Origin of the sequence: Mesorhizobium sp. M0751 (assembly GCF_040320265.1) — a bacterium.
Classification (GTDB): domain Bacteria; phylum Pseudomonadota; class Alphaproteobacteria; order Rhizobiales; family Rhizobiaceae; genus Mesorhizobium.
Window position 1 is genome coordinate 56,197 of record NZ_JAMYPH010000007.1, and the last position, 54,414, is coordinate 110,610.

At 63.2% G+C, this 54,414-nt stretch carries 60 protein-coding genes and 1 pseudogene (2 of these 61 cut by a window edge); 27 read left to right on the forward strand and 34 right to left on the reverse strand.

The genetic code is table 11. The features are described 5' to 3' along the window. From NKI19_RS13495 to NKI19_RS13520, 6 genes are all read right to left on the reverse strand, one after another. Positions 1-673 carry the 5' portion of an ABC transporter ATP-binding protein gene (locus NKI19_RS13495; protein WP_352491216.1) on the reverse strand. Its footprint begins 1,187 nt before the window's first position, so 673 of the gene's 1,860 nt are visible here — the first part of the coding sequence; the start codon lies at positions 671-673; its stop codon lies off the left edge, out of view. 124 nt (positions 674-797) lie between these two features. After that, entirely contained in the window at positions 798-1,823 is a 1,026-nt protein-coding gene (locus tag NKI19_RS13500; protein ID WP_352491215.1) for a glucokinase, read from the reverse strand. Between the two features lie 378 nt (positions 1,824-2,201). Then, the gene (gene mepA / locus NKI19_RS13505; RefSeq protein WP_352491214.1) at positions 2,202-3,293 is read right to left on the reverse strand and encodes a penicillin-insensitive murein endopeptidase; all 1,092 of its coding nucleotides are present in this window, start codon (positions 3,291-3,293) and stop codon (positions 2,202-2,204) included. 56 nt (positions 3,294-3,349) lie between these two features. Next, positions 3,350-4,258, reverse strand: a complete 909-nt coding sequence (locus NKI19_RS13510; protein WP_352491213.1) for an SDR family oxidoreductase — start codon at positions 4,256-4,258, stop codon at positions 3,350-3,352. After that, positions 4,255-5,415 (reverse strand): tRNA epoxyqueuosine(34) reductase QueG, encoded by a 1,161-nt coding sequence (gene queG, locus NKI19_RS13515; protein WP_352491212.1) that lies wholly within the window; start codon positions 5,413-5,415, stop codon positions 4,255-4,257. The genes NKI19_RS13510 and queG overlap by 4 nt, the downstream gene beginning before the upstream one ends. Next, positions 5,396-6,088 (reverse strand): glutathione S-transferase family protein, encoded by a 693-nt coding sequence (locus NKI19_RS13520; protein ID WP_023678968.1) that lies wholly within the window; start codon positions 6,086-6,088, stop codon positions 5,396-5,398. Before NKI19_RS13520 ends, queG begins: the two co-directional genes overlap by 20 nt. 160 nt (positions 6,089-6,248) lie before the next feature. On the opposite strand from NKI19_RS13520, the gene NKI19_RS13525 reads away from it, so the two are divergent. Next, a complete protein-coding gene (locus tag NKI19_RS13525; RefSeq protein WP_352491211.1) occupies positions 6,249-7,055 on the forward strand; it encodes an undecaprenyl-diphosphate phosphatase in 807 nt (268 codons plus the stop codon). Between the two features lie 80 nt (positions 7,056-7,135). Here NKI19_RS13525 and NKI19_RS13530 read toward each other — a convergent pair. Beyond that, positions 7,136-7,849, reverse strand: a pseudogene (locus NKI19_RS13530) (DNA helicase). A 226-nt stretch (positions 7,850-8,075) separates the two neighbouring features. Here NKI19_RS13530 and NKI19_RS13535 point away from each other — a divergent pair. Beyond that, positions 8,076-9,323, forward strand: coding sequence for a flavin-containing monooxygenase (locus NKI19_RS13535; protein ID WP_352491210.1), 1,248 nt, complete (start codon positions 8,076-8,078; stop codon positions 9,321-9,323). A gap of 226 nt (positions 9,324-9,549) precedes the next feature. On the opposite strand, the gene NKI19_RS13540 is transcribed toward NKI19_RS13535, so the two are convergent. The 4 genes from NKI19_RS13540 to rsmI form a co-directional block, all read right to left on the reverse strand. Next, a complete protein-coding gene (locus NKI19_RS13540; protein ID WP_023718829.1) occupies positions 9,550-9,786 on the reverse strand; it encodes a metallothionein in 237 nt (78 codons plus the stop codon). An 82-nt stretch (positions 9,787-9,868) separates the two neighbouring features. Beyond that, positions 9,869-11,215: a complex I NDUFA9 subunit family protein gene (locus NKI19_RS13545; RefSeq protein WP_352491208.1), complete on the reverse strand. Its 1,347-nt coding sequence runs from the start codon at positions 11,213-11,215 to the stop codon at positions 9,869-9,871. Continuing rightward, positions 11,167-11,544 carry a YraN family protein gene (locus NKI19_RS13550; protein WP_352491207.1) on the reverse strand — a complete coding sequence of 126 codons (378 nt, stop codon included), beginning with the start codon at positions 11,542-11,544 and terminating at the stop codon, positions 11,167-11,169. Before NKI19_RS13550 ends, NKI19_RS13545 begins: the two co-directional genes overlap by 49 nt. Beyond that, on the reverse strand, positions 11,537-12,463 hold the full coding sequence (rsmI, locus tag NKI19_RS13555; RefSeq protein ID WP_352491206.1) for a 16S rRNA (cytidine(1402)-2'-O)-methyltransferase: 927 nt from the start codon (positions 12,461-12,463) through the stop codon (positions 11,537-11,539). The genes NKI19_RS13550 and rsmI overlap by 8 nt, the downstream gene beginning before the upstream one ends. A gap of 176 nt (positions 12,464-12,639) precedes the next feature. Between rsmI and NKI19_RS13560 the strand changes: the two genes are divergently transcribed. Together NKI19_RS13560 and NKI19_RS13565 are read left to right on the forward strand one after the other, a co-directional pair. Beyond that, a complete protein-coding gene (locus tag NKI19_RS13560; RefSeq protein ID WP_352491205.1) occupies positions 12,640-12,825 on the forward strand; it encodes a hypothetical protein in 186 nt (61 codons plus the stop codon). Positions 12,826-12,832: 7 nt separating this feature from the next. Then, positions 12,833-13,018: a hypothetical protein gene (locus NKI19_RS13565; RefSeq protein ID WP_352491204.1), complete on the forward strand. Its 186-nt coding sequence runs from the start codon at positions 12,833-12,835 to the stop codon at positions 13,016-13,018. 71 nt (positions 13,019-13,089) lie between these two features. Here the strand turns inward: NKI19_RS13565 and NKI19_RS13570 are convergent, their stop codons facing one another. Genes NKI19_RS13570 through rph form a run of 5 tightly spaced genes read right to left on the reverse strand, consistent with a single transcriptional unit; the run spans position 13,090 to position 16,399 of the window. Then, positions 13,090-13,413, reverse strand: coding sequence for a low molecular weight protein tyrosine phosphatase family protein (locus NKI19_RS13570; protein ID WP_352491203.1), 324 nt, complete (start codon positions 13,411-13,413; stop codon positions 13,090-13,092). Positions 13,414-13,417: 4 nt separating this feature from the next. Beyond that, positions 13,418-14,581, reverse strand: a complete 1,164-nt coding sequence (hemW, locus tag NKI19_RS13575) for a radical SAM family heme chaperone HemW (protein WP_352491202.1) — start codon at positions 14,579-14,581, stop codon at positions 13,418-13,420. Beyond that, positions 14,578-15,240 carry an RdgB/HAM1 family non-canonical purine NTP pyrophosphatase gene (gene rdgB, locus NKI19_RS13580; protein WP_352565517.1) on the reverse strand — a complete coding sequence of 221 codons (663 nt, stop codon included), beginning with the start codon at positions 15,238-15,240 and terminating at the stop codon, positions 14,578-14,580. Before rdgB ends, hemW begins: the two co-directional genes overlap by 4 nt. Beyond that, positions 15,240-15,650, reverse strand: a complete 411-nt coding sequence (locus NKI19_RS13585) for a VOC family protein (protein ID WP_352565515.1) — start codon at positions 15,648-15,650, stop codon at positions 15,240-15,242. The genes rdgB and NKI19_RS13585 overlap by 1 nt, the downstream gene beginning before the upstream one ends. 32 nt (positions 15,651-15,682) lie before the next feature. Further along, positions 15,683-16,399 (reverse strand): ribonuclease PH, encoded by a 717-nt coding sequence (rph, locus tag NKI19_RS13590; protein ID WP_352491199.1) that lies wholly within the window; start codon positions 16,397-16,399, stop codon positions 15,683-15,685. Between the two features lie 146 nt (positions 16,400-16,545). On the opposite strand from rph, the gene hrcA reads away from it, so the two are divergent. From hrcA to NKI19_RS13620, 6 genes are all read left to right on the forward strand, one after another. Further along, complete coding sequence (hrcA, locus tag NKI19_RS13595) at positions 16,546-17,658, forward strand: heat-inducible transcriptional repressor HrcA (protein ID WP_473553980.1); 1,113 nt, start codon at positions 16,546-16,548, stop codon at positions 17,656-17,658. 36 nt (positions 17,659-17,694) lie between these two features. Continuing rightward, positions 17,695-17,892 (forward strand): hypothetical protein, encoded by a 198-nt coding sequence (locus tag NKI19_RS13600; RefSeq protein ID WP_023678983.1) that lies wholly within the window; start codon positions 17,695-17,697, stop codon positions 17,890-17,892. A 99-nt stretch (positions 17,893-17,991) separates the two neighbouring features. Next, positions 17,992-19,347 carry a PQQ-dependent sugar dehydrogenase gene (locus NKI19_RS13605; RefSeq protein ID WP_352491198.1) on the forward strand — a complete coding sequence of 452 codons (1,356 nt, stop codon included), beginning with the start codon at positions 17,992-17,994 and terminating at the stop codon, positions 19,345-19,347. Between the two features lie 87 nt (positions 19,348-19,434). After that, entirely contained in the window at positions 19,435-20,052 is a 618-nt protein-coding gene (locus NKI19_RS13610; RefSeq protein WP_352951148.1) for a LysE family translocator, read from the forward strand. Positions 20,053-20,219: 167 nt separating this feature from the next. After that, positions 20,220-21,200: a cysteine synthase A gene (cysK, locus tag NKI19_RS13615; RefSeq protein ID WP_023718844.1), complete on the forward strand. Its 981-nt coding sequence runs from the start codon at positions 20,220-20,222 to the stop codon at positions 21,198-21,200. 177 nt (positions 21,201-21,377) lie between these two features. Further along, entirely contained in the window at positions 21,378-22,001 is a 624-nt protein-coding gene (locus NKI19_RS13620; protein WP_352491196.1) for a glutathione S-transferase family protein, read from the forward strand. A 15-nt stretch (positions 22,002-22,016) separates the two neighbouring features. Here NKI19_RS13620 and NKI19_RS13625 read toward each other — a convergent pair whose 3' ends face one another. Both NKI19_RS13625 and NKI19_RS13630 read right to left on the reverse strand, forming a co-directional pair. Beyond that, entirely contained in the window at positions 22,017-23,273 is a 1,257-nt protein-coding gene (locus tag NKI19_RS13625; protein WP_352565513.1) for an RNA polymerase sigma factor, read from the reverse strand. Then, positions 23,273-23,626, reverse strand: coding sequence for a YciI family protein (locus NKI19_RS13630; RefSeq protein WP_023718846.1), 354 nt, complete (start codon positions 23,624-23,626; stop codon positions 23,273-23,275). Before NKI19_RS13630 ends, NKI19_RS13625 begins: the two co-directional genes overlap by 1 nt. A 257-nt stretch (positions 23,627-23,883) precedes the next feature. On the opposite strand from NKI19_RS13630, the gene NKI19_RS13635 reads away from it, so the two are divergent. The 3 genes from NKI19_RS13635 to NKI19_RS13645 all read left to right on the forward strand — a co-directional run bounded on the left by NKI19_RS13635 (position 23,884) and on the right by NKI19_RS13645 (position 27,461). Continuing rightward, positions 23,884-24,843 (forward strand): TAXI family TRAP transporter solute-binding subunit, encoded by a 960-nt coding sequence (locus NKI19_RS13635; protein WP_352565511.1) that lies wholly within the window; start codon positions 23,884-23,886, stop codon positions 24,841-24,843. A gap of 141 nt (positions 24,844-24,984) precedes the next feature. Beyond that, the gene (locus NKI19_RS13640; protein ID WP_352491193.1) at positions 24,985-27,081 is read left to right on the forward strand and encodes a TRAP transporter permease; all 2,097 of its coding nucleotides are present in this window, start codon (positions 24,985-24,987) and stop codon (positions 27,079-27,081) included. Next, positions 27,078-27,461 carry a DUF1850 domain-containing protein gene (locus NKI19_RS13645; protein ID WP_352491192.1) on the forward strand — a complete coding sequence of 128 codons (384 nt, stop codon included), beginning with the start codon at positions 27,078-27,080 and terminating at the stop codon, positions 27,459-27,461. The genes NKI19_RS13640 and NKI19_RS13645 overlap by 4 nt, the downstream gene beginning before the upstream one ends. On the opposite strand, the gene NKI19_RS13650 is transcribed toward NKI19_RS13645, so the two are convergent. The 3 genes from NKI19_RS13650 to NKI19_RS13660 form a co-directional block, all read right to left on the reverse strand. Beyond that, positions 27,350-29,101 (reverse strand): saccharopine dehydrogenase family protein, encoded by a 1,752-nt coding sequence (locus NKI19_RS13650; RefSeq protein WP_352491191.1) that lies wholly within the window; start codon positions 29,099-29,101, stop codon positions 27,350-27,352. The two genes, NKI19_RS13645 and NKI19_RS13650, sit on opposite strands and share 112 nt — an antisense overlap. 58 nt (positions 29,102-29,159) lie before the next feature. Beyond that, positions 29,160-29,540: a thiol-disulfide oxidoreductase DCC family protein gene (locus NKI19_RS13655; RefSeq protein ID WP_352491268.1), complete on the reverse strand. Its 381-nt coding sequence runs from the start codon at positions 29,538-29,540 to the stop codon at positions 29,160-29,162. Between the two features lie 257 nt (positions 29,541-29,797). After that, entirely contained in the window at positions 29,798-29,944 is a 147-nt protein-coding gene (locus NKI19_RS13660) for a hypothetical protein (RefSeq protein ID WP_352491190.1), read from the reverse strand. A gap of 407 nt (positions 29,945-30,351) precedes the next feature. Here NKI19_RS13660 and NKI19_RS13665 point away from each other — a divergent pair, with 407 nt between their 5' ends. From NKI19_RS13665 to ligD, 3 genes are all read left to right on the forward strand, one after another. Then, positions 30,352-30,858 carry a YciE/YciF ferroxidase family protein gene (locus NKI19_RS13665; protein ID WP_352491189.1) on the forward strand — a complete coding sequence of 169 codons (507 nt, stop codon included), beginning with the start codon at positions 30,352-30,354 and terminating at the stop codon, positions 30,856-30,858. 126 nt (positions 30,859-30,984) lie between these two features. After that, entirely contained in the window at positions 30,985-31,836 is an 852-nt protein-coding gene (gene ku, locus NKI19_RS13670) for a non-homologous end joining protein Ku (protein WP_352491188.1), read from the forward strand. A 9-nt stretch (positions 31,837-31,845) separates the two neighbouring features. After that, a complete protein-coding gene (ligD, locus tag NKI19_RS13675; RefSeq protein WP_352565509.1) occupies positions 31,846-34,347 on the forward strand; it encodes a DNA ligase D in 2,502 nt (833 codons plus the stop codon). 120 nt (positions 34,348-34,467) lie between these two features. On the opposite strand, the gene NKI19_RS13680 is transcribed toward ligD, so the two are convergent. Then, positions 34,468-35,142, reverse strand: coding sequence for an ArsR/SmtB family transcription factor (locus NKI19_RS13680; RefSeq protein WP_352491186.1), 675 nt, complete (start codon positions 35,140-35,142; stop codon positions 34,468-34,470). A 69-nt stretch (positions 35,143-35,211) separates the two neighbouring features. On the opposite strand from NKI19_RS13680, the gene NKI19_RS13685 reads away from it, so the two are divergent. The 3 genes from NKI19_RS13685 to NKI19_RS13695 all read left to right on the forward strand — a co-directional run bounded on the left by NKI19_RS13685 (position 35,212) and on the right by NKI19_RS13695 (position 36,197). Then, a complete protein-coding gene (locus NKI19_RS13685; RefSeq protein ID WP_352491185.1) occupies positions 35,212-35,427 on the forward strand; it encodes a DUF1127 domain-containing protein in 216 nt (71 codons plus the stop codon). A 96-nt stretch (positions 35,428-35,523) separates the two neighbouring features. Continuing rightward, on the forward strand, positions 35,524-35,856 hold the full coding sequence (locus tag NKI19_RS13690) for an NIPSNAP family protein (protein ID WP_023679000.1): 333 nt from the start codon (positions 35,524-35,526) through the stop codon (positions 35,854-35,856). After that, complete coding sequence (locus NKI19_RS13695) at positions 35,853-36,197, forward strand: antibiotic biosynthesis monooxygenase family protein (RefSeq protein ID WP_352491184.1); 345 nt, start codon at positions 35,853-35,855, stop codon at positions 36,195-36,197. The genes NKI19_RS13690 and NKI19_RS13695 overlap by 4 nt, the downstream gene beginning before the upstream one ends. Positions 36,198-36,203: 6 nt before the next feature. Here NKI19_RS13695 and mbfA read toward each other — a convergent pair whose 3' ends face one another. Next, the gene (mbfA, locus tag NKI19_RS13700) at positions 36,204-37,187 is read right to left on the reverse strand and encodes an iron exporter MbfA (RefSeq protein ID WP_352491183.1); all 984 of its coding nucleotides are present in this window, start codon (positions 37,185-37,187) and stop codon (positions 36,204-36,206) included. Between the two features lie 182 nt (positions 37,188-37,369). On the opposite strand from mbfA, the gene NKI19_RS13705 reads away from it, so the two are divergent. From NKI19_RS13705 to NKI19_RS13715, 3 genes are all read left to right on the forward strand, one after another. After that, entirely contained in the window at positions 37,370-37,687 is a 318-nt protein-coding gene (locus NKI19_RS13705; RefSeq protein ID WP_352491267.1) for a hypothetical protein, read from the forward strand. Between the two features lie 203 nt (positions 37,688-37,890). Beyond that, positions 37,891-38,868, forward strand: a complete 978-nt coding sequence (locus tag NKI19_RS13710; protein ID WP_352565507.1) for a threonine/serine dehydratase family protein — start codon at positions 37,891-37,893, stop codon at positions 38,866-38,868. Positions 38,869-38,959: 91 nt separating this feature from the next. Further along, positions 38,960-39,613: a glutathione S-transferase family protein gene (locus tag NKI19_RS13715; protein ID WP_352491181.1), complete on the forward strand. Its 654-nt coding sequence runs from the start codon at positions 38,960-38,962 to the stop codon at positions 39,611-39,613. Positions 39,614-39,648: 35 nt separating this feature from the next. Here the strand turns inward: NKI19_RS13715 and NKI19_RS13720 are convergent, their stop codons facing one another. From NKI19_RS13720 to NKI19_RS13735, 4 genes are read right to left on the reverse strand one after another with little or no spacing between them, the layout of a single operon-like run. Next, positions 39,649-40,785, reverse strand: coding sequence for an ABC transporter permease (locus NKI19_RS13720; protein ID WP_352491266.1), 1,137 nt, complete (start codon positions 40,783-40,785; stop codon positions 39,649-39,651). Positions 40,786-40,793: 8 nt separating this feature from the next. Next, positions 40,794-41,714, reverse strand: a complete 921-nt coding sequence (locus NKI19_RS13725) for an ABC transporter ATP-binding protein (RefSeq protein ID WP_352491180.1) — start codon at positions 41,712-41,714, stop codon at positions 40,794-40,796. Further along, a complete protein-coding gene (locus NKI19_RS13730; protein WP_352491179.1) occupies positions 41,711-42,664 on the reverse strand; it encodes an HlyD family secretion protein in 954 nt (317 codons plus the stop codon). Before NKI19_RS13730 ends, NKI19_RS13725 begins: the two co-directional genes overlap by 4 nt. Next, positions 42,661-43,377, reverse strand: coding sequence for a CerR family C-terminal domain-containing protein (locus NKI19_RS13735; RefSeq protein WP_352491178.1), 717 nt, complete (start codon positions 43,375-43,377; stop codon positions 42,661-42,663). Before NKI19_RS13735 ends, NKI19_RS13730 begins: the two co-directional genes overlap by 4 nt. Positions 43,378-43,465: 88 nt before the next feature. Between NKI19_RS13735 and NKI19_RS13740 the strand changes: the two genes are divergently transcribed. From NKI19_RS13740 to NKI19_RS13750, 3 genes are read left to right on the forward strand one after another with little or no spacing between them, the layout of a single operon-like run. Next, entirely contained in the window at positions 43,466-43,939 is a 474-nt protein-coding gene (locus tag NKI19_RS13740) for a CYTH domain-containing protein (protein WP_352491177.1), read from the forward strand. Then, positions 43,936-44,880, forward strand: coding sequence for a CHAD domain-containing protein (locus tag NKI19_RS13745; protein ID WP_352491176.1), 945 nt, complete (start codon positions 43,936-43,938; stop codon positions 44,878-44,880). The genes NKI19_RS13740 and NKI19_RS13745 overlap by 4 nt, the downstream gene beginning before the upstream one ends. A gap of 41 nt (positions 44,881-44,921) precedes the next feature. Next, positions 44,922-45,722, forward strand: coding sequence for a C40 family peptidase (locus NKI19_RS13750; protein WP_352491175.1), 801 nt, complete (start codon positions 44,922-44,924; stop codon positions 45,720-45,722). Here NKI19_RS13750 and NKI19_RS13755 read toward each other — a convergent pair. Further along, a complete protein-coding gene (locus tag NKI19_RS13755; RefSeq protein ID WP_352491174.1) occupies positions 45,640-46,653 on the reverse strand; it encodes a helix-turn-helix domain-containing protein in 1,014 nt (337 codons plus the stop codon). The two genes, NKI19_RS13750 and NKI19_RS13755, sit on opposite strands and share 83 nt — an antisense overlap. A gap of 115 nt (positions 46,654-46,768) precedes the next feature. Between NKI19_RS13755 and NKI19_RS13760 the strand changes: the two genes are divergently transcribed. Next, the gene (locus NKI19_RS13760; protein ID WP_352491173.1) at positions 46,769-47,629 is read left to right on the forward strand and encodes an SMP-30/gluconolactonase/LRE family protein; all 861 of its coding nucleotides are present in this window, start codon (positions 46,769-46,771) and stop codon (positions 47,627-47,629) included. Between the two features lie 403 nt (positions 47,630-48,032). Here the strand turns inward: NKI19_RS13760 and NKI19_RS13765 are convergent, their stop codons facing one another. After that, positions 48,033-48,734, reverse strand: a complete 702-nt coding sequence (locus NKI19_RS13765) for a phosphatase PAP2 family protein (RefSeq protein ID WP_352491172.1) — start codon at positions 48,732-48,734, stop codon at positions 48,033-48,035. Positions 48,735-48,748: 14 nt separating this feature from the next. Next, entirely contained in the window at positions 48,749-49,087 is a 339-nt protein-coding gene (locus NKI19_RS13770; protein WP_023679017.1) for a hypothetical protein, read from the reverse strand. 203 nt (positions 49,088-49,290) lie between these two features. On the opposite strand from NKI19_RS13770, the gene NKI19_RS13775 reads away from it, so the two are divergent. Next, positions 49,291-51,297, forward strand: a complete 2,007-nt coding sequence (locus NKI19_RS13775; protein WP_352491170.1) for a PhoX family protein — start codon at positions 49,291-49,293, stop codon at positions 51,295-51,297. 101 nt (positions 51,298-51,398) lie between these two features. Here the strand turns inward: NKI19_RS13775 and NKI19_RS13780 are convergent, their stop codons facing one another. The 4 genes from NKI19_RS13780 to NKI19_RS13795 form a co-directional block, all read right to left on the reverse strand. Next, positions 51,399-52,079 carry a GNAT family N-acetyltransferase gene (locus tag NKI19_RS13780; protein ID WP_352491169.1) on the reverse strand — a complete coding sequence of 227 codons (681 nt, stop codon included), beginning with the start codon at positions 52,077-52,079 and terminating at the stop codon, positions 51,399-51,401. Continuing rightward, on the reverse strand, positions 52,076-52,567 hold the full coding sequence (locus tag NKI19_RS13785) for a MarR family winged helix-turn-helix transcriptional regulator (protein WP_352491168.1): 492 nt from the start codon (positions 52,565-52,567) through the stop codon (positions 52,076-52,078). Before NKI19_RS13785 ends, NKI19_RS13780 begins: the two co-directional genes overlap by 4 nt. Before the next feature lie 164 nt (positions 52,568-52,731). Further along, positions 52,732-53,493 carry an ABC transporter permease gene (locus NKI19_RS13790; RefSeq protein WP_352491265.1) on the reverse strand — a complete coding sequence of 254 codons (762 nt, stop codon included), beginning with the start codon at positions 53,491-53,493 and terminating at the stop codon, positions 52,732-52,734. 14 nt (positions 53,494-53,507) lie between these two features. Beyond that, positions 53,508-54,414: the 3' portion of an ABC transporter ATP-binding protein gene (locus tag NKI19_RS13795; protein WP_352491167.1), read on the reverse strand. The gene runs 20 nt beyond the window's last position; the window shows 907 of its 927 coding nt (coding positions 21-927); its start codon lies off the right edge, out of view; it ends in the stop codon at positions 53,508-53,510.

The following is a 54,414-nucleotide window of genomic DNA, read 5'->3' on the forward strand; positions in this document are numbered from 1 at the left end:
CGATGGCGATGCCCTGGGTCGCTTCCTGCATGGCGCCGATCAGCCGCGAGTTGATCTGCACTGATTCGCGGGTGATGCGCCGCACCCGGCGCATTAAGTAAGTGACCGTGTAGATCAGCGGCGGCCCGATCAGCAGCGAGCTCAGCGACAGTATCGGATCCTGGTAGATCATGACGCCGATCAAGCCGATCAGAGAGACGGCGTCGCGGGCGGTAGACGTTATGGTCATCGACAAAAGATCGCGAATGCCGTTGACGTTCTCGTTGACCTGGGCTGCCAGCCGGCCGGAGCGGGTGTCGTTGAAGAAGCTGACGCCGAGCTTCATCAGGTGGTTGAAGATGCGTTGCTGATAGCGCGCCACCAGATTGTTGCCGATCCTCGCCATCGTTACGGCCTGGCCGTAGCCGGCAAGCCCGCGCAGAATGAAGGCGCCCAGCAGCGCGGCACAAATCCACGGGATTAGATCGCCGCGTCGTTCGTAGAAGATCTGATTGACGACCGGGCTCATGATCCAGGCGGCGACGGCCGTCGTCGCCGACACTGTCAGCAGGCACAATATCGTGAAAATATACGCGCCTCGATAATCGCGGCCGTTCTCCTCGAGGATGCGGCGGATCACCGCCACGATCTCGCCGGGCCGGGCTTTCGTGTTGTCTGGTGCCTGACGTGTCAAGTTGGGGCGCTTTGTGGTTTTGGCTTCGTGCGGCCGGGCTGCAATTCGGCAACCTCTTAACGCCCCAATGGCGGCTTGCCTATGGCCGGGGACGGCGAAACTTCGTCGCGGCGCAGCTTGTGTCCTAGACCCGCCAGCGCCGCCCAGCCGTCTGCACGCCGAACAGCGACGGATTTCTGGCATAGGCAGCCAGCCCTAAAAGCGCCGCCAGCGGATGGGTGATGACATAGACCGGCATGCTGCGCATCAGGGCGCTGTGCGGCGCCTTGTCCTCGAAGGCGGCGCGGAAACTGCCGGTGCGCAGCGCCGGCAGGATTTTTTGCGCGATGCCGCCGGTGAGAAACACGCCGCCGCGGCTCATGAACACCAGAGCGAGATCGCCGGCGGTGCGCCCCAGGCAGGTGACGAAGATCGACAGCGCCTCTTCGGCCACCGGATCGTTCTTTGCCAGCGCCGCGGCGGTGACCTCGGCAGGCGTGGTGAAGGGCGACGGCTTGCCGTCCGCCTTGGCCACCGCCCGGTAGGCATTGACCAGGCCGCGCCCGGACAGGATCTGTTCGCCGGAGATGCGGCCCTCGAGCTTCTCGATATGCGGAAACACCTGGAAATCGCGCGGCGAACGCGGGCCGATATCCATATGGCCGCCCTCGCCGGGTACCGGTATCCAGTGATGCAGCGCATAGACTAGCCCGGCGACGCCGAGCCCGGTTCCCGGGCCGAGCACCACCCGCCCCGAATTCGGTTCCGGCGCGTCACCGCCGATCTTCTCCATATGCTCGTCGCCGAGCGCGACGACGGCCAGCGCCTGCGCCTCGAAGTCGTTGAGCACCACGACGTCGCTGAGACCGAGACTTGCGAACATCTGTCTCGGCTTGACGATCCATGGGCAATTGGTAAGCGGGATCTCGTCGCTTTCGACAGGACCGGCTACCGCCAGCACAGCTGAATTCGGCCGGACCGACGAGCGGTCGAGCACGGCCGACTGGATCGCCTCGTCGATCGTATTGAAGTTGGCGGTCTGGACGATCGTCGGCTCGCCGGCTTCGGAATTCGCGTCAAGCACGATCGAGAAGCGCGCATTGGTGCCGCCTATGTCGCCGATCAGGATCGGAAACCGCAACAGAGTGTCGTCGTCGCTTACGCCTGGCATGCTCTCGTCCGTTCCGTTACGGCGGCCTCTCACCACCTCGTCGTTGACTAGCGCATGACCTTGCAAAGGGAAAGCAGCTTCGGCGTTCCAGGACAATCGCTTCAGGTCTGAAGCCGCCTCGCCCTGAATTGTCCAACGTTCGCGCTGCCCCTCACCTGCCTGCCGGCATCCTCTCCCCGTATAGTGACGGGGAGAGGGCGCTCTCATAGGCGAATTCGCTAATCGCCGGCGTTGGAAGAAGAGCGCCGAGGCTGCGGCCAGCCCCTTTCTCCCCGTCACTATACGGGGAGAAATGCCCGGCAGGGTAATGAGGGGCGGCGCCGACTCCAACACTTGGTTGTCTCAAACATCAGTTGAGCAGAGGCGATTGCCCTAGCATCAGTGCCCCGGTCGTGGCCGCGGCAGCGGAATGCCGATCTCGGGGGTCGCCATAAAGGCGTTCGCCGAGGCCGGAAGCGCAGCCGCGCCGGCTGCGACCGTCGGCGGCGGCGAAGGCTCTGCCGCGGGAGCAGGTGCGGCCGCGATCGGCACGCCGTCGCCATAGTAGGTGACTGCTTCCGCCGAGGCCGGCGCCGGTGCGTCGAGCACGAACTGGCATTGCCTGGGCAGGTTCGCCATCGTCATCACGTCGCGTGCCTTCGGCTTGTCCGGGTTCTTGTTGGGGCGCCACGGCTCCTCGGTGAACCACCAGGCCAGCGCCTGGTCGCAGCCATCGCCCGGCGCCGTCGCTTCCTGCGCCTTGCAGTCGGGTGATCCTGCCTGGCAGCCGATGCGAATGTGGAAGTGGTAATCGTGGCCCCAGAACGGCCTGACCTTGCGCAACCAGCTGCGGTCGCCTTTGACCGTGTCGCAGAGCTTCTTCTTGATCCCTGGATTGACCAGGATGCGCTCGACTTCGGGATAGCTCGCGGCGCGCTTCAACAGCCGCGTGTGCATCGGCGTCCACAGCCCGTCCTTCACCAGATGGGTCTTTTCATCGACCATCAAGGTAGCGCTGATGTTTTCGCGCTCTTCGGTCGAAAGCTTGCGGTCGGGCATCGGCGTCAACCAGATGTCGGCGTCGAGGCCGATCTGGTGCGAGGCATGGCCGGTCAGCATCGGCCCGCCGCGCGGTTGCGAGATGTCGCCGATCAGCAGGCCCGGCCAGCCGTCGGCCGCAGCATCGCGTGATAGTTTCTCGATCAGCGCGATCATTGCCGGATGGCCCCAGCGGCGGTTGCGCGACGGTCGCATCACCTCCCAGTGCCGGCCGTCCATGGGCAGGGCGACGCCGCCGGAAAAACAGCCTTTGGAATAAAAGCCGATCGATTGCGCTGCTGCGAGTGCCGGCAGCTTTTTGGCGCCGAACAGGTCTTTTGCCCGTTGCTCGGCGCTCGCCGTCTGCGCGGCAGGCGTCAAGCCGGCGACGGCCAGTGCTGCCGTCAGCAGCAGTGTTTTTCCCCGCAAGGCTCGCGTTAACGTCTTCCCCAAGCTGGACCCCTCCGCGATTTGAACCGCACCATACCACGGCCCGCGCTACGTATCGATCACCACCGTTTCATCGGCCTGCGCGCCTCGCCGTCGCGCCAGCCGCCACTCGCCCACATGGCGTCGAGAGCCGAGCGGTAGTCGGGGAAGCGAAAGCCATAGCCGGCCGCCTTGATCGCCGCGTTGGCGACACGCTTGTTCTCGCCATAGAAGGACCGCGCCATGGGCGAAAGTTGGGCGGTCTCGAACGGAATTTCGGGCGGCGGCTCGATGCCCATCAATCGGGCGGCATAGGCGACGACGTCCTGCGGCGGCGCCGGCAGGTCGTCGGTGACGTTGAAGACGCCGCCGCGATTGCCTTCGGCGAGATGCCAGAGAGCGCCGGCAATATCGTCGCAATGGATGCGGTTGAACACCTGGCCCGGCTTGACCAGTCGCCGGGCGGTGCCGTTTTCGAGATTGACCAGGGCGTTGCGGCCCGGCCCGTAAATGCCGGAAAGCCGCAGGATCGCCACCGGCCGGTCGATGTCGTGGCCCAGTTTCAGCCAATCCTGCTCGGCGGCAACCCTCATCACTGATCGCTTCGATACTGGCCGGCATTCGGCGGCCTCGTCCACCCAATTGCCGCCATGGTCGCCATAGACGCCGACGGTGGAGAGATAGGCGATCCATTCGAGCTCCGGCATGTTGGCTGCAATCACCTCGCGAGCCGCGCCCAGCACCGGGTCGCCGGCCTCGTCCGGCGCGACCGAGACGACGAGATGGGTTGTCTTCCCAAGCGCATCGCCGATTTCGGAGGTCAGCGTGCCATCGAAACGCAGCGGCACGATACCGGCTTGCCGCAGCGCCGCCAATTTTCCCTGCGACCGTGTTGTACCGAAGATCGTTGTGTCGGCGTCCTTGTTGGCTCGAGCGAAAGCCTTGCCCGAATAACCGGCGCCGAAGATGAAAATCTGCTGTTTGGTCATGTATGCGCCTCGATCGGCTTTGGCAGGGCCAGAAGCCATTCGCCTCTCACCGCCTCGTCATCTTCTGCTTGCAAAGCGGCTGCGGCACGTTCGGCAAACTCCCGACGCGGCACCAGCCGCGACAGCGCCCATACCGCGGCTCCGCGAACCAGGGGCGAGGCGTCGTCGAGCAGCGCGCGAACGGCGCCAGCCAGCGACAAGTCCTGGGAATTGCCGGCGGCGATCAGCACGTTGCGGATAAAACGGTCGCGGCCGATGCGCTTGACCGGCGAGCCCGAAAAAAGCGCGCGGAAGGCAGCGTCGTCGAGGCGCAGCAGCTCGGCGAGCGGCGGTTCGCGCAAGTCCGCGCGGGCGGCAAGCTTTGCCTCCGAAGCGGCTTGGGCGAACTTGTTCCACGGGCAGGCGGCCAGGCAGTCGTCGCAGCCATAGATACGGTTGCCAATCTTTTCTCGGAACTCATGTGGGATCGGTCCTTTGTTCTCGATGGTGAGGTATGAAATGCAGCGCCGCGCATCGAGCCGGTAAGGCGCCGGAAAGGCGTCCGTCGGGCAGGCGTCGAGACAGGCCCGGCAGGAGCCGCAATGATCGTCCTCAGGCGCGTCCGGCACCAGTTCGGCCGTCGTGAAGATGGTGCCGAGGAACAGCCAGGAGCCATGCGTTCGGCTGACCAGGTTGGTGTGCTTGCCTTGCCAGCCGAGGCCGGCCGCCTCGGCCAGCGGCTTTTCCATCACCGGCGCGGTGTCGACAAACACTTTCACGTCCCCGCCGGCGCGCGCCACAATCTTGCCGGCGATCTCCTTCAGCCGGCCTTTCATCACGTCATGATAGTCGCGGTTCTGCGCATAGGCCGAGATCGCGCCGCGGTCGCGCTTTGCCAGCACCTCGCGTGGGTCGTGGTCGGGGCCGTAATTCATCGCCAGCACGATGATCGAGCGGACCTCTGGCCAAAGCGTCGTCGGTTTGCCTCGCCGCTCGAGCGTTTCGGCAATCCAGCCCATCGAGCCGTGAAAGCCGTCGGCAACGAATTCGGCCAGCCGTTCCGGCGCCTGCGGGATTGCATCGGGCGTTGTCACGGCAACGGCGTCGAAGCCGGCATTCCGCGCCTCGCGGTCGATCAGCGCGCGCAGCTTTGCCGTATCAGAAATCGAGGTCCGCATAATGTGACACCGGCGACAGGCCACGCACCCGGTCGGACAGAAGCGGCCGGAACGAAGGCCGTGATTTCACCCTTGTATACCATTCGCGCGCGGCGCTGTGTTCGCGCCAGTCGATCTCGCCGAGATAGTCGAGCACCGACAGTGCCGCCGCCGCCGCGAGATCGGCATAGGTGACCTTGTTGCCGGCCAGCCAATGACGGGTGCCGGCCAGCCAGTTGGTGTATTTCATGTGCTGGCGGATATTGGCGCGGGCGGCGCGGATCGCCGCCGAATCGGGCGAGCCGCCGCCTGCCGTTTCCGGCATGACCGGCTTCAGGACGCGTTCGCGCACCAGATGCCGGGTAACCTCGCTTTCTGCCTTGTTGAGGTACCAGTCGGTCAGCCGGCGGATTTCGGCGCGCTCCATCGGATCCTCGGCGAACAGCCGCTTGTCGCGCTTGAGTACGCCGCGCGTCTCGTCGAGATATTCGGCAATGACTACTGCGCCGACGATCGGCACGTCGCCTTCGGCAAGCAGGATCGGCAGCGTGCCGGCCGGGTTCAGCGCCAGGAACTCCTTGCGCCGCGTCCACGGCTTCTCTTCGATCAGCGCCAGTTCCTCGCCATACTCGCCAAAGGCGAGGCGGACGAAGCGGCAGCTGGCGAACATCGGATGGTGGAAAAGCGTCAGCATGGTCCCGCGATAATAGAGCGCACTGGCAAATCGCCGGCTGCGCCGGTAAGTCTTGGCCGCCCGATTCAGGGGCTGTCAGGGTGCTGCGACCTATAGGGGGAGTTCCGCGCCGTGACAAGCAAGCCGTTTCTCAAGCCCTCCCTCCAACGCCGAGGTTGCCATGGAAAGCCAGACCGTCATCGAAGCGCTGCTGCTCGGCATGCTCGAGGGCCTGACCGAGTTTATTCCGGTGTCTTCGACCGGTCATATCCTGCTCGCCGGCCATTTCCTCGGCTTTCATTCGACCGGCAAGGCCTTCGAAATCCTGATCCAGCTCGGCGCCATATTGGCGATCCTCAGCGTCTACTTCCGCCGTCTCTGGAAGATGCTGCTCGAGCTGCCCTATGACCGGCTGACGCGGCATTTCGTCCTTGGCATCCTTATCGCATTCCTGCCGGCGGCAATCATAGGCGCGCTGGCGCATGATTTCATCAAGACGGTGCTGTTCGAATCGCCGCGGCTGATCTGCATCATGCTGATCATCGGCGGCGTCATCCTGCTGCTGGTCGATCGCATGAAGCCGAAGCCGTATTACCACGATGTCGAGCGGTTTCCGACCAGGCTTTATCTGCAGATCGGGCTGTTTCAGTGCCTGTCGCTGATCCCCGGCACGTCGCGCTCAGGCTCGACCATCGTCGGCGCGCTGCTGCTCGGCGTCGACAAACGGGCGGCGGCGGAATTCTCCTTCTTCCTCGCCATCCCGACGATGGTCGGCGCCTTCGCTTTCGACCTGTTCAAGAACCGCAATGTGCTGAGCAGTGCCGACCTGCCCATAATCGCCGTCGGCTTCGTCGCCGCCTTCGTCACCGCGCTAATCGTCGTGCGCTTCCTGCTCGACTACGTCTCGCGCCATGGCTACGCGCTGTTCGGCTGGTGGCGCTTGGTCGTCGGCATCGTCGGCCTGACGGGGCTGGCCATCTGGGGGTGAACCCGGCGACGACTGGCGGTGGTTCCAAGCCCTGCCGGACGCAATCGATCTGGCGTGACAGGGCCAGGATTGGGTGGCCTCTAGTTCGCTGCCTGGAACTGGATTTCCCGCTTGTTCAAGAAGCAAGTCTTGTCGAACAGCTGCAAACCAGCGGGTTCGGTAGCCGGACATCTCGAATATCCGGGCACGGCTTCTTCAACGGATCGTACGATCGATCGATCTGAGAAATGAACACGATGATCAGCCCTCGATCCCGCGCAAATGATTTCAGCGCGCGAACCTGCACTACCAATTCTGGATTTTTGCGCTTCTGGTCGAGCAATTGCAGATAGTCTACGACCATCAGGGTGCCGCGGGGCGCTGACGCCGACGTTTCTATTATATAATCGGCACTTATGGCGTCGGAGCAGTCGAATTCGAACAGCCTGTCGAATTGCGCGTACTCCGCCCCGACTGCGTGGAAGCGCTCCCGAACGTCCTTTTCCGTGTACTCCAACGTGAAGAACATGGCTCGGTTGCCGGATTTCATGGCCTCCACGGCGAGTTCGATGCTCATCAAGGTTTTGCCTTGCCCGGCCGCGCGCCGAGCAGCACCAGGTCACCGGGCTTCAATCGAGCAATCAGCTTGCCGGCCGGGCTGGCGCCGCAGACGATTTCGCGGCAAGGAGGCTCCAATCATTGTAGCCTTCCTGGAGGGCTATGCGGTTAAGCGCCTCATGAAGTGGTATTTTTTCTTCACGGGATAAGAGTCTGGCCTTGCGCTTCAGATGGTAAATTGGCGCGGACAGTTTCATTCCAACCTCCTATTGCGAGCAATTTTTGCAATCCCTCCTTATGCTTGGTGCTCGAACAGTCGGTTCGATAACTAGGTAGCCCCGTATGGATTATACTTTCCCGATCGGAGGGAGGAGGCGTGGGCCGCACCCGAATCGTAAGATAACGCAAACCCAGCCGGAACTCTATTCTTGCCCCACGCCGAGCCATACGATCTTGTGGACGTATGGTTGGCAGGGGGAAAGCATGAGCGAAGTTCTTGACGCGCTCGTTATTGGCGCCGGTCCGGCGGGGCTCGGCGTCAGCTACTTCTTGAAACGGCAGGGCCGCGACCACCGCGTGCTCGATCGAGGCCGAATCGGCGAGACGTGGCGAACGCAGCGGTGGAACTCGTTTCGTCTGAATTCGCCGACCATTCGCTCCATCTTACCCGGTGATTCCTACGAGGGACCCGAGCCGTGGGGCGCGATAACCCACCACGAGTTCGTCGCATACCTCGAAGGCTATGCCGAGCGGCACCGCCTGCCGGTAAGCACCCAGACTCCGGTGCAAGAGCTGACGAGAGACGATGGAATCTTTCGCATCACCACGACGGACGGGGCATTTCTGGCGCGCAATGTGGTCGCTACTGGCGACCAGAACCGGCAGGTCCGGCCACCAGGGTCGATTGACCTGCCAACCGCAGTTCGCCAAGTCGATTCCTCGGCTTATCGCAACCCGGCCGAGTTCGAGAATGGCGCGGTGCTGGTGGTCGGCAGCGGCCAGTCGGGCGGCCAGATCGCCGAGGATCTGGCGCTGGCCGGACGTGTGGTCTTTTTGGCGACCAGCCGCAACGGCCGTTGGGTGCGGCGCTACCGCGGGGGCAACATACTTAGATGGTTGACGCTGTCCGGTTTTCTCGACGTTCCGCGCAAGGAACTCGTCCTCCCCTCCGGCAAGCTGCAGGCCCGCGCGCTGGTCGGCGCGACCCATACGATCAGCCTGCAATCGCTGAGTGCACAGGGCGTGGTGCTGCTCGGCCGCTTCAGGGGCGTGGAGAACGGCAACCTCGTCTTCGGCGACGAACTCGACGACCATATGCGATTTGCCGACGAGGTTTCGGCGAATGCCAAGCGCCTGGTTGACGAGTACATCGAGCGCACCGGCCTCGATGCGCCACCGGCAGAGGACGATCCGGGTGAGATGATTGAACCGCGCTTGCCCGATCAGCCGATCCGCTCCCTCGACTGGACGGCGAGCGGCGTCAGGTCGGTGATCTGGTGCACGGGCTTCACCGGCGATTTCTCGTGGGCCCGGCTTCCCGGCGCGCTCGATGCAGCCGGCCAGCCCGTCCATGAGGATGGCGTCGGCGCTGTTCCAGGTCTCTTTTTCGCTGGCCTCGATTTCGGATCGACGCGGAAGTCTGGCACCATACCGGCCATTCCAGAGGAGGCGGCCGGCGTCGTGGAGCGGCTTGTCCAAGGCGGGAGCCGACTTCCACGGAACGACGCCTAACCGATCCGTGGGGCGCTGGTTCTTGAACGTGCACAAGAACATGACCGATCTTGGTGCGAAGGCGATGCGGCGCTCCGATTCGCGGCCGACTGCATCCATTGCCTCCATCAGCATGCGGCGTGTCTTGACCTCGGCTGGTCGTCGTCGTGCTGACAGCACTGGCCATATGGGATGAGCCGGCGCAGTCGTTCGGAATGGTCGCCCTGCAGACGCCAAAGGAGGTGCGTCAAGGCGCGCGATCGGTCAGCGCGCTAGCACCTTCCTCAGCGGCGCAATGTGCGCAGCAGTAGATGATGTCATCCTGTTCGACGCCATGTCCGATGATCCGGCATCCGCAGTGCGGACACGTCGGAGCAAGTTTCTGGACCGCGCATTCGAAGCTGTCGAATGTGTAGGTCTCCTCGGCCATCGTCACCTTGAAAGCCTTATCGTAGTCATTCCCGCATTGATCGCATCTGGCCATAGTTCTTTTCCTTCTTTCATTGGCTCAAGCTCGACCAACCTGTCGCGCGGCGATAGGTTCCCGCCAGGATCAGGGGGCCGTCCTATGGAGACGAGCGCGAGCCTACGCCACGGCGCTGTTCGATCGCGCGGATCACCTCGTCGATATCCCGCGGCTCGATGTCGAGTTCCTTCAGGCCCGGCGCGTCGATTGCTGCCACATTGTCCTGACGCATAAGATCGATCTGGTTGCGCGTTATGGGGGCGGCCGGGAGGAGTTCCGCCACGCCAGCCAAGGCGTTCCATACCGCAAACGGCACCGGCATCAGCTTGACGTGCGTATCGAGCTGTCGGGCGATCTCCCGAAGCAGTTCCTTATAGGTATAGATACGCGGGCCACCGAATTCGAATATGGTTGAACCCTTGTGGCTTCGCCCGTCTATCAGCCGGCTCACTGCTTCTGCGACGTCTGCCACATAGACCGGCTGAAGCCGTGTGCCACCGTCGCCAAACAGCGGATAGACCGGCAGGAGGCGTATCATCCTCACAATGGTCGTGAGGAAAGCGTCGTCAGGTCCTGTCATGACGGCGGGACGCACAATGAAAGCGCCGGGAAATGCGCTTTCCACGGCAACTTCTCCGCGCCCACGTGCCCTTATGTAATTCGAATCCGATTGAGGATCGGAGCCGATCCCTGAAATCTGGACGAACTGGTCGACCTCGCCGTTGCGCGACGCGGTAGCGAGATCGGCCGCGGCTTTCACATGGACGCGTTCAAAGGTCTGGACGCCCTGCTCGACGTAAAGACTGACGGCATTCACGATCACCTGTGATCCGGTAATGGCCGACCCGATCGAGGACGCATCCAATATATCCGCCTCGACTGCTTCGGGCATCCTTGTAATCGGGGAAAAGACCAGCGCCACGCGAGCCGGATGGCGAGATACGGCACGGACCGTGAAACCCCTTTCCAGGAGCCGCTTCACGATCCTTCGCCCGAGAAAGCCGGTTCCGCCGAACACGGTGACGATCCGTTCCGGGTTGAGATCGTCAGGATCCATTTGCCTCGCCATCCCTTGTCCTCGCATAGCTGCCACGAGGACTGCCCTGGCCGGCATTTGAACCAGCCTGTCGAACATCAGGACGATTGGAGAACAACGCCGGAACGCTTTTGTTCCAGTCAGGTAGACAAACTGAACAATTGAGCGAACGCAGGTGAGCGCCGGCACATGATCGAGGCTGCCGACGAAAAACCCCGAATGCCTCCCACCGGACGTCCGCTTTTGCGCGGCGCATCGAAGGTCAGCAAATGGCGCGGCTTCCTTGTTCCCATCGACGAGACGACAGGCAACATAATCTGAACCGGAGATCGCAGCAGAACGGCCCCCACTTCGGGAATAGCCTAGCTCCGCCCGTAGAAAACGTTCTCGACATGCACCGGCCAGTGCCACGGCAGTACCGCCACCATGTCGAAGCGCACCGATAATTTTCCGTAGTCGGATTGGCGCGACAGCCACAAATCGGCGGCACCTTCGATGCGGCGCTCCGATTCACGGCCGACTGCTTCCATTGCCTCCATCAGCGTGCGGCGCGCCTTGACCTCGACGATCAGCACCAGATCGCCACGCCGCGCGATCAGGTCGATCTCGCCGAACCTGGTGCGGTGGCGGCGGGCCAAAATCCGATAGCCTTTCAGCATCAGCGCCGCCGCCGCCAGCCATTCGCCGTGATGGCCGCGCCGGTAGGCCTTTTGCCGGCTGGCGCTCGGCCGTTCAGCCATCGCTGTCTCCGCCGGCCACGTCTCTTCCGGCATTCTTGAGGTCGAGCAGCCGCCGATAGAGCGCCTGCTTCTGGCCACCCGTCATCTTGGCGGCTTCCGCCGCCGCCTTGGAGGCCGGCATCTCGGCGGCGAGCGAAAGCAGCAGCCGGTCGATGTCTTCAGGCTCATCAGCGACCGCATCGGCCGGGCCGACGCAGATAACGATTTCGCCTTTCGGCGTGTCTGCTGCGGCGTAGTGGCTGGCAAGCGACTGCAGGGTGCCGGTCCGCATCTCCTCGAAAGTCTTGGTCAGCTCGCGGCCGATCGCCGCCTTGCGGACACCGCCCAGTGCCTCGACCATGGCATTGAGCGTCTCTGCCAGCCGGCGCGGGGATTCGAAGAAGATCAACGTTGCAGGCACCGCCTTCAACGCTTCCAGCCGCGTCAGCCGCTGCCCGGTCTTCACCGGCAGGAAGCCGGCAAACAGAAAGGCATCCGAAGGCAGGCCGGATGCCGTCAAAGCGGCAAGTGCTGCTGATGGGCCGGGGATCGGCACGACACGAATGCCGCGTTCCAGCGCCTCGCCGACCAGCCGGTAGCCGGGGTCGGAGATGAGCGGCGTGCCGGCATCCGAGATCAGCGCCACGCTCTGCCCGGCCAGGAGTGCTGCGATCAGCTTCGGCCCGGCCTCGCCGGCATTGTGCTCGTGGTAGGCGGTGGTGCGGCGGCGGATGCCGTAGCGGTCGAGCAGCACGCGCGAAACACGTGTGTCCTCGCAGGCGACGATATCGGCGGCGGCGAGCGTTTCCAGTGCGCGAAGTGTGATGTCGGCAAGATTGCCGATCGGCGTGGCCACCAGATAGAGCGCCGGCTCGAGCGGCCGGGCGGCAATCTCGGTCTGCCCGACCACATAACTGCGTTTGGCCAATTCGCCGGTCACCTGCACAACTCCGTTCGACCCTGTTTGGCACGGCTCACGCTTGGTTGCAAAAGTCTGGGTTGCAACGGCCGGGGTTCCAAAAGGGATGCCGATGTGAACCGGCCGCCATGCCTTCGCCATAGTAGGGAACGAAACCGTTGCCGGCGAATTTTACCCCTGATCTCGGGAGGAGCAGGATGGACAGCCTGACGATACAGGACGTTTTCGAACCCTACTATGCCGGCCGCAAGCGCTTCGCCGCGCCATGCGACAAGGGCCGGCCTGGCGAAGCCGCAGATGGCGGAACCAAGAAGCCGCTTGCACGCCAGAGATCGGCCGAGAGCAAGCCCGCAACCGAAACCGACAGCACGACGGAGCACTGACCGGACGATGCCCAATCGCTTCGACATTTTCATCACCCGCCTCGAAACAAAAAGCGCCCGCGATGGTGCAGCATCACATCCCACAGACGACCAGCACCATGCCTCGCGTGACAAAAGCGAGATCAAGCCGGCCCGTTCCGGAGAGACCAGCGAAAAAGATCGCGCCAAACACCGCCACAAGCACGAGGCTTGATCCCCGCAGACCTTGGCGATCGGTCGAGACAGTTCTCGAAGCGCGGTTGCGAATGCTCCGCGATGTACCATTCAACCCAGATACTTCGAGACACGCGCCACCAGCAGGCCCACCAGAGCCGGGTCCATGAATTCATAGTCGTCGGGAATATCGAGGCAGATTACTCGAGCCTTTTTCAGGCTTGTCTTGAATTTCTGCTGCAGTTTGGCGCGGTGCGGTTTTTCCATCACGAAGATGATGTCGGCCCAGGCGACGAGTTCATGCGTCAACGGAGTGTCGGCATCGTGATTAGTGCCGGCCGAAGCGACCTCGATGTCCCGCCGCTTGGAAAACACCTGCTCCGCCGTCGGGCTGCGCAAGCGATTCTGGCTGCAGATGAAGAGAACGTTCTTCAACGTGCTATCTGGCCAAATCCGCCACGACCGCATCGAGCACGATCATGCCGGCCGGCGTGGCGCGCAGGCGGGCATTGCCGATCGGCGCCACCAGGCCTTCGTCCTGCAGCACCGACAGCCGTGCCGTCGACAGGCCGCGCCCTGAAAATGCCTCATAGCGGGAAAGGTCGATGCCTTCGGCCAGCCTCAGTCCCATCAGCAGGAACTCGTCGGCCTCTTCCGACCGTGTCAGGATCTCGCCGCCGGTAACGCCATGGCCCTTGGCCTCGACCAGATTGGCCCAGGTCTCCGGCATTTTCTCGGCGATCGTCACCACGCGCCGCCCGCTCTCGACGAAGCGGCCATGCGCACCGGGACCGACGCCGACATATTCGCCATAGCGCCAATAGGTGAGATTGTGCCGGCTTTCGGCGCCGGGCCTGGCGTGGTTGGAAATCTCGTAGGCCGGCAGTCCGTGCGCGGCGGTGATCTCCTGAGTTAACGCGTAGAGATCGGCGGCAACATCATTGTCTGGAATGATGAATTTCCTTGCCGCATGCAGTGCATGGAACGGCGTGCCTTCCTCGATGGTCAGCTGATAGAGCGACAGATGGTCTGCGGCGTGGCCGATCGCCTGCTCGAGTTCCGTCTGCCACGCTTTAAGCGTCTGGTCCGGCCGCGCGTAGATCAGGTCGAACGACAGCCGTGGGAATATCTCGCGCGCCAGGCCGATCGCATGAAGGGCCTCATAGACATTGTGCAAACGGCCGAGAAAGCGCAGATCCTTATCGTTCAGCGCCTGCACGCCAAGCGACACCCGGTTGATGCCCGCCGCGCGATAGCCGCGAAAGCGCTCGGCCTCGACCGACGAAGGATTGGCCTCCAGCGTCACCTCGATGCCGTCGGGCACCGTCCAGTTCTTCGCCACGGCATCCAGCACCGCCGCCACGGTCTGCGGCTTCATCAGCGACGGCGTGCCGCCGCCAAGAAAGATGCTGGTCACCTCGCGCGGCCCGGTGCGGCCGCGCATCGTCGCCAGCTCGGTCTCGAAGGCGCGGGCAAAACGCTCCTGGTCGACCGGCTGGTGGCGGACATGGCTGTTGAAGTCGCAATACGGGCATTTGGCCGCGCAGAACGGCCAGTGGACGTAGACGCCGAAACCAGGCCTGCGGTCGAGCAGCATGGTCATGCGGCGGCCAATCGGGCTTGAGCGAATTTCTGGAAGGCGCGGGCACGGTGCGACAATGCGGTTGGCTGGCCGGGCTTCCAGCCATGCTTTTCCTCCGCGCTCATCTCGCCGAAGGTCTTTTCGAACCCGTTGGGCAAGAACACCGGATCGTAGCCGAAGCCGAGCTCGCCGCGTGGCGGCCATACCAGCGTGCCCTCGACCTCACCGCGAAAATATTCCGCCTGGCCATCGGGAAAGGCCAGGCAGATGACCGCGACAAAGCGGCCCTTGCGCTGGGCAGGCGTGATCGCGCCAACTTCTTGCAAGGCCACTTCCGTGCGCTGCATGGCCATGCCGAAGTCGCGGGAGCCGTCCGGCGTCTCAGCCCAATTGGCGGTGTAGACGCCGGGTGCGCCGTCGAGCGCATCGACACACAGGCCGGAATCGTCCGACAGCGCCGGCAATCCAGTGGCCTTGGCGGCAGCCAAGGCTTTTATGAGGGCGTTCTGCTCGAAAGTGGTGCCGGTCTCGTCCGGCTCCGGCAAGCCGTATTCCTTTGCGGACTTCGCTTCTATGCCGAATGGCGCCATCAGATCGGCGAATTCCCGCAATTTGCCGGCGTTATGGCTGGCGACGACGATCTTATGCCGGTCAAGCGAGTGAACAGTTGGCGAATGCATCAGATGCCCCAGATTCTTGGCTCGGCGAATTCGATCGAATTGCCCGACGGGTCGCGAATATAGATCGAGCGGCCGCTCTGCGGCCATTCGAACTCGCTTTCGATGGCGATTTTCTTCGTCTCAAGATGCGCTTTCCAGCGTCGGATTTCATCCGCGCTTGCGGCGAAGCAAAGATGGCCCTCGCCGACCGCGCCATGCGGCGGTACTTTGAGCTTGGCGTCGGCTGGCGGCGGCACTTTGGTCGCCTCGGCATTGAAGATAAGCAGCACGCCGTCGCCGCAGCGGAAGAAGAGATGCCTGCCATCGACCTTGCCGAGCAGATCGAGCCCGAGCACGCCCGAATAGAACCGTTCCGCGGCAGCAAGGTCCGTCACGTAGAGTGCTGATTCCAGGATTGCGGAAGGAGTCACAGGATCGCCAATCTCATCAATATTGAAGGCAGCTAAGCCACCGCCATTTGCTGCAAGCTGACTAGGCGCTGAATACCTTTCTTGGCGAGCTCCATCAACGCCGCGAACTGCTCTTCCGAGAACGGCTCGCCCTCGGCCGTGCCTTGGATCTCGACGATGCCGCCCTTGCCGGTCATGACGAAATTGGCGTCGGTGCCGGCCGAGGAATCCTCGATGTAGTCGAGATCGATGACCGGCTGGCCATCATGGATGCCGCAGGAGATCGCCGCGACGTGATCCTTCAGCACCTTGCCCAAGCTCGCCATTTGGCGGGCTTCCATCCAGCGCAGGCAGTCGTAGAGCGCCACCCAGCCGCCGGTGATCGAAGCGGTGCGCGTGCCGCCGTCGGCCTGGATTACGTCGCAGTCGACGGTGATCTGCTGCTCGCCGAGCGCCTGCAGATCGACCACGGCGCGCAGGGAGCGGCCGATCAGCCGCTGGATCTCCAGCGTGCGGCCGCCTTGTTTGCCGGCCGAAGCCTCGCGGCGCATGCGCTCGCCGGTCGAACGCGGCAGCATGCCGTATTCCGCCGTCACCCAGCCCTTGCCGGAGTTGCGCATCCAGCCCGGCACCTTTTCCTCCAGGCTGGCCGTACACAGCACATGGGTGTCGCCGAACTTCACCAGGCACGAGCCTTCCGCATGCTTGGAGACGCCGCGCTCGAAGGAGATGGGGCGCATTTCGTCGAATTGGCGTTTGGAAGGGCGCATTCAGGCTTCTTTCTTTCTTCGGAATCTTGGCCGGGGAATCTTGGCCGGCTTGTAGCCGCACGGGGCGTGAGGCGCAAAGGAAAATGGACCGGTTGCGCCGCCGCCGCGGAAGTCTATATCTTCAGAGCGGAGGTTTTTGGCTCGAAATGACAAAGGCAGTCGATCCCGGTTTGCAGTCGCACGTGCTCCCGTCGCACGCGCTGCAATCGCCCGCACTTCAATCGCTCGACATGCGTTCGCGCGACATCTTCCGGCGCATCGTCGATTCCTATTTGAGGGATGGCGAGCCGGTCGGTTCTCGCAGCCTGTCGCGCATCCTGCCGTCGTCGCTGTCGCCGGCCACCATCCGCAATGTGATGAGCGACCTTGAGCATCTCGGCCTGATTTATGCGCCGCACATTTCGGCTGGCCGGCTGCCGACCCAGGCAGGCCTGCGCTTCTTCGTCGATGCTTTCATGGAACTTGGTGACCTCTCCGACGAGGAGCGCCGCACCATCGAGGCGCAGGTGCGCGCCTCCGGCTCGGGCGCGACGCTGGAGCATATGCTGACCGAGGCCAGCCAGATGCTGTCCGGCATGTCGCGCGGCGCCGGCCTCGTGCTCGCCGCCAAGAATGAGGTGGCGCTTAAGCACATCGAATTCATCCAGCTCGAGCCGACCAAGGCGCTGGCCGTGCTGGTCTCGCAGAACGGCGACGTCGAAAATCGCGTCATCGATCTGCCCGCCGGCATCACCATCTCGCAATTGCACGAAGCCTCCAACTTCCTCAACGCCCATATCCGCGGTCGCACCCTGGCCGAGGCGCGGGTCGAGATCGCCCGCATCAAGGAAGAGACCAGGGCAGCCCTCGACACGCTGTCGCAGGATCTGGTCGAGAAGGGCCTGGCGGTCTGGGCAGGCGCTGAAAGCGGCGTGCCTGGGCGGCTTATCGTGCGCGGCCGCGCCAATCTCCTGGAAAACGTCACTGCCCAGGCCGACATAGAGTTGCTGCGGCATCTGTTCGAGGATCTGGAGACGCAGGATGGGCTGATCCAGCTTCTCGACCTCGCCGAGGAAGGCCCGGGCGTGCGCATATTCATCGGTTCGGAAAACAAGCTGTTTTCGCTGTCGGGCTCCTCGCTGGTGGTGGCACCCTATCGCGACAAGGACGCGCGCGTCGTCGGTGCGCTCGGCGTCATCGGGCCGACGCGGCTGAATTATGCGCGCATAGTACCGATGGTCGACTATACCGCGCAGCTGATTTCGCGCATGCTGAGCTAGGAGCCGCCGCGGGCCTGCCGCAAGGAGGAGAAAAGAATGGCGCTGGAATCGTTCAAGGCCCAGATCAGTCTGCTGCTCGAAGAAATGATCAACCAGCCGGAGGATCAGCACGAGGTGCAAGAGCAGTTGCGCGAGAAGCTGCAAGAGATGCGGGCGATGGGCTTGCCGCTGCCGGCCGATCTGGTCGCGCTGGAAAAGCGCCTCGACGACGACTTTTACGCCTCTGGCAACTGAACGGGTTCGGCTTCAAATCCTCGTGTGCTGGACGACCGCTTGGAACGATCAATACCTGATGCCGTTTGCCCTGTTCGAGGCGAATCCCGGAGGACGTTGATGATCCGATCTGGCGGCTTTGCGGCCGTTGCCGCTGCCCTCCTTGTTGCGACACCGGCAGCCGCCCAGCAGGCGGACCAGAATGTGCTCAAAGGCGAAGCCGCGTTCGGCGATTGGCACGCCGACAGGCCTGGCGTCCGCCGCCTGATCGGGCCGCAAGACATGCCGGCAGCCGACCCCGCCCAATCCGCTTCGAACGGCGCCGGCGTGGCGGAACGGCCCGAAAGCGCCAAGCCAGAATTGCCGCCGGGCTTTTCGGCCGAAATGATCGCATCCGGCATCGTCAATCCACGTGTCGTGCGCGTCGCTCCGAATGGCGACCTGTTTGTTGCCAACAGCCATGCCGACCAAATACGCGTCTATCGTCTCGCCGAGGGCAGCGCCAAGCCCATCGAGAAAGCGATCTTCGCCAAGGGGCTCAATTATCCCTACGGCATCGCCTTCTATCCGCCAGGAGACAAACCGCAATGGGTTTATGTCGCCAACAGCGACAGCATCGTCCGCTTCCCCTATCGCGATGGCGACCTGAAGACATCCGGCAAACCAGAAACCATTGTCGCCAAAATCCCGTCGGGCGGTCATACGACCCGCGACATCGCCTTCTCGCAGGACGGCAAAACGCTTTATTTGTCGGTTGGCTCCGCCTCGAACGTCGCCGAGGACATAGGCAAGGAGCCGGATAGCGGCCTCGACGCCTGGGCGAAATCAAAGCCGCTCGGGGCGGCCTGGGGCTCCGAGGACGGCCGTGCCGACGTGCTCGCCTTCGATCCGGATGGGAAAAATCCCCGAACGGTCGCCACCGGCCTGCGCAACTGTACGGGCATGACCGTGCAGCCCGCCACCGGCGCATTGTGGTGCGTCGTCAATGAGCGCGACGAACTCGGCGACAACGTGCCGTTCGAATTTGCAACTGCGGTCAAGGACGGCGGATTCTATGGTTGGCCTTGGTACTACATCGGCAATAACGAGGATCCGCGCCATCAGGGCGAGCGGCCAGACCTCGCCAGCAAGGCCACTGTCCCCGATGTACTGATGCAGGCGCATTCGGCGCCGATGAACATGGCCTTCTACGACGGCAAGAACTTTCCGGCGGATTATCAGGGTGACGCTTTCGTCACCATGCATGGTTCGTGGAACCGTGGCGCCAGGACCGGCTACAAGGTGGTGAGGCTCAAATTCAGGGATGGCAAGCCGACCGGCGAATATGAGGACTTCATGACCGGCTTCGTCATCTCGAACGACGCCGTCTGGGGCCGCCCGGTCGGTGTCGCGATGGCCAAGGACGGCTCGCTGATCGTCACCGAGGACGGCAACGGCACCATCTGGCGCGTTACCTACGAAGACGGCCGCTCCTGAACGGCGGTGGCGCCTGCTGCGCTGGCGCAATCGAATTCGGGCCGAGGGAATTCACCCAACCTCAACATTGTGCGACAAGCGCGAATCATGACACTCACCGGGTTCCTCGCCTATAGCGCCGCCCTCGGCATCGCCGCAGCCATCCCCGGCCCAGGCGTCACCGCGCTTGTTGCGCGTGCGCTGGGTTCCGGCTTCCGCTCTTCGCTCGCCATGTCGTTCGGGCTGATGCTCGGCGACCTGACCTATCTCACTGCCGTGGTGCTCGGCCTGGCTTTCGTCGCACAAACCTTCGGCATTGTCTTCCTGGCCATCAAATGGCTGGGCGTCGCCTACCTCGCTTTTCTTGGCTGGCGTTTCTGGACGAGCGGCATCACGCCCGAGACGGTAGAGGCGAAGAAAGGCAAGGGCGGCTTGGCATCCAGCTTCGTAGCCGGCCTCGCGGTCACGCTCGGCAATCCGAAGACGATGATCTTCTATCTCGCCATCACCCCGACCATCGTCGATCTGACGACGATCACGCTGGCCGATTACGGCATCCTCGTCGCGATCACGATCGTCGTCCTGCTCGTGGTGCTGGTGCCCTATCTGGCGCTGGCGGCCAAGGCGCGCTGGTTCCTGAAGTCGCCGCGGGCGCTGAGGGCACTCAACCGCACCGCCGCCGGCTTCATGGTCGGTGCGGCCGCGGCAATTGCCGCCCGCCAATAGATCTCTTTCGCCAATCCGCCCAACGATTGCCACGCCTTGCAAGGGCGGGGGTATTCAGCACGAACTTCACTCGGATATTTTTCGATCGACAGCCTATCTTGCGCGGTGGATGGCTCTATCCTATGCCCGCCCCGACTCTTGCCGCTTGACCTTTGGGAGGAAAATCAATGAACAAGCCCGCCACCCCCACACACGTGCCCGGCCGCGGCCGCATCTACAATTCGATCACCGAGACGATCGGCGACACGCCGCTGGTGCGGCTTGATAAATTCGCCAGGGAGAAGGGTGTCGTCGCCAATCTGCTGGCCAAGCTCGAATTCTTCAACCCGATCGCCTCGGTCAAGGACCGCATCGGCGTTTCGATGATCGAGGCATTGGAGGCTTCGGGCAGGATCACGCCCGGCAAGACCACCCTGATCGAGCCGACCTCGGGCAATACCGGCATCGCGCTCGCCTTTGCCGCCGCCGCCAAGGGCTACAAGCTGATCCTGACCATGCCGGAAACCATGTCCGTCGAACGCCGCAAGATGCTGGCGCTGCTCGGTGCCGAACTGGTGCTGACCGAGGGGCCGAAAGGCATGAAGGGCGCCATCGCCAAGGCGGACGAGCTGGCGGCAACGCTGCCCGACGCTGTCATTCCGCAGCAATTCGAAAACCCGGCCAATCCGGAAATCCATCGCCGCACCACGGCCGAGGAAATCTGGAACGACACCCATGGCGAAGTCGATATCTTCGTTGCCGGCATCGGGACCGGCGGCACCATCACCGGCGTCGGCCAGGTGCTCAAGAAGCGCAAGCCCTCGGTGCATGTCGTCGCCGTCGAACCGGAAGCTTCGCCGGTGCTGTCGGGCGGCCAGCCAGGCCCGCACAAGATCCAGGGCATCGGCGCCGGCTTCGCGCCAAAAATCCTCGACACGACGATCTATGACGAGATCGTCAAGGTCTCGAACGAGGATTCGGTTGCCAATGCACGGCTCGTCGCTCGGCTCGAAGGTGTGCCGGTCGGCATCTCGTCGGGTGCCGCCCTGCAAGCGGCGATCGTCGTCGGCTCGCGGCCCGAGAACAAGGGCAAGAACCTCGTCGTCGTCATCCCCTCCTTCGCCGAGCGCTATCTCTCGACGATCCTGTTCGAGGGATTGGGCGCTTAGACACGAGCGTTTTTGACCGGTTCGTAGCGATCCTTCGCGATTCCCTCCGGCATCAAACGTTCTGTATCAACGCTTCGGCGTGGACCGCTGAAAAACCACCTGTGGCGGGCGTCGTTCGCTTTGAGCGGCGGGTCACTTCCGTATCAAATCGTCGCTGCCCGGCTGGCGGAGGACTTCATGTACAAACTCTATACGCGTGCCAATACCGGCGGCTTTGTCGTCGAGGCGGCCCTCGCTTTGGCGGGCGTGCCTTTCGACCAGATCGACGTTCCGAAGGGCCGACTCGATCAGGCCTTTTTAGATATCAGCCCATTGAACCAGGTGCCGGTGCTGGTCTTGCCGGACGGACGCTCGATGACCGAGTCGGCGGCAATCTGCATTCTGCTCGCCGAACGCCACCCGGAAGCAGCTCTAGCGCCGGCAGCGAACACACCTGACCGTGCGGATTTCCTGCGCTGGATGTTTTTCATGTCCTCCGTCATTTATCCAGCCAACCTGCGGTTCTTCTACGCTGATCGCTACACGGCCGACGCCGGCGGCGTGGACGCCGTCAAACAGGCGGCGGTCTCGGAAATGGATCGCAGCTTCGCCGTTCTCGATGCCGCCCTCGAAGGCCGGGACTGGCTGGCCGGCGACCGGCTCTCGCTGGCCGACATCTATCTCGTCATGTTGGTGGCCTGGCATACGGAGGTCGCGACAGTTCCAACCGCTTGGCCGAACATCGAACGCCTGTGGGCCAATTTGCGGGAGCATCGGGTGATAAAGAGGCTGAATGCTTCCCATGACATGTGGCCGGCCTAAGCACTCCGCCTTGTCTCAGTGTCTTTCCGCATGGCCGAGCCCTGCCCGTCGTTCCTGCAGGAACCGGCGCACGGCCGGATCGCGTTCGAGGCCGATAGCCCGGTCATAGGCCTCGCTCGCTTGCGGAACTTTGCCGAGTCTGGCCAGCAGGCCCGCGCGGGCGGCCCAGTAAGGTTGATAGTCATACAGCCGCTTGTCGCCGCTGAGTTGGTCAAGCGCGCCCAATCCTGCCGAAGCACCTTCGGCCTCGGCAATCGCCACTGCACGGTTGATCGACACCACCGGCGAACCGGCAATCACCGACAGCGCGTCGTAGAGCTCCTTGATCGCGACCCAGTCGGTACAACCGGTCAGCCGCCGCGTCGTATGGGCGGACTGCACGGCGGCCTCGAGCTGATAGCGGCCGACAACGCCCTTGGCCGCCGCGCGCCCGAGCAGCGCCTCCGCTTCATCGATCAGGGTGTCGTCCCACAATGCAAGATCCTGCTCGGCCAGCGGCACATAATCGCCCGCCGCGTTGCGCCGGGCTGCACGCCGCGCCTCGGCGAACAGCATCAGCGCCAGCAGGCCGAGCGCTTCTGGTTCGTCCGGCATTAACGTCGCCAGCAGACGGCCGAGCCAGATGCCTTCGGTCGCTAGGTTGCGGCGCTGCGTTTCGGTGCCGGCCGGGTCGGACCAACCTTCGGCAAACGCCGCGTAGATTGCTTCCAGAACGGTGCCCAGCCGCTCGCCGAGCTCGGCCCGCTCCGGCACGCGGAACGGAATGCCTGTCTCGCGAATGCGCATTTTGGCGCGCACCAGGCGCTGGCTCATCGTGGCTGGCGAGACAAGAAAAGCCGAGGCGATGGTCGCTGCGTCGAAGCCCAGGACCGTCTGCAGGATCAGCGGTGCTCGCATGCCGGCCTCGATTGCCGGATGGGCACAGGCAAACATCAGCCTGAGCCGCTCGTCCGGCAGGTCTTCGTCGGCCACGCGTGCCTCCATCTCCTCGGCGATCAGCCTAAGGTGGTCGCGGGCCGCCTCGCTTGTCAGTCGCCGTCTGACAACGTCGACGCGGCGCTTGCGTGCCACTGCCAGCAGCCAGGCTTCCGGCTTGTCGGGCACGCCCGCCTGTGGCCAACGCTCGAGCGCCGCTGCAAAGGCATCGGCCAAGGCGTCCTCGGCAGCGGCCACGTCGCGCGTGCGTGCGGCGAGATATGCGACCAGCTTGCCGTAGCTTTGCCGGGCGGCCGCTTCCGCCGCCGCCCGCGCGGTATCGGGCAGTTCCGGCATCACATGGTGAGTTCCCAGATCGGCCGCACCTCTACGGTGCCGGTGCTGGCGCCCGGGCAGCGCGCCGCCCAGGCAATGGCCGCGTCGACGTCCTCCGCTTCGATCATATAGAAGCCGGCAAGCTGCTCCTTGGTGTCGGCATAGGGGCCGTCGAGCACATTGGTCTTGCCATTGGCCATCCGCACCGAGGTAGCGGATTGCGTCGGCTTCAGCCGGTCGCCGGCGAGCCAGGCGCCAGATTTCTTCAACGCTTCGGTATAGGCGACATAGGCGCTCGACATCTGTGTCACCGCGTCTGCCGGCGCGGCTGCCATCCCCGCTTCGTTTCCGTAGATCAAAAGCATATATCGCATCGTCTTCTCCCGTTTCTAAGGCCGCATCGTTGCGAGCCGGACGTATGTCGCGCGGCCCTGCCCGATTTCGACAGGCGCTGGAAAAATCTTTCGGCCGCGATGCGACCTCGCGCAAGCGCCGATGTGCTGGGGCACTGCTTAGCCGTTCGTCTAATCGCTGCTTATTGCGGGTTGGCATTTCCCGCCCGCTGTCTAAACTCGCCTCGCTTCGTGCCGCAGAGGAGGGCACGGCGGCGAATTTTCAGGGAGGAAATCGCATGCTCAATTTCAGGACGAAATTTGTTGCAGCCGGCGTGCTGTCGCTGTCGCTTGGCCTTGGCGCGGTATCGGCCAAGGCACAGGAATTCATCAACGTGCTGACCGGCGGCACGTCCGGCGTCTACTATCCGCTCGGCGTCACGCTATCGGAAATCTATGGCAAGGGCATCGAAGGCGCGCGCACCCAGGTGCAGGCGACGAAAGCGTCGGTCGAAAACCTCAACCTGCTGCAGCAAGGCAAGGGCGAGATCGCCTTTGCGCTCGGCGATTCCGTCAAGCTGGCCGCCGAAGGCAACACCGAAGCAGGCTTCCCAGGCAAGCTCGACAAGCTGCGCGGCATTGCCGCCATCTATCCCAATTACATCCAGATCGTCGCCAGCAAGGAGTCGGGCATCAAAACGCTCGCCGATCTCAAGGGCAAGAGCCTTTCGGTCGGCGCGCCGGCCTCAGGCACCGAGCTCAACGCCCGCACGATATTTGCCGCTGCCGGGCTGAAATACGAAGACCTCGGGCGGATCGAATATCTGCCCTTCGCCGAATCGGTGGAGCTGATCAAGAACCGCCAGCTCGACGCCACGCTGCAGTCGGCCGGCCTTGTGGTCGCGTCGATCCGTGATCTCGCCACCTCAGTGCCGGTAAACATCGTTGCCGTGCCGGCGGAGGACGTCGCCAAGATCGGCTCGCCCTATCTGTCCGTGGTCATCCCCAAGGGCACCTATGAGGGCCAGACCGAGGATGTCGCGACCGCCGCCGTCGGCAATTTCCTGATCACCAGCGCCGATGTCTCCGACGAGACCGCCTACCAGATGACCAAATTGCTGTTCGAGCATCTCGACCAGCTCACCGCTGCCCACGCCGCCGCCAAGGCGATCGACCCGGCCAAGGCGCTCGACGGCATGCCGGTGCCGCTGCATCCAGGCGCCGAGAGGTATTACAAGGAAAAGGGATTGGTGAAGTAAGGAGCCATCCCTCCCCCTTTGAGGAGAAGGTGGACAGCTGCCGCAGGCGGATGGATGGGTACGGTCGGTTGAGGCCGCGCACTGCCGCATCGACCCCACCCGCCTCGCTTCGCTGGAGCGCGCCCCGCCAGGAACCCGCTAATGACCGCAACCCCGACCGTTCTTTCCCCCACAGCGGAAGCTCCTGTCGAAGGATTGCCGCCGGGCTTCGGCGAAGGCATCGCCGGCAAGGCGGCTTTTTTTATCGCCATCACCTTCTCCATCTTCCAGATCTACATCGCCGCCTATGGCAGCCTGCCGAGCCAGGTCGTACGCGCCATGCATGTCGGCTTCCTGCTGCTGCTCGGCTTTGCCCTAATCGCCAATCTTTGCGCCAAAAGCGTCCCGGCGAAAGCAGTGTTCTGGACGCTCGGCGTGCTTGGCTTCGCCACTGGTCTGTACAATTGGGTGTTCTATGCCGACCTCATCCGCCGCTCCGGCTTTCTCACCACGCCTGACCTGATCGTCGGCGCGGTGCTGGTCGCGCTGGTCTTCGAAGCGGCTCGCCGGCTGATGGGTCTGCCGCTCGCGGTCATCGCTTTCATCTTCCTTGCCTACGCATTTGCCGGCAATCATCTGCCGCCGCCTTTCATCCATCGCGGCTATGATTTCGCCCAGCTCGTCGACACCTTCGCTTTTGGCACCGAAGGCATTTACGGCACGCCGATCTATGTCTCGGCCGCCTACATCTTCATCTTCGTCGTCTTCGCCGCATTTCTTGAACGCGCCGGCATGATCGCCCTGTTCAACGATTTTGCGCTTGGCCTGGTCGGCTCATGGCGCGGCGGCCCGGCGCAGGTCTGCGTGCTGTCCTCGGCGCTGATGGGCACCATTTCCGGCTCCGGCGTCGCCAATGTCGTGGCCAGCGGCCAGTTCACCATCCCGCTGATGAAGCGCTTCGGCTTCCGCTCGGCGTTCGCCGGCGCCGTCGAGGCGACCTCTTCGATGGGCGGCCAGATCATGCCGCCGGTGATGGGCGCGGTTGCCTTTATCATGGCCGAGACGCTCAACATCCCCTATGCCGCGGTGGTCAAGGCGGCGATCATTCCGGCGCTGCTCTATTTCGGCGCCTGTTTCTGGCAGGTGCACCTGGAAGCCGGCAAGGCCGGCCTGCGCGGCATGGCCAAGGCCGACCTGCCCAATCCGTGGGATGCGGTGAGACAACATTGGCCGCTGGTACTGCCTCTCGCAGCACTGATCTACCTGCTGTTTGCCGGCTACACACCGGTATTCGCCGGCACCATGGGCCTGGCTCTGACCATTGTGCTCATCCTCGGCACGCCGCTTGCGGCATCGATCGGGCCGCTCGCCTTCCGCATCGTCTTCTGGCTGGCGCTCGGGCTTGCCGCGGCTTCCTTCATGAAATTCGGCGTCGACATCCTCAGCCTGGTCATCGCCGTGCTGGTTGTCGCCTGCCTCACTTTCAAAGGCGGGCGCGAGACGCTGCGCATATGCGTGGATTCCCTTGCCGAGGGAGCAAAGAACGCGCTGCCGGTCGGCATTGCCTGCGCCATTGTCGGCATCGTCATCGGCACGTTGACGCTCACCGGCATCGCCTCGACCTTCATCGGCTGGATCATCTCGATCGGCGAGAACAATCTGTTCCTGTCGCTGCTTTTGACCATGCTCACCTGCCTGGTGCTCGGCATGGGCATACCGACCATTCCCAACTACATCATCACTTCGTCGCTGGCCGGGCCGGCGCTGCTGTCGCTCGGCGTGCCGTTGGTGGTCAGCCATATGTTCGTCTTCTATTTCGGCATCATGGCCGATCTCACCCCGCCTGTGGCGCTAGCCGCCTTCGCCGCCGCACCCATGGCCAAGGAAAGCGGCCTCAAGATCGGCATCCAGGCCACCAAGCTTGCCATTGCCGGCTTCGTGGTGCCGTTCATGGCGGTCTATACCCCGGCGCTGATGCTGCAGGACCCCGGCCCGATCGCCGCCCAGTTCGGCTATCCCGTCGAGGTTACCTATATCGTCATCAAGGCCTGCATGGGCATCGTCCTGTGGGGTGCCGCCGCCGTCGGCTTTCTCGCCCGGCGCATGGCCTGGTGGGAACGCCTCGTCGCCTTCGCCGCCGGCGTGCTGCTGGTTGCGGCACTGCCGCTCACCGACGAGGCGGGCTGGGTGCTGTCTCTTGCCTGGATCGGCTGGCACTGCTGGCGCGCGCGGCAGGCTTCGCTGGCCAACTCGGCATGAGCCTCTGCATCGTCGCGGCCGGCAAGACGGTGACGCTCGCGGTCGCTGCCTTCACGCTGTCCTGGGTGCATTCGGTGGAGAAGACCCAGTGGCAGGAAGACTGGAAGGTGCTGCCGTCCGGCCTGGAGCTCGTCGAGGCCCGCATCAAGGGATCGGGCGCCGGGATGGAGCCGCCGCAAGGCTCGGCACTGCGCGACGGCTGGTGGGTCTATTCGCCCAAGGTCGGGCCACAGCGGCGCCTGGTGCTCGCCGCCTCGGGCGCCACGGGTCAGGGCTGGACGCTGTGCACGGCGCAGGACTGCCGCGAACTTGGCAAGGTGGCAGGCGACACGATCTCGCTGGAGCCGTGCGGGCCGGTGGGATCCAGCCAGCCGCGGTAGCGGGCGACCATGCCGGCAAGCGGATGCGAGATATCGACATGGAAGCGGAAGCGGCCATCCTCCACCGTTTCGTAGGAAGTCGAGCGTGGACCGAGCCACATCGGCAGCGGCAGGCCGAAAAAGCTCCAGCGGCGCAAGACCAGTGCCAGCCGGCCGTCCTCGGCAACCAGTGCCATCGCGAAGGTCAGCGGGCCGAAGCGTTCGCACAGCAGGCGCTGCGATCGACCCCGGCCTGCGACCTGCAGGCTCGAAAAACTGTGCTTGCCGAAGGTCCGCGTCCAGGTCTCGCCGTCCTTGTCGGTGTCGAAGCGGACATGAACCGGGATGTCCTCGCTTGCCCCGGGGAAGCCGACCATCCAGGCCATTAGCCGGCCAAGAACATTGCGCCCGCGTTCGACGCGCGCGCGGCCTGCGGCCGTGATCGTACGGTCATGCATTGACCGTATTGCCTCGGGAAGACCTTGCCAGGCGGCACCGAGCAGCTCGGCATAAAGCGGCTTGTCCTCGTCCGCGGCCCCGTTCCTGAAGCCGGTGTAGATCGTCCGCCCGGCGAACAGGGCCTCGTAATCCCGGAGCTCCAAATCGCGCACCGCCGCCCGTGCGCCCGGCGCCGGTTGTTGTCCGGCCAGCGCTTTGCGGACCAGTGCTTCGACCGCCATCGACGGGATCAGCGGCCCGTCATTGCCCTCGGCCAAGAGATGCCACGAGCGCTTGACGATGGCGCCCGCCTGGTCCGATCCCTCCACCTCGACGAACATGCCGCCGCGATGCTCGCCCCAGCGCAGCCGGTTCGTTGCCTGATGCATTAACGGCGCCAGCGGCAAAAGCGAACCGATCAATCCGGCGTGCACCAGCCAGGCGAGGCCGATCAGGGCGCGGTGAAGCACTTCGGGTACCGGCCCGGCTCCCATCCAGATGGTCCTCGCCTCCGGCCAAAGTTCGGCCAAGGCGCGCAGGTCGGGAACGTCGACAAGCGAAAACAGCGTGTTTCGAAGCGGCAGCCGGCCAGGCGGCGCGATTGTGTAGCGCAGTTGTTCGGTGAACGGACGGCCTTGTTCGGGACGGCCGTTGCGAACAAGCCGCACCCGCTGACCGGCATAACCGGCGATAGCGTGAATGACGTTCCCGCCGACACCGGCAAAGGGCGAAGGCGCGATGCCGCCGCGAATGCCGTCGACCCGCGTCAGGTCCGAAGACAGGCGGCGCACCGCCGCCGCCGTCAGCACCGGAAAGCTCGAGACGCCGGACAGCAGGAAGACGCCGGCGTTTCGCGCAGCCTCGTCGAACGCAGAGACACCGGCGACGAAATCTGAGCCGTCGGCTAGATCGAGATAGTTGATGCGCCGGGCGATGCAGGCCTCGATCAGGCGGTAGCGTCCCTCGCCATAGGCCTGGAACGGACCGCTCGCGTCGACTACAATATCGGGCTCAAATGCAGCGAGTTGCGCGGCAAGATCGCCGTCACGGTCGAACAGTGCCGGCACCAGCTGGGCTGCTGTCGGGGCACGCCTCTTACAATAAGCGTCAGCCTTGGCGAGCGAGCGCCCGGCGGCGAAGAGGATCAGACGCGGCTCGCCCTCCAAAAGCTCGACGATACGACCACCAAAGGTGCCATAGCCGCCGACGACAAGAACCTTCATCCCGCAGTTCCCCCCAAATGCCCAGCGCCGCTCGCTACGCCCGGCCACGGCAACGAACCTAGCCGATCAATCTTGCCCTCACCTCGGCGGAAGGGATTTCACAATTGTCCTTCTTGCCGAACAGGGCGTAGCGGTTCTTTGCGATGCGGTCGTAGAGCCAGTCGCGAAGCGGGCGCGGCAACAGCAGCAGGATCCGCGCCGCCCGCCACGGCCAGCCGAGTTCGGCCATGACGGCAACGAAACTGTCCAGGCGGGTGAAAGCGGCGCCATCGACGATGACGAGATTGGTCTCGTAGCGATCCGTCCGCAGCCCGTATTTCTTGAACAGCATTTCGCCAAAGCGCGACTGCGCCGTTACGAAATGGAAGCGGCCCTTGCGGTCGAGCTTCACCACCATGCGCACAAAGCCCGAGCACAACACGCAAATACCGTCGAACACGATCAACGGGCGACTCGATTCGAATTCTGGCGGCTCAGGAGAATGGTTAGGCTTGATGATCACGGGGCGCCCGGCAGCTGGTGTCAGGCGACACTAGGCCTGCCGGCGGCTGGATCAAGGCCCGGAATGCTAGAGGCTTGGCGGTGTCGCACGCCGTCTGTCGGTCAGCACAGGGCGCTCGGCGCGATAGGTCGTCGACCGATTGTCGGCGTCAGGCCGGCAGATACGGCTGTCGTGACGGCTCTCCATGCTCATCATCAGTGCACGCCGATCCCAAGCGTGTTGCCACGGCGCGCGCAGGCGGGGCCTGGGCCGCGCATGTAATAGCGCTCGGGTCGATAGGTCGGCGCGACGAATTCGCGGATGGCGGCGGCATAGCCGGCGATTTGATTCCAGAAGCTCATTTACTCGGTCCCTGTCCCGTTTCGGATGTCCCTTCCGAATTGCGGGGATCATAGCGTCCAGGCGTGAATAGTCGGTGAACGCGATGTTAATCTCTGGTCGAAAATGCCTTTGTTCATGGCTGGAATGCGGCTGATTCGCGGTGTTTCCATGCAGTCTGTCGGCATTTCGTCCAGTGTGACTTTTGCATCACATGTGTTTCGCCTGAATGTCGCAGAGGCGCGGTTTTGTTTCAGGTTTTTGCTGGACCGCGGAATTTCCGTGCACGCGGCCGGAAAACCAGGAACCCGCCCGTCAGCCGCACGTTGATTTCCCAGTGCCGGGACGAACCGGTTCCGCAGGCTGTGGTGCTCGGGTTAGGCCGCAGCCAAAAATCCGAAACTGCAAGAGCAATGGAAAGGCAAAGGCCATGGGCTTCTTTTCGAAGGATATCAAAACACTCGACGACCTGTTCGTGCACACGCTGCGCGACATTTACTACGCTGAAAAACAGATCGAGAAATCGCTGCCGAAGATGATCGACAAGGCGAGTGATCCGCAGCTGAAAGCCGGCTTCGAGAAACATCTCACCCAGACCAAGGGTCATATCCAGCGTGTCGAGCAGGTGTTCGAACTGCACGGTGTGAAGGCCAAGCAGGTCGACTGCCCGGCCATCGACGGCATTCTCGAAGAGGCCGACGACGTCAGCGGCGACATCGCCGACAAGGAGGTCCTCGACGCTGCGCTGATCGCTTCGGCCCAGGCGGTCGAGCACTATGAAATGACCCGTTACGGCACCTTGATTGCCTGGGCCAAGCAACTGGGCCGCAGCGACTGCGCCAATGTGCTGGCCAACAATCTCAAGGAGGAACAGGCGACCGACCGCAAGCTTACCGAGATGGCGGAAAGCAAGATCAACCTGCAAGCCGCCGAGTAGGGCAGCGATAGAGAATTGAGTTCAAGGCAAGGCTGGGCCGAAAGCCCGGACTTGCCTTTTGCGCCGCCGGAACCGGAACGGGTTTTGCCCGTTCTCGGTTGAACGTTGTCGCGCAGGGAGTTTGTCATGGCGCCGCGCCCCGCCTGGAGAGGGTATCTCAAGCTTTCGCTGGTCACTTGCGCCGTCGAACTGACCAATGTCGTCACCCAGGCCGAGAAAGTCTCGTTCCGCGTGCTCAACCGCAAGACCGGCAATACCGTCAGGCGCGTCTATGTCGATTCGGCAAGCGGCAAGCCGCTCGATGAAGGCGACGAGATCAAGGGCTATGAGGTCGGCGACGGCGACTTCGTCCAAATCGAGGAGGAGGAGATCGAAGCCGTGCAGATCGAATCCTCGCACACGATGAGCCTCGATGGGTTCATCGAAAAATCCTCGATCCAGCAGATCTATCTCGATACGCCCTATTATGTGACGCCGGCTGACGAGGTCTCGGAAGAGGCCTTCGCCGTCATCCGCGACGCCATGGCCGCCAAGAAGACGGCGGGGCTAGCCCGCATTGTGCTCTATCGCCGCGAACGTCCGGTGGTCATCGAGCCATTGGGCAAGGGTCTGCTGCTGACGACGCTGCGCTATGGCGATACGGTTCGCAGGCCCGAGATGGTGTTCGGCGACATCAAGCCGGTGAAGACCGACGCCGAGATGATCAGACTGGCCGAACACATCGTCGATGAGAAACAGGCGAAGTTCGATCCTTCCGAATTCGAGGACAAATACGAAAACGCCCTGATCGAGCTGGTCCGCGCCAAGAAGGCCGGCAAGAAGGCACCGAAGACAAAGGCGGAACCACGGCCCTCCAACGTCGTCAATCTCTTCGATGCACTGAGGAAGAGCCTTTCGTCGGAAGCCGGTGCGCCGGCAAAGACCGGACGCCCGGCAAAGGGCGCCAAGTCCAAAGCTGCTCGGCGCAAATCTGCTTAGGATCAGACCATGGCCAGCCTCGAGCAGTATCACGCCAAGCGCAATTTCAAGAAGACGGCCGAGCCGGCCGGCAAAGTTTCGCGCGGCAAGAAAGCCGAGCCGGGTGGCATTTTCGTCATCCACAAGCATGCCGCCACCAGGCTTCACTACGACCTTCGCCTCGAGCATGGCGGCGTGCTGTGGAGCTGGGCGGTGACGCGAGGCCCGAGCCTCGACCCGCACGAAAAGCGGCTCGCCGTGCATGTCGAGGACCACCCGATCGACTATGCGCCGTTTGAAGGCACTATCCCGAAGGACCAATATGGCGGGGGTTCGGTCATTGTCTGGGACGAGGGAACTTGGGTCCCCGATGGCGACCCGGCAAAGGCGATGAAGAAAGGCCATATCAGTTTCGAACTGCATGGCCACAAATTGCATGGCGCCTGGCATCTGGTGCGGCTGAAGCCGCGTCCGGGCGAAAAGCGTGACAACTGGTTGCTGATCAAATCCGACGATGCCGCCGCGCGTCCGGGCGAGGACATTTTGCAGGAGGCGCCGCAATCGGTGAAATCCGGGCTGACCATCGAGGAGGTCGGCGAAGGCAAGACCGCCGACGGCAAGAAGCCAGGCGTCTGGCAGTCCGACAGGCCGGCCGCCAGCAAAGCGAAGGCTGTCGCGGCCAGGCGGCTCGAATTCATCGAACCGGCGCTCGCAACGCTGGAGCGAGACGCTCCGCCCGGCAAGGACTGGCTGCATGAGGTGAAGTTCGACGGCTATCGCATGCAGGCCCAGCTTGTCGGCACCGAGGTGCGGCTTTTGACACGCGCTGGCCTCGACTGGACCGACAAATTCGGGGGCGCAATTGTCGCGGCACTTGGCGGCCTGAAATGCACCGATGCGATCATCGACGGCGAAATCGTCGTGCTGGCGGATAATGGCGTGTCGTCCTTCTCGCTGCTTCAGCAAGATCTGTCGGCGGGCCGTACGGACCGTTTCATCTACTATGTCTTCGACCTGTTGCGTCTCAACGGTGAGGATATCCGTTCCGAGCCGCTGGTGGAGCGCAAGGAAAGGCTGCGCACTTTGCTCGCCGGACAGGCCGAGGATCAGGCCGTGCGCTTCAGCGACCACTTTGCCGAGCCTGGCAAGATCATGCTGGAGCACGCTTGCCGCCTGGGCCTCGAAGGCGTTGTCTCCAAGCGCGCCGATGCGCCCTACCGCAGCGGCCGTGTTCCCTCGTGGGTTAAGTCGAAATGCACGGCGCGCCAGGAATTCGTCATCGGTGGATACATGCCGTCGGACAAGACCGGGCGCGGCCTGCGCTCGCTGCTGGTCGGCTACCACGAGGGCGGCAAGCTGCGCTATGCCGGCCGCGTCGGCACCGGCTTCACGACCAAAAGCACCAACGAGCTGAAGAAGAGGCTTGATGCGCTGAAGACGACAACCTCGCCTTTCGACAGGGCGGTGCCAAGGGGCAAGGGGCTGGTCTGGGTCAAGCCCGAACTTGTCGGCGAAGTGGAGTTTCGCAGTTGGACGTCGGACCGTATAATACGCCACGCCTCGTTCCAGGGATTGCGCGAGGACAAGCCGGCGGAGGAAGTCGTGCAGGAGAAACCGAAAGCACGCTCAGCCACGGCAGAGCCGACGCCAAAGCCCGCCAAAGCCGCAGGCGCGGCGAAAACCTCGGTTACGCTGTCCCGCCCCGACAAGCTTCTGTGGCCCGAGGAGAACGTATCGAAGCAGGATCTGGTCGATCACTACGCGCTGGTCTGGCCGCGCATGAAGCAATTCGTCATCAACCGGCCGCTCAGCCTCGTGCGGGCGCCGGACGGCGTTGGCGGCCAACGGTTCTTCCAAAAACATGCCTCGGCCGGCATGCACGACAAGATCGCCGTGATGAAGGATCCCACCGACGGCGAGGAGATATTGTTCATCCGCGATTTCGACGGTGTCGTGGCCCTGGTGCAGCTCGGCGTCGTCGAGATCCACATCTGGGGCTCGACCACGGACGAGCTGGAAAAACCCGACCAGATCATCTTCGATCTCGATCCCGACGAGGGTGTCGACGTGAAGGCGGTGCGTGCCGCGGCGCTCGATATCCGCAGCCGGCTCGACGAACTGTCCCTGCCGAATTTCGTCAAGACCTCGGGCGGCAAGGGCTATCATGTCCTCGTCCCGCTGAAGCCGTCGGCGGACTGGGACGAGGTCAAAGGCTTCGCCCATGAGTTCGCCCGAGCGCTCGAACAGGCGGCACCCGACCGCTACACGGCGACGCTGTCGAAGAAGGCGCGCACGGGCAAGATTTTCGTCGATTATCTGCGCAATGGCCGCGGCGCCACCACCGTCGCCCCCTATTCGTCGCGCGCCAAAAAAGGCGCCACGGTATCGATGCCGGTGACCTGGGCGGAAATCGAGGCCGGATTGCCGCCGAACGCCTTTCCGATCGGCGACAAGACGACGCTAAAGCGGCTCGGGCAAGCCGATCCCTGGGAGGATTTTTTCAAGCAGGCCAAGCCCCTCAAGCGCGGCTAGTGCATGTTGCGCAAAAGTGTGCAGCGGTTTTGCGATAACGACATGCGTCAAAACAAAAAAGCTAGAGCGGTTCAGCGTTTGTGAAACGATGAACGCGTTCTAGCGCGTCGAAGCGATCTGTCAGGCGAGAAACGTCTTCTCGAAGGCCTGCTTGCCTACCGGTGAAAAGATCACGGCACGGCTGTCCTTCTCGCGCCGCGCCCATTTTTCGGCGAGGATCTTGTCGAGAATGGCGGCGCCCAGCGTGCCGGCAAGGTGCGAACGCCGCACGCTCCAGTCGAGGCAGGCCCGGCACACCGGTCGCCGCGCTTTGGTATGGATGTCGATGCCGATCGCGGCGAAATGCGAGGCGGCCGACGGCCCAAGCTGAATCTCCTCGTCATCGCGCAGGAGCACTTGTCGAGCGACAAGACGGTCCAGCATCGCCACCGCCTGCTCGCCGGCGAGGTGGTCGTAGCAGACCCGCGCCACGCGCATCGCCGCGTCGCGAGGGCCGGGTCGCACCCTCTGCGGCCCGACCGCGGCGGCAACGCCGGTGATGGCTTCGATCATTCCTGCCACCTGCGGACCGGCGAGGCCGTAATAGCGGTGCCGTCCCTGGCTCGCCAGCGTCAGCAGCCCGCCTTCCATCAGCTTCGACAGATGGGAACTCGCCGTCGGCAGCGACACGCCGGCTTCGAGCGCCAGTTCGCTCGCCGTCAGTGCCGTTCCGCCCATCAGTGCGGACAGCATGTTTGCCCGCGCCGGATCGCCCACCAGGCTGGCAATGCGGGCTATGTCAGGTCCTTCGCGCATAGTTCGTTCCTCATCGAAGCATCCTCGTCAGATAAAGCATTAGTCTCGATGCAAATCAAGGAGACGACGATGCCTGCAAGGGCCATTCTCAGCGCCGCGCCTGCTCGCCGGCCGTTCCCGTTCATTGTCTTGCGCCGCTTGCGGCTGCGGCTCCTGAAGCGGTGGCACGACCGTCATTTGCAGCGTCTCGACCTTGCCGAGATCGACGATCATCTGCTGCGTGACCTTGGCCTGACACCTGAAGACGTCCGCCGCGAATGCGCGAAATCGTTCTGGCAGGCATGATCGGCGAGGGATTTGCCTAGCATATCGATCTTCGGAACGTTTCGATCCGGCTCGAACTGTGACCGCAAGAAAACATCCACCGCCAAGGAGGCGAAAATGACCATAACCTGCTTCATCCGCTACGAGATCGATCCGTTCGGCAAGGCGGCGTTCGAGGAATATGCCCGCAATTGGGGGCAGGCGATCCCGCGCTGCGGCGCGGATCTGATCGGCTATTTCGCGCCACACGAAGGCTCGGCCACTACGGCTTATGCCGCCTACAACATCGACAGTCTTGCGGCCTACGAAGCCTACCGCGCCCGGCTCGCCGCCGATCCCGCCGGCAAGGCGAATTACGAGTTCGCCCGCCGGGAAAAATTCATCCTGAAGGAGGACCGCATCTTCCTCAAGCTGGCCTCCGGGCCGCATGCTCCTTTGGTGAAGCCATGATCGCCGTCATCTTCGAGGTCGAGCCGGCGGCGGGCATGCGCGATGCCTATCTCGGCATCGCCGCCGACCTGCGCCCACTGCTCGACGGCATCGACGGTTTCCTGTCGATCGAGCGCTTCCAGAGCCTTGCCGATCCGAACCGCATCCTGTCGCTGTCCTTCTGGCGCGACGAGGACGCGGTGAAGGCCTGGCGCAACACGCAGGAACATCGGCAGGCGCAGAAGGCCGGGCGCGGCGGTATCTTTGCGGACTATCGTTTACGCATCGCCCATGTCGTGCGTGATTACGGCCTGACCGAACGCGCCGAGGCGCCAGCAGATAGCCGGGTGGTAAATGGTTAAGGACTGTTAGGCATTCCCGATCAGCACCCCTGCCGCAAACACCAGCGCGCCACCCAGCACCACCTGGAAGGCAGCGCGCCAGAATGGCGTCTGCATGTAGCGGTTCTGCACGAAGGCGATCGCCCACAGCTCGAAGAAAACCACCACGGCGGCGACAATGGTCGCCGTCCAGAAAAGCGGGATGAGATAGGGCAGCGCATGGCCGAGCCCGCCCAGCGTCGTCATGACGCCGACGGTCAGCCCGCGTTTTGCCGGCGAGCCGCGGCCCGATAATTTGCCGTCGTCGGAAGCCACCTCGGTGAAACCCATCGAGATGCCAGCGCCGATCGAGGCGGCAAGCCCGACCAGAAAGGTCTGGAACGTATCATGCGTGGCAAAGGCGGCGGCAAAGATCGGCGCCAGCGTCGACACCGAGCCATCCATCAGCCCGGCCAGCCCCGGCTGCACATAGGTCAGGATGAACTGGCGCTGCTCGGCTGCCGCCTCTTCGTCCTTGACCGCGCCCGGCACATGCTTTTGCTCCAGCCGCTGCGCTAGTGTCTCGTGGCCCTGTTCTGCGATCGCCAGGTCGTCGAGCAGCTTTCGCGTCGACGCATCGCCTGTGCGTTTGGCCGCCTCGATGTAGAACAGGTAGGCCTGCCGCTCCATGGCCTCGGCTTGGCTGCGCACATGATCGATGCCGAGCGGCCTCACCAGCCAGTCCGGCTTGCGCTCGTAATAGCCCTTCACATGTTCGCGCCGGATCAGCGGTATGCGCTCGCCGAAACGCTTGCGGTAAAGCTCGATCAGCGAATCGCGATGGCCGTCCTCCTCCTCCGCCATCTCCTCGAACACCTTGGCCGATTGCGGAAAGCTCTCCGCCAGCCCGTCGGCATAGGCGCGATAGATGCGCCCGTCATCCTCTTCGGAGGAGATGGCGAGCGCCAGGATCTCCTGTTCCGAGAGCGATTCAAAGGGACGGCGGCCGATGCCGAAAACGCGGGAAAGCATGAGAAATTCACCCTAGTTTAGAATGGTTCTAAACTATGACCTCGCACGTCGCCGGTCAATCGTGTGCGCTCCGCTTATACTCAAAAGGTTCAGGCTTCAAAATCCCCGAACAGGTCGCCGTTTACTATCGGCAAACGTTCACTTATATAACCGAACCTCAACCAAGAGAAGGGAGCCCGCAGATGCCGGAAAAACAGCAGCCGTTTGATCCCAAACCGGTTCTCGACCTGATCGCTAATATTGAGACGGATCTGCAGCGCCTGAAAGGCCTGGTCGAGCAGCAGGTCGAAAAATTCGATCCCGCCAATCCGCACAACAAGGCTCCCGACGGCAAGTTGACCGAGGAGGGCGTCGAGTGCTGCTACCGGCTGTTCGACGAGGGCAAGTCGCGCTATTCGGTCGCCCAACAGATGAAGATCTCATTCGCCGCCGCCACCCACCGCTTCAACACCTGGCGCAAGATGGGCGGTCCCAAACGGCAAAAGACGCTGTTGGGGTGAGGAGCGGCAGGCTATGCCGATCAATCGGCAACGATTTGTCGATTGAAGCGACCGAATGCATGGCGGAGGGCCGAGGAGGCGGTGGGGACGGTCACGCCCCACTCCTGCCTCCAAAGACGAATTGTAACGGTCACATTTTTTCATTGGTGCGCCGCCTCCCATTCCGTGCACATAGGCGGTCTCATCTCTTGCAGGACCTAGCCATGACCACCCCTCCCGGCATCGCCGATATTCACAGCGCAGCAGTGCGGTTGTCCGGACTGATCGTCGAAACGCCGCTGATCGAATCGCCGGAGCTGAACAGGCGCTTCGGCGCCAGGATCCTGTTCAAGCCGGAGACGTTGCAGCGCACCGGCTCGTTCAAGTTCCGCGGCGCTTACAACAAGCTCTCCTCGCTCTCGGCGGAAGAACGCGCCCGCGGCGTCGTCGCCTTCTCGTCGGGCAATCACGCGCAAGGCGTTGCCGCCGCGGCGGCGATGTTCGGCGTCAAGGCCGTCATCGCCATGCCCACCGATGCGCCGGCGATGAAAGTCGGCAATGTCAGGAAGATGGGCGCGGAAGTGATCACCTTCGACCGGGTCCGCGACGATCGCACTGCCGTCGTCCGTTCTTACGTGGAAAAGGGCATGGTCCTGGTGCCGCCCTACGACGATCCGGCCATCATCGCCGGCCAGGGCACGATCGGCCTCGAATTGATGCGCCAGGCAAGAGCGCTTGGCGTCAGCCTCGATGCGGTAGTGGTTCCCTGCGGCGGTGGCGGGTTGAGCAGCGGCATTTCGATCGCGGTCAAGGACGCCTCGCCGGGCACCGCCGTCTGGGCGGTGGAACCCGAGCATTTCGACGACACACGCCGCTCGCTGATCAAAGGCGCCAGGGTGTTGAACGCGCCCGGCCATACTTCGATCTGCGATGCCCTTCTCGTCGCCGAGCCGGGCGCGATCACTTTCGAGATCAACCGCAAGAACCTCGCCGGCGCCATCGCCGTTTCCGACAAGGCGGTAGCACAGGCGATGCGCGATGCGATGGCTTGCCTGAAGCTGGTGGTCGAACCTGGCGGTTGCGTCGGCCTGGCCGCGCTGTCGTCAGGCGAGATCGACCTTGCCGGGAAATCCATTGCCGTGGTGCTCTCCGGCGGCAATGTCGATCTCAGCACCTATGCCGAGATCATTGCTGCCGGCTAAGATAGCAACCAATTCCAGGTGATGTGCCGGTTCGAGGCGCTCGAGCCTCCGTTGCGTTAGTCGAACCGGTACTCTTGAAAGACTGAGATCGATGAAACTGTTCTTCAGCCGCAATCCCAATCCTCGCCTCGCGGTCGCGGTGGCACGGTATCTTAAAGCCAAGGTCGAGTTCGAATTCGCCTCTCCCTTTGCTCCGGGGCAGGCCGAGCGCTTTCGGCCGCTCAATCCAAATCTCTCATTGCCCATTCTCGTAGGCCTGGGAAAAAGCCTCTGGGAGGCCGACGCCATAGCCTGCCGGCTTTCACGCGACATGCATTCGCATTTCTGGCGCACCGGCGACGACGAGCCCGAGATGATCCGATGGCTGAGTTGGGGGAAAGAGAACTTCGCAAGAGCCTGCGACGTCGTGCATTTCGAACGCGGAACCAAACAGCGCTATGGGATCGGCCCGATCGATCAGGCGCGGGTTGAGGAGGGCCTGAGCGACTTCAGCACCGCCGCCGCAATACTTGATGCCGAGCTTTCCGAGCGAGACTGGCTGGTCGGAAATTCGGTTTCCTATGCCGACTTTCGAATGGCGACGTTTCTGCCCTTCAACGACGTCGCCCGATTGCCTCTTGATGATTATCCTTCTGTCGGCCGCTGGTATCGGCAGCTTGAAGAAATCGACGCCTGGCGCGATCCCTTCGAAGGGCTCAGTGCACCCGAACTGACACCGGTCCCGGGCCAGGCCAAGACCGTGTGAATCTCGATCATTTGCGCAAGCTGATTGCGTTGACCCTAATCCAGCGTCCGGCGGAACCGCACCAGCGCAATGCCGGCGAACAGCGCCACGAACACCACCAGCCAACCGATTTCCGTTGCCACCGCCGGCAGCTCGGCGCCCTTCAGCATCACCGCGCGGATGATGCGCAGGAAATGCGTCAGCGGCAGCACCTCGCCGAAAATCTGCGCCCAGTCCGGCATGCCGCGATAGGGGAACATGAAGCCCGACAGCATGATCGACGGCAGGAAGAAGAAGAAGGTGAGCTGCAGTGCCTGCATCTGCGTGCGGGCGATCGTCGAGATCGTGTAGCCGAGCAGCACCAGCGCTAGCACGAAGATCAGGACGGCCGTCAACAGCAGCGACATCGATCCGGTGAAGGGGATGGCAAACAGAAGCTTCGACGCCGCCAGCACCACCAGCACCTGCACGGCGCCGACCGCCAGATAGGGCAGCACCTTGCCCAGCATAATCTCGAGCGGGCTGGACGGCATCGCCAGAAGGTTCTCCATCGTGCCGCGCTCGGTCTCGCGCGTCAGCGCGATCGAGGTCATCATCACCATCGTCATCTGCAGGATGACGCCGAGCAGGCCGGGCACGATGTTGTATTGCGAGACGGCTTCCGGATTGTAGCGCCGGTGCACCACCACCTGAAGCTGGCCCCGGGCAGCTTCGGCCGCCGTCTCCTGCATGCCGCGTGCCCTGAGCAGCGCCTGGTTGGCAACGGTGCCGAGCGTCGAGATGGCGCCGCTGGCGACGGCCGGGTCGGTCGCATCCGCCTCGATCAGGATCTGCGGACTATCGCCGCGCTCGACCCGTCGGGCAAAATCGGCGGGAATGGTGACGACGAAGGCGACGTCGCCGCGCGCCATCAGGAATTCGGCTTCGGCGGCACTTTGCGCGACATGATCGAAGCGGTAATAGCCGGTGGTCTGCAGCGCCGAAACCATGGCTCGCGTGTAAGGATCGCTGCTCATCACCACCAGCGCTGCCGGCAGGCTCTTCGGGTCGTTGTTGATGGCATAGCCGAACAGCACCAGCTGCATCAGCGGCACGCCGAGCATCATGGCGAAGGTGATGCGGTCGCGCCGCATCTGGATGAACTCCTTGATCAGCAGCGCGCCCAGCCTGGCGAAGGAAAAGATGCTGTTTATCCCGTTTTTCATCCCATGTTGTCCTTCGAACCGGACATGAACTGGATGAACACATCCTCCAGGCTGGTCTCGCCGGGCGAGACCCTGACGCCCTTGTGTTCCTTCTCGACGTCGGCGAGCGCTGCCTGAAGTGCCGTCCTGTCGGAGCCGACGACATGCAGCGTCGCGCCGAACGGCGCCACCTGGTCGACGCCGCGGCGGCCATGAAGTGCGGCAGCGACCTGATCGAGCTGCGGCCCTTGCAGGACGAAGGTGGTCAGCCCGGCGTTCCTCACCACGTCCTCGACCGTGCCGGTAGCCAGCATCTTGCCATAGGAGATGTAGCTGATGCGATGGCAGCGCTCGGCCTCATCCATGTAATGGGTGGAGACCAGCACGGTCAGCCCGCCGCTCGCCAGCCGGTGGATCTCGTCCCAGAATTCGCGTCTGGCCTTCGGGTCGACGCCAGCCGTCGGTTCGTCGAGTAGCAGCAGTTTCGGCTTGTGCATGATGCAGGCGGCCAGCGCCAGCCGCTGCTTCCAGCCGCCGGACAAGGTGCCGGCCAGCTGGTTTCTGCGCGACGTCAGGCCAAGCTCCTCAAGCGTCTTAGCCACATGCTCATCGAGCGGCTTCAACCGGTACAGCCGTGCCACGAATTCGAGATTCTCGCCGATCGTCAGGTCTTCGTAGAACGAGAATCTCTGCGTCATGTAGCCGACTTCGCGTTTGATCCGCAGGCTGTCGGTGCGGATGTCGAAGCCCAGAACCGTGCCTTCACCCTCATCCGGCGTCAGCAAGCCGCACATGATGCGGATGGTCGTCGTCTTGCCTGAGCCGTTCGGCCCGAGGAAGCCGACGATCTCGCCCTCGGCCACCGTCATCGTCACATGGTCGACGACGGTCTTGTCGCCGAAGCGTTTGACCAGGCCATGCACGTCGATGACGTTCATTTTCCGATGTCCGCCAGATCGACGTCGACGATCTGGCCGGGCTGCAATGCGCTGGCGTCGCCCTCCGGCCGCGCTTCGACCAGATAGACCAGCTTTTGCCGGGTCTCGAGCGAGTAGATCACCGGCGGCGTGAATTCCGGATCCGGCGACACGTAGCTGACGCGAGCCTTCACGCCCGATCCGCAACCGTCGCAATGGACGTTGAGCAGCGTGCCGATCTCGACCGACGAGAACGCGCTTTCCGGCACATAGACGCTGAGCTTCACCGCGCCGTCCGGCAGTATGGAGATGACCGGCGCGGTCGGCCCGGCCGTGTCGCCCGGATAGCGGATGACATCGTTGACCCGGCCGGGCGAGGGCGCCGTCAGCACGCGCTTCGACAGCCGCCATTGCGCTTGCTCCAGCGCCGATCGCGCCTGCCTCACCTGATTGTCGGCGGCCTTGATCGTCTCGGGCCGTGCCGGCAGGCCGCCGACGGCGAGATTGGCCTCCGCCTGGCCGACCTGCGCGTTGGCCGTCTCCAGCGTCGCGGAAGCCGTGTCGTAGTCGGCCTGTGTGCCGGTGCCGCGTTTGAACAGATCACTGGCGCGGATGTATCGGCGCTTGGCGTCGGCGGCTTGCGCCTTGGCCATGTCGACCTGCGCCTTGAGCACCGCGATCTCTTCCGGCCGCTTACCGACCTGCAGGTCGGCGAGTTGCGCCTGGGCCTGCGCGAGGGCCGCCTCGGCTTGTGCGATGGCGATCTTGGCGTCGGCGTTTTCCAGCGTCACCACCGGCGTGCCGGGCGCGACGCGGTCGCCGCGCTTGACCGCAATCGTCTCGACCTGCGCCACCTCGATCGGTGCCAGCAGCACATAATCGCCCTCGACGTAGCCGACGGCGAGCGGTGCTGCCGGCGCGCAGGCGCTGAAAAGCTGGGCGGCAAGCGGCAAAGAACAGAGCAGGCTCATGATCCACGATCCTTCCGTACAGCCAAATCGCGCCGAGCTAAAATCGCACTGAGATTGTCGGTTACTGTTGCCGCGATCCTGCCGGCCTCGTCATCGCCGATCTCGCGCCAGCCCATCCGGCGCATAACCGCCTCGCGGCCGATGCGGAAATAGACGACCTGGCCGATCAGCGTGAATACGGTGAGTTTTGTGCGCTCGCTCTCGGCCGGCTCGCCCGTCGCCTGTTCCCAGATCAGGCAGAGCCGGTGATGCGCCGGTTCGAACACGCCATCATAGATACGGTCGAGCGCGGCGGTTGGATGCGACAGCTCACGCAGGACGAACTGCACAATCTCGCCGGCTTCCGGCCTTGCCGCGATGAAGGCCACCATCCGCTCCAGTGCAACGGCTAAATGTGCCCGCGCGGCCTCGGTGTCCGCCAATGCCGCGGCCGGCGCTTGCAGATTGCCGATCGCCTGGCCGGCAACGGTCTGGATGGTGTCGACGATGTAGTCGGCCGCAGCGTTGCGGAGCCCTTCCTTGCCGCCGAAATGATAGGCGATCGAGCCGATATTGGCCTTGGCCTCAGCCGCGATCTGGCGCGTCGATGTGCCGTCGAAACCCTGCCGTCCGAACAGCTTTAGCGCCGCGTGCACGAGTGCCGTCCGCGTCATATCTGCGGCGGTCTTGGGCGCCTCATGAGGAAGGCCGCTGGCGCTGGACGATTTGATCATGGCCGATAATTTAATCAATCGAATGATTAAAGTCAAGTGCGGTCAAGCGACTTGCCAACTCTGGCTGTGGGCGCTTTAGTGCCTGGCTATGGGCAAGGAAATCGAGCGTAAATTCCTGGTCGCAGGTGAAGAATGGCGGGCGATGGTCGAGGCGGACATTCATATCCGTCAATTCTATCTTGTCGCCGAACCCAGCCGCACGGTGCGTATGCGCATCAGCGATGACGCCGCCGCCAAGCTGACGCTCAAGTTCGGCAGCCAGGCACGCGAGCGCGATGAATTCGAATATCCGGTGCCTTTGGCGGAGGCGCAGGAGATGCAGGCCTTTGCCATCGGACATGTCATCGAGAAGACACGCCACCATGTTAGACACCGCGGCTATCGCTACGAAGTCGATGTCTTCGGCGGGACGCTTGCGGGGTTGGTGATCGCCGAGCTCGAGACGCCGGAGGATGTACCGGACGAAATGCTGCCAGATTGGCTCGGCCGAGAGGTCACCGGCGAGCCGAGATTTTACAACGCGTCGCTCGCCCTTGGGGGGATTCCGGAGATCGTCGCATGAGCTTTCGTATCGATCCGCGCATGTCGCTGACCGGCGAGGTCAGGCGCATCCTTACCGAGGAGATCGGCAAGGCGCTTGTCCTTCTGGACGCCGCGCGTGACAGGCCCGAACAGGGGCTGCACAAATGCCGCAAACGGCTGAAGAACGTCCGCGCCTTGCTGCGCCTTGTCCGTTCCGGAGACGAAACATTCTGCGTGACCGAGAACCAGTGCTACCGCCAGGTAGCGGCCCTGCTTGCCGGCCCGCGTGAGGCGACTGCACTGGTCGAAACAATCGACCGGCTAGCGGCAAGCTTTCCCGAGCAAAGTGCCGGCGGCCTTGATGCCCTGCGTGACAGGCTCGTCGCGCGCCAGCATGAACTGCATGGCGGAGCAGGCCTCGAGGCTGCGATAGGCGCGGCGATCGCCGCTTGCGAGGAAGGTGTCGTCCGGATCGACAAGCTCGCTCTGCCCGACCAGCCGGAGCAGGCTGCCGACGTGCTTGCCGAAGGCGCGCGCACTACTCTGCGCCGCGCCAGGAAAGCGCTGGACAAGGCGGCTTCGCGCGGCGAAGCCGATGACTTTCACGATCTGCGCAAGGCGGCCAAGACGCATGGCATGCATCTGTCGCTGCTCGGCAGGCTGTGGCCAACGCCGATCAAGACGCGGCGCAAGGCCGTCGACGAATTGGGCGAGCGGCTTGGCGAACTGCACGATGTGTTCGTTATGCGCGCGCTTCTCGATGCCGAGGACCAGCCGCTCGGCCCCCCTGAGGAGACGCGGTTGCTTGCCAAGCTGCTGAAGCGCTCGGAAAAGAGCCTGAAAAAGACCTGCCTCGCCGAGGCGGCCGGGCTTTTCGGCGACAGTCCGAAGCGCTCGACGAGGAAGCTTGCCCGCAAGGTGCGCGACGATCTCACAGCGGCACCGCAGCACGAAGACGCCGGCGCGCCTAGCGTGGGCTGATCATGGTCTAATTTGCCGCCCTGTGGTAATCGCCGTCTGGCATGACCGAGCCCGGCGACACGCTTCTGGACCGACTTGGCCGCTGGCTTGCCGGCCGGCTGCAGGAGGAATCGTCCGGCTACGAGCCCTACACGCCGTCGGACGCCGAAACGCTGCGCCGCACGCTCGAACCCGGCGACATCCTGCTCATCGAGGGCAACCAGAAGATATCGGCGGCAATCAAATACCTCACCCAGTCGACCTGGTCGCATGCCTCCTTCTATGTCGGCGATGCATTGCCGGAGCCGGAAGACGGATCGGAGCGGCGGCGCCTGATCGAGGTCACGCTCGGCGATGGCTGCATCGCCGTGCCGCTGTCGCGCTACCGCAGCTACAATACCCGCATCTGCCGTGCGAGCGGCCTGGCTCCGGACGATCGCGAAGCGGTCGTCGCCTTCATGATCGGCAGGCTCGGTCTCAGATACGATCTCAAGAACATATTCGACATGCTGCGCTACTTCTTGCCGACGCCGCCGGTGCCGGTGCGTTGGCGCCGCCGCATGCTGGCTTTCGGTTCCGGCGACCCGACGCGCGCCATCTGCTCGTCGCTGATCGCGGAGGCTTACGGCCAGATCCGCTACCCGATCCTGCCCGAGATTACCCGGGCGCCCGGCCGTGCTTCGGCCCAGTCGAGCTATTCGCGCAAGGAAATCCTGCACATCCGCCACCACTCGCTCTACACGCCGCGCGACTTCGACCTGTCGCCCTATTTCCGCATCGTCAAGCCGACGCTGGAATACGGCTTCGACTACCGGCAGATGGTCTGGGATGACAAGGTGGCGGCGAACAAGACCGCCGAATAGCCGCTCGATCTTGTGATTGGGCAAGGGACGCTCCGAGAAAACCGGTTTGCGGCCGATACTCAGGGGTGAGAAGCTCAGTCAGACTGGCTGCCGCCAACAGCCCAGACTCGGTCGTTCTACATTCTGACCTAGGCCGGCAGACGCGTCCGTTTGCAGCGGCCGTAACTCGATCGTCCGTCCGCGCGCCTGCGTCGCGCGGATGCGGGCCGATTGGCATGATCACCGGGAACGGCGTTGCGCCGAACGCAAACGTCCATTTGTAGCCGACCAGCCCGTCTTCGGGCGTCGTGTGCTGGTCGTGATGAGCAAGCAATTTGGCGCGCTCCGCCAATTCCTCCGCCTCGCGCCTGACCATCTCCGCCGTTTCCGGCCGCATCCGCCTGGAGAAGCTGACGAACGTCGACTCGCGCTCAAGATGGGTGATGGCCCAGCCGATAAAATTCTTGTTGGTCATCTCGAACAGCGGCCGCAATGGCCCGTCGAAATTCCACTGGATCGGCGCCTCGACCAGCAGCCTTGCCGACAGGCCGCGACCGAGCGCGACCAGGCCGAGTTCCTCGAGGTCGCGCAGATAGAGGAACATCGAAGCCTCGCTCAGTCCTTGTGAGCGCATGATACCTTCGGGCGTGAATTTCTCGGAAAGCATGACGAAGACGAACAGCAGTGCCGGCCGCCCGGCGAGCTTGCGCTCGATCTCCGGCGCGATCTGGTTGGCAGGTCCCGGTCCTCTGTTCATTGAGCCGAGCACGTTCTCCAACTCCACGCCGGCGGCAGTGCAGATCTCCATCAGCCGGTCGAGCTTGCAGTTGCGCTCATGAAAGATGCGTTTCACCGTCGGCTCGGAAACGCCCATCCGCTCGGCAAGGACGCGATAGGTCACGCCCTTGGCGTTAAGCGTCCGCTTGAGCGCTTCGAAGATCAGGCCGTTCATGGGATGCACCTCTTTTGCGCGATTTGGTATCAGCCTTCGGTACTAGTCCTGATACATCTTCCCGAAAAGTATCGAAAGGCCTAGCTCTCCGCCAGTCCATTACAGGAGACTAGCCATGAAGAGCCTCTTCACACCGATACTTCTCGCCATCGTCGGCATCGCGGCTGCGCCGGCAGTTCAGGCCGCTGAACTCTGGCGCGCCGGCAGCCTCGAGCAACCGGAATCGGCCCTGTTCGACGCCGCCGGCCAGCGCGTTATCGTCTCGAACATCGTCGGTAATCCCGGCGAAGCCGACGGCAATGGATATCTGTCGGTCCTGTCGATGGACGGCAAGATGGTTACGAAACATTGGACCGACGGCATGGACGCGCCCAAGGGCATGGCGATTGCCGACGGCAAACTCTACGTCGCCGATATCACCCATGTGCGCGTCGTCGATCTCGCAAGCGGCAAGCTAACATCGACGATCGACGTGCCGAACGCCGTCTTCCTCAACGACATGACTGCCGACGCGTCCGGCAAGGTCTACGTCACCGACATGCTTGCCGATACGATCTATCGCGTCGATGGCGACCGGCCGGAACTGTTCGTCAGGGATGCGGCGCTTGCTTCGCCGAATGGCATCTTCGCCGATGGCGGCCGGCTGATCGTCGCTTCGTGGGGCAAGGGCATCAAATCAGATTTCAGCACCGCGGAGCCGGGCGGCCTGCTCTCGGTTGATCTCGCCACCAAGGCAATTGCGCCACTGCCCGGCGCGGAAAAATTCGCCAACCTCGATGGCGTCGTTGTCATCGGCGGCAGCATCTACGCCACTGCCTATATGACCGGCACGCTCTACCGCTACAAAGCAGGCGGCACGCCGCAGGTGGTTGCGACGTTCAAGCCGGGCAGCGCGGACATCGGCACCGACGGCAGGTCGACCCTCTTCGTGCCGCTGATGAATGAGGGCGAAGTCGCAGCGTTGGGCCTCGACTAAGCGAGCCATCGGCTCAGGCGGCGGGTGCGGCTTTCCTAAGCTGCGCCCGCGCATCCGTGATCGAGGCGGCATAAGTCACCAGCGGCCGCTTGACGCCGTGGTCGATCAGCTTGCGGCGTGTCTGCGGTGAAGCGCCTGATTATTATGATGGTTCAAGAATCACCTTGCATACGTGAAACATGCAGCACTCTGATGCGCTGTCATGCTACAAACCTCGGCATCGTTTGGCGGGACATCCACTGCGATCCCGATTTCACAGGCACGACTTCAAAAGGATGAGCGGGTGAAGATATTCAAAGCGTTGGCGACCTCGACAGCCTTGCTGTCGATGGTTTGCCTGTTGGCAGGCTGCGGCCATGGCCTGATCAACAGGCTGATTTGACCGCAAATGCACTGACATGAGTCAGGTGCCGTCGGCCCGCCCAAGCCATCGCTGCAGGAACCGTGCCGCAAGCCAGCATAGCATCGCCCAGGCAAAGCCGGCGCACCAGCCGGCCAATACGTCGGACGGCCAGTGGACGCCGAGATAGATGCGGCTGATGCCGACCACCACCGTCGTCAGCACCGCCAGCCCGAGCACATAGATCTTCGTTGTCCGCCCGGGCAAAAACCGCGCCGCCATGCTGCCCAGCGTCAAATATGTCACCGCCGACAGCATGGCGTGGCCGCTCGGGAACGAAAGCGATGCCACATCGGCGAGATGCGAGACCAGGTCAGGGCGCGGCCGGTCGATATCGAATTTCAGCACGCTCGACAGGAGCTGGCCGCCCGCTACCGCGACGAACATGAGAAGCGCCGCGCCTGGCCTGCGGATAAGGAGCAGATAGACGATCATTGCTGCCGTGATCAGCACCAGCACGCTGGCGCTGCCGAGGCTGGTGATGTCGCGCATCGCTCCTTCCAGCCACGCCGGTCCGATCGGATTGTCGGGCTGGCCGGCCTTGCGGAAGGCAAGCAGGATTTCGGTATCGAAGGCATGCGGCGTGGTGGCCCGCGCCATCTCCATCAGCTCCTCGAACCCCCACAGCCCGCCGGCAATGACCAGCCCGGCCAGCAGAACCGGGAACTCCAGCCAGTTGCGCAGTCTTCTTGCAACCTTCTTCATCGGCCCGATCGCAGTTACAGCCTCTGCAGATAGGGCCCGAGCGTGATCAGCGCCACCGCTGCGATGGCAAGCACGATGCCGGTTGCCTGTAAGGCATTGACGCGCTCGCCGAAGAAGACCAGCGCCACCACATTCACCGACACCAACTGGATCACCGCCGACAGGCTGAACGACACCGACATGCCGAATTCACGGATCAGCCTCAGCATGATCAGATTGCCGAGCGAATAGAGCGCCAACGTCAGCACGATCTTGCCGAGGCTCGGCGCCAGCCCCCACTGTTTTGCAGCCATCGCCGCCAGCAGGAAGATCACCGTCGAAACGCAGAGCTGCCCAAGTCCCCAGAAACTCACTATTTGTTCCTCCCGGTGTGGTTCCTACGCGCCTGCCGCAGCTCTTGTTTCCGAAGCGCCGGTCGCGGTCAAGCGGGGCTGATGTCGATACGAAATCGCAGGTGGCAATTAGCCGGCATGTCATCAAACTGTGACCTGCCGGCGATACCGGACTGGCCAGGCAACACGCTCCAGCAATCCATCCAGCCAGAGGCAGGCCCCCCATGACTGAACAGCGCTCGACCGAACATCGCACCCCTGACGCCCATTTCCGCACCAGCCTGCTCGAGGAAAACGATGGGCCAGGAGCCAATCCCAGCGACAACCGCACCATGGGTGAGATCATCGCCGCGCGGTTCTCGCGCCGCGGCTTCCTCAAGGGCTCGCTTGCCGTCTCGGCCATAGCCGCTACCGTCAGCCCGCTGGCGCTGATCACCGCCGACAACGCCCGAGCCGCCGAAGCCTCCGCCTTCGCTTTCGACGAGCTCGAGGCCGGCATAGACGACAAGCATCACGTCGCACCCGGCTATGACGCCGATGTACTGCTGCGCTGGGGCGATCCGCTGTTCGCCGATTCGCCGGAATTCGATCCGACAAAACAGTCGGCGGAAGCCCAGGCCAGGCAATTCGGCTACAACAACGACTATGTCGGCTATATCCCGATCGACGGCTCGGCCGAGCACGGCCTGCTGGTGGTCAACCACGAATACACCAATCCGCACCTGATGTTTCCGGGCCTCGTCACCATCGTCGACGGCAAGGCCAAGCAGGCGCCCCTCAGCAAGGAACAAGTCGACGTCGAGATGACGGCGCATGGCGGCACTATCGTCGAGATCCGCAAGGTATCAGGCAAATGGCAGGTCGTTCGCGACGGCAAGCTCAACCGCCGCATCAGCTCCAATACCGAGATTGCGCTCTCCGGCCCCGTCGCCGGCCACGACCGCGTCAAGACCAGCGCCGATCCGACTGGCAAGAAGGTCATCGGCACCGTCAACAATTGTGCTGGCGGTGTCACGCCATGGGGCACCTATGTCATGGCCGAGGAGAACATCCACGGCTATTTCTCGGGCGAGCTGCCGCAGGGCCATAAGGAAGCCGCCAATTACAAGCGCCTCGGCATTCCCGAAGGTGCCTATGAATGGGCAGCGCATTACGACCGTTTCGACATCGGCAAGGAGCCGAACGAGCCGAACCGCTTCGGCTGGATCGTTGAGGTCGACGTCCAGGATCCGACTTCGGTGCCGAGGAAGCGCACCGCGATGGGCCGCTTCAAGCATGAGGGCGCCGAATCGATCGTCGCCAAGGACGGCCGTGTCGTCTTCTACCTCGGCGACGACGAGCGCTTCGACTATGTCTATAAGTTCGTCACCACAGGCAAGTTCAACCCGGACGACCGCGCCGCCAACATGGATTTGCTCGACAACGGCACCTTGCATGTCGCCAAGTTTGCCGACGACGGTTCGGTCGAATGGCTGCCGATCGTCTTCGGCCAAGCGCCGCTGACGGCGGAGAACGGCTTTGCCAGCCAGGCCGACGTGCTGATCGAGACGCGCCGCGCCGCCGACCTGCTCGGCGCCACCAAGATGGACCGCCCGGAAGACATCCAGCCCAATGCCGCCAACGGCAAGGTCTATGTCATGCTGACCAACAATTCGAAGCGCAAGGCCGATCAGGTCGACGCCGCCAACCCGCGTGCCGAAAATGCCTTTGGCCACATCATCGAGATCGTCGAGGACGGCGGTGATTTCACCGCGACAAAGGGCAGGTGGGAAATCCTGCTGAAATGCGGTGACCCCTCGGTTGCCGCTGTAGGCGCCACCTTCTCGACCGCAACCACCGCCAATGGCTGGTTCGGCATGCCGGACAATTGCGCGGTCGATTCGGCCGGCCGCCTCTGGGTCGCCACCGACGGCCAGGGCCCGAAAGCCACCGGCCGCACCGACGGTCTGTGGGCTGTCGATACGGAAGGGCCGGCGCGGGCGACATCAAAGCTGTTCTTCCGCGTACCGATCGGCGCCGAAATGTGCGGTCCCCTGTTTGCGCCGGACGACCAGACCGCCTTCGTTGCCGTCCAGCATCCGGGCGACGGCGGCGAAGACTGGGAGGCTTTCGGCCGTCCGTCCTATTATGAGGATTTGTCGACCCGCTGGCCCGACTTCAAGCCGGACATGCCGGTGCGCCCGTCGGTCGTTGCCATCACCAGGCAAGGTGGCGGCAAGATCGCGGTCTGACACGCAGCAAGGTCTTGCAGTCTCAAGGAAGGATTTCGGTCATAAGAGATCCTTCCTTTCCGATAAGGGATGCATCCATGCTGCGCATCATGCGCCGACACTCATCCGGTGCGCTGAACCACAGCCACATTCATTGTGCTTCGCAACCTGAAACCAATGGACTCGTATAGTCTAATGGCCGTGGCATTGCTGGCGTAGGCGTGGAGATAGGGAACTTCGCCGCGCGCCACTATCCGGTTTGCCACGAACAGGGACAGCAGCTTGCCCAGGCCACCGCCGCGAAATTCCGGATGTGAGCACACGCCGCTGAGTTCGGTATAGCCAGGCTGCTTCATGCGCTCGCCGGCCATTGCCGCAAGCCTGCCCTCGATTTTCACACCCCAAAAATCGCCCAGGCTCAAGGCTTCAAGCGTGAATGGGCCAGGCTTGGTGAGCAATGCCAGGGCGAGCATCTCAGCGGCATCGTCTCGGGTCAGACGATGCACGCGCGGGTCGGAGACGATCTGCAATGGCTGCTCGGCGATCATCTGAACTCCGGCTGCGGCCGAAGTCGCGGAAAGCCCCGTTGGCAGAGCAATGGCGTCCGCTTGAAGCAGGATCACACTCTCGCCCGGGGAGACAAGCTTTTCGAGCGCCCGCAGGCTTTCCGGGTCGTCCGCCCCAGTGGCGGCGAAAGGAACAATCGATGGCCGGTATCGCCTGGCGAGGTCATTACCTTGCGCGAACGCCGAATGTCGCGTCTGAAGCGCGCTCCAGACAGGGCGGTCAAGCAGATGTCTCATTGCGCGGCACCCTCAGGCTTTTTTACACGACGGTCGAGAGGGGCCGCGGCGAGGCCGTCCTCGATGGCAGCCAGCTGCTCAAGAAGCGGCCCCGAAAGATCCGCGCACAAATCCGCGACGGCGTTCTCGATGGAAGGCCAGACGTCGCGCTTTGCGACATCGACCAGCCGCCGGCCGTCCCGCGTAAGCGAGACGATCCTGCGCCGCTGGTCATCGGTCGACGGACTGGCCTCGAGCAGTCCCAATTCGGACAGAAGCGAGACGCTTCGCGTTACGCCCGGCTGCGCGACGCCAAGGCATTGCGCCAGTTCCCCGACAGACAACGGACCCAGCCTGTCGAGCGCGGCCAGCAGGGGGTATTGGCTCGCCTGAACCGGAACATCCAGCCGGTCGAGTAGGCGCTGCGCCTCCGCTTGCAGTTGCTCGCCTATACGCTTCAGCCTGCTTCCCAGGCATAGGAAGCCAAGCGATCGTATGACGTCTTCCATAGGTCACTTCACCTCAAAATCTATAACATGATATATAACAATGCATGAAAAGCAAGATCGAGGCATTCAAGCGCTGGTTCCAGGCATCGGGCGCAGGCCTATGTCGCCTTCGGCAAGGAAAGGTCGATCGATAAGGCTGCTTCGCCGGGACGAGGCCCGTTCGATCAGTTGCGCAGCCGGTAGCCGGTCCTGAAGATCCAGGCGACGATCGCTATGCAGATGAGCAGGAAGATCACCGTCATGCCGAGGCTGACGCCGACCGAAACATCGGACTTGCCGTAGAAGCTCCAGCGGAAGCCGCTGACCAGGTAGACCACCGGGTTGAACAGCGTCACCGTGCGCCAGATGCCGGGCAGCATGTTGATCGAATAGAAGCTGCCGCCGAGGAAGGTCAGCGGCGTGATGATCAGCAGCGGTACCAGCTGCAGTTGCTCGAAGCTCTTCGCCCAGATGCCGATGATGAAGCCGAACAGGCTGAAGGTCACCGCCGTCAGCACCAGGAAGGCAAGCATCCAGAACGGATGCTCGATCGTCAGCGGCACGAACAGCGAGGCCGTCGCCAGGATGATCAGGCCAAGCACGATCGACTTTGTCGCCGCGCCCCCGACATAGGCGATGACGATCTCCAGATAGGACACCGGCGCCGACAGCAATTCGTAGATCGAGCCGACGAATTTCGGAAAATAGATGGCGAAAGAGGCGTTGGAGATCGACTGCGTCAGCAGCGACAGCATGATCAGCCCCGGCACGATGAAGGCACCGTAGCTGATGCCGTCGATCTCGGTGATGCGCGAGCCGATGGCCGAGCCGAAGACGACAAAATAGAGTGACGTCGAAATGACCGGCGAAACGATGCTCTGCAGCACGGTGCGAAGGGCGCGCGCCATCTCCACCCGATAGATCGCCCATACCGCATGAAGATTCATGGCCGCGCGCGGATTCATGCCGGTTTCCTCACCAGATTGACGAAGATCTCCTCGAGCGAGCTGTTTTCCGTATCGATGTCGCGGAACTGGATGCCGGCCGCCTCGAGCTCGCGGATCAGCGAGGCGACGCCCGGCCGTTCGCTCTGGTTGTCATAAGTATAGGTCAGCTGTCCGCCATCCGGCGAAAGCTCCAGCGCATAGCTCGAAAAAGCGTCGGGAACAGTGGCCAGGGGACTGCGCAGTTCCAGTACAAGCCGTTTGCGGCCAAGCTTGCGCATCAGCTCGGCCTTGTCCTCCACCAGCACGATCTCGCCGCGGTTGATGACGCCTACGCGATCGGCCATCGCCTCGGCTTCTTCGATGTAATGCGTGGTCAGGATGATGGTGACACCGTCTTCGCGCAGCCGGCGCACCATCGCCCACATGTCCTGGCGCAGCTCGACATCGACGCCTGCCGTCGGTTCGTCGAGGAACAGGATGCGCGGCTCGTGCGACAACGCCTTGGCGATCATCAGCCGGCGCTTCATGCCGCCGGACAGCGTGATCGCCTTGGCGTCCTTCTTGTCCCAGAGCGACAGGTCGCGCAGCACCTTTTCGACGAACGCCTTGTCCGCCGGCTTGCCGAACAGCCCGCGGCTGTAGTTGACCGTCGCCCATACGCTCTCGAAGGCGTCGATGGTCAGTTCCTGCGGCACCAGCCCGATCAGGCTGCGCGCGGCGCGGTAGTCGCGGTTGATGTCATGGCCGTCGACGGTGACGGAACCCGACGACCGGTTAACGATGCCGCAGACGATCGAGATCAGCGTTGTCTTGCCGGCGCCATTCGGCCCGAGCAGCGCAAAGATCTCGCCGCGCACGATGTCGAGATTGATCTCCTTCAGCGCCTTGAAGCCGGTGGCGTAGGTCTTGGTGACCCCGGAA

Coding starts and splice junctions, on each gene's coding strand:
- NKI19_RS13525 (WP_352491211.1), top strand. CDS start 6,249: ATGGAAAGCCAGACCGTCATCGAAGCGCTGCTGCTCGGCATGCTCGAG.
- NKI19_RS13690 (WP_023679000.1), top strand. CDS start 35,524: ATGACCATAACCTGCTTCATCCGCTACGAGATCGATCCGTTCGGCAAG.
- NKI19_RS13630 (WP_023718846.1), bottom strand. CDS start 23,626: ATGCGATATATGCTTTTGATCTACGGAAACGAAGCGGGGATGGCAGCC.
- NKI19_RS13745 (WP_352491176.1), top strand. CDS start 43,936: ATGAGCTTTCGTATCGATCCGCGCATGTCGCTGACCGGCGAGGTCAGG.
- NKI19_RS13640 (WP_352491193.1), top strand. CDS start 24,985: ATGACCGCAACCCCGACCGTTCTTTCCCCCACAGCGGAAGCTCCTGTC.
- NKI19_RS13775 (WP_352491170.1), top strand. CDS start 49,291: ATGACTGAACAGCGCTCGACCGAACATCGCACCCCTGACGCCCATTTC.
- NKI19_RS13705 (WP_352491267.1), top strand. CDS start 37,370: ATGCCGGAAAAACAGCAGCCGTTTGATCCCAAACCGGTTCTCGACCTG.
- NKI19_RS13660 (WP_352491190.1), bottom strand. CDS start 29,944: ATGAGCTTCTGGAATCAAATCGCCGGCTATGCCGCCGCCATCCGCGAA.
- NKI19_RS13740 (WP_352491177.1), top strand. CDS start 43,466: ATGGGCAAGGAAATCGAGCGTAAATTCCTGGTCGCAGGTGAAGAATGG.
- NKI19_RS13600 (WP_023678983.1), top strand. CDS start 17,695: ATGGCGCTGGAATCGTTCAAGGCCCAGATCAGTCTGCTGCTCGAAGAA.
- NKI19_RS13785 (WP_352491168.1), bottom strand. CDS start 52,567: ATGGAAGACGTCATACGATCGCTTGGCTTCCTATGCCTGGGAAGCAGG.
- NKI19_RS13635 (WP_352565511.1), top strand. CDS start 23,884: ATGCTCAATTTCAGGACGAAATTTGTTGCAGCCGGCGTGCTGTCGCTG.
- NKI19_RS13790 (WP_352491265.1), bottom strand. CDS start 53,493: ATGAATCTTCATGCGGTATGGGCGATCTATCGGGTGGAGATGGCGCGC.
- rph (WP_352491199.1), bottom strand. CDS start 16,399: ATGCGCCCTTCCAAACGCCAATTCGACGAAATGCGCCCCATCTCCTTC.
- NKI19_RS13560 (WP_352491205.1), top strand. CDS start 12,640: ATGGACAGCCTGACGATACAGGACGTTTTCGAACCCTACTATGCCGGC.
- NKI19_RS13715 (WP_352491181.1), top strand. CDS start 38,960: ATGAAACTGTTCTTCAGCCGCAATCCCAATCCTCGCCTCGCGGTCGCG.
- NKI19_RS13730 (WP_352491179.1), bottom strand. CDS start 42,664: ATGAGCCTGCTCTGTTCTTTGCCGCTTGCCGCCCAGCTTTTCAGCGCC.
- cysK (WP_023718844.1), top strand. CDS start 20,220: ATGAACAAGCCCGCCACCCCCACACACGTGCCCGGCCGCGGCCGCATC.
- NKI19_RS13680 (WP_352491186.1), bottom strand. CDS start 35,142: ATGCGCGAAGGACCTGACATAGCCCGCATTGCCAGCCTGGTGGGCGAT.
- hemW (WP_352491202.1), bottom strand. CDS start 14,581: ATGACCATGCTGCTCGACCGCAGGCCTGGTTTCGGCGTCTACGTCCAC.
- NKI19_RS13755 (WP_352491174.1), bottom strand. CDS start 46,653: ATGAACGGCCTGATCTTCGAAGCGCTCAAGCGGACGCTTAACGCCAAG.
- NKI19_RS13550 (WP_352491207.1), bottom strand. CDS start 11,544: ATGGCTGAACGGCCGAGCGCCAGCCGGCAAAAGGCCTACCGGCGCGGC.
- queG (WP_352491212.1), bottom strand. CDS start 5,415: ATGCGGACCTCGATTTCTGATACGGCAAAGCTGCGCGCGCTGATCGAC.
- NKI19_RS13685 (WP_352491185.1), top strand. CDS start 35,212: ATGCCTGCAAGGGCCATTCTCAGCGCCGCGCCTGCTCGCCGGCCGTTC.
- ku (WP_352491188.1), top strand. CDS start 30,985: ATGGCGCCGCGCCCCGCCTGGAGAGGGTATCTCAAGCTTTCGCTGGTC.
- NKI19_RS13650 (WP_352491191.1), bottom strand. CDS start 29,101: ATGAAGGTTCTTGTCGTCGGCGGCTATGGCACCTTTGGTGGTCGTATC.
- NKI19_RS13520 (WP_023678968.1), bottom strand. CDS start 6,088: ATGCTGACGCTTTTCCACCATCCGATGTTCGCCAGCTGCCGCTTCGTC.
- mbfA (WP_352491183.1), bottom strand. CDS start 37,187: ATGCTTTCCCGCGTTTTCGGCATCGGCCGCCGTCCCTTTGAATCGCTC.
- NKI19_RS13725 (WP_352491180.1), bottom strand. CDS start 41,714: ATGAACGTCATCGACGTGCATGGCCTGGTCAAACGCTTCGGCGACAAG.
- NKI19_RS13760 (WP_352491173.1), top strand. CDS start 46,769: ATGAAGAGCCTCTTCACACCGATACTTCTCGCCATCGTCGGCATCGCG.
- NKI19_RS13540 (WP_023718829.1), bottom strand. CDS start 9,786: ATGGCCAGATGCGATCAATGCGGGAATGACTACGATAAGGCTTTCAAG.
- NKI19_RS13620 (WP_352491196.1), top strand. CDS start 21,378: ATGTACAAACTCTATACGCGTGCCAATACCGGCGGCTTTGTCGTCGAG.
- hrcA (WP_473553980.1), top strand. CDS start 16,546: ATGACAAAGGCAGTCGATCCCGGTTTGCAGTCGCACGTGCTCCCGTCG.
- NKI19_RS13695 (WP_352491184.1), top strand. CDS start 35,853: ATGATCGCCGTCATCTTCGAGGTCGAGCCGGCGGCGGGCATGCGCGAT.
- NKI19_RS13625 (WP_352565513.1), bottom strand. CDS start 23,273: ATGCCGGAACTGCCCGATACCGCGCGGGCGGCGGCGGAAGCGGCCGCC.
- NKI19_RS13765 (WP_352491172.1), bottom strand. CDS start 48,734: ATGAAGAAGGTTGCAAGAAGACTGCGCAACTGGCTGGAGTTCCCGGTT.
- NKI19_RS13645 (WP_352491192.1), top strand. CDS start 27,078: ATGAGCCTCTGCATCGTCGCGGCCGGCAAGACGGTGACGCTCGCGGTC.
- rdgB (WP_352565517.1), bottom strand. CDS start 15,240: ATGCATTCGCCAACTGTTCACTCGCTTGACCGGCATAAGATCGTCGTC.
- NKI19_RS13605 (WP_352491198.1), top strand. CDS start 17,992: ATGATCCGATCTGGCGGCTTTGCGGCCGTTGCCGCTGCCCTCCTTGTT.
- NKI19_RS13710 (WP_352565507.1), top strand. CDS start 37,891: ATGACCACCCCTCCCGGCATCGCCGATATTCACAGCGCAGCAGTGCGG.
- NKI19_RS13510 (WP_352491213.1), bottom strand. CDS start 4,258: ATGACCAAACAGCAGATTTTCATCTTCGGCGCCGGTTATTCGGGCAAG.
- NKI19_RS13750 (WP_352491175.1), top strand. CDS start 44,922: ATGACCGAGCCCGGCGACACGCTTCTGGACCGACTTGGCCGCTGGCTT.
- NKI19_RS13735 (WP_352491178.1), bottom strand. CDS start 43,377: ATGATCAAATCGTCCAGCGCCAGCGGCCTTCCTCATGAGGCGCCCAAG.
- NKI19_RS13500 (WP_352491215.1), bottom strand. CDS start 1,823: ATGCCAGGCGTAAGCGACGACGACACTCTGTTGCGGTTTCCGATCCTG.
- NKI19_RS13780 (WP_352491169.1), bottom strand. CDS start 52,079: ATGAGACATCTGCTTGACCGCCCTGTCTGGAGCGCGCTTCAGACGCGA.
- NKI19_RS13565 (WP_352491204.1), top strand. CDS start 12,833: ATGCCCAATCGCTTCGACATTTTCATCACCCGCCTCGAAACAAAAAGC.
- NKI19_RS13610 (WP_352951148.1), top strand. CDS start 19,435: ATGACACTCACCGGGTTCCTCGCCTATAGCGCCGCCCTCGGCATCGCC.
- NKI19_RS13535 (WP_352491210.1), top strand. CDS start 8,076: ATGAGCGAAGTTCTTGACGCGCTCGTTATTGGCGCCGGTCCGGCGGGG.
- ligD (WP_352565509.1), top strand. CDS start 31,846: ATGGCCAGCCTCGAGCAGTATCACGCCAAGCGCAATTTCAAGAAGACG.
- NKI19_RS13665 (WP_352491189.1), top strand. CDS start 30,352: ATGGGCTTCTTTTCGAAGGATATCAAAACACTCGACGACCTGTTCGTG.